Origin of the sequence: Cellulomonas sp. JZ18 (assembly GCF_009720485.1) — a bacterium.
GTDB lineage: Bacteria > Actinomycetota > Actinomycetes > Actinomycetales > Cellulomonadaceae > Cellulomonas.
This window is the reverse complement of the sequence record NZ_CP045245.1, coordinates 3905064-3960550: the sequence shown is the minus strand read 5'-3', so window position 1 is coordinate 3960550 and position 55487 is coordinate 3905064. Positions and strand designations below refer to the sequence as shown.

General features: G+C 76.5%; 57 protein-coding genes and 1 pseudogene (1 of these 58 only partly in view). 30 read left to right on the top strand and 28 right to left on the bottom strand.

Features of this window, described 5'->3' with window-relative positions; all coding sequences use genetic code 11:
- Together GC089_RS17930 and GC089_RS18575 are read left to right on the top strand one after the other, a co-directional pair.
- Positions 1–359 carry the end of a hypothetical protein gene (locus GC089_RS17930; RefSeq protein WP_155378775.1) on the top strand. The gene continues 745 nt to the left of window position 1, outside the view, so 359 of the gene's 1104 nt are visible here — the last part of the coding sequence; its start codon lies off the left edge, out of view; it ends in the stop codon at positions 357–359.
- A gap of 80 nt (positions 360–439) precedes the next feature.
- Positions 440–610, top strand: a complete 171-nt coding sequence (locus GC089_RS18575) for a hypothetical protein (protein ID WP_196250757.1) — start codon at positions 440–442, stop codon at positions 608–610.
- A gap of 75 nt (positions 611–685) precedes the next feature.
- Here the strand turns inward: GC089_RS18575 and GC089_RS17925 are convergent, their stop codons facing one another.
- Complete coding sequence (locus tag GC089_RS17925) at positions 686–1687, bottom strand: LacI family DNA-binding transcriptional regulator (protein WP_155378774.1); 1002 nt, start codon at positions 1685–1687, stop codon at positions 686–688.
- Positions 1688–1877: 190 nt separating this feature from the next.
- Here GC089_RS17925 and GC089_RS17920 point away from each other — a divergent pair, with 190 nt between their 5' ends.
- The 4 genes from GC089_RS17920 to GC089_RS17905 all read left to right on the top strand — a co-directional run bounded on the left by GC089_RS17920 (position 1878) and on the right by GC089_RS17905 (position 6556).
- Positions 1878–3131 (top strand): ABC transporter substrate-binding protein, encoded by a 1254-nt coding sequence (locus GC089_RS17920; RefSeq protein ID WP_196250756.1) that lies wholly within the window; start codon positions 1878–1880, stop codon positions 3129–3131.
- Between the two features lie 65 nt (positions 3132–3196).
- Positions 3197–4153 carry a carbohydrate ABC transporter permease gene (locus tag GC089_RS17915; protein WP_155378772.1) on the top strand — a complete coding sequence of 319 codons (957 nt, stop codon included), beginning with the start codon at positions 3197–3199 and terminating at the stop codon, positions 4151–4153.
- Positions 4150–4974, top strand: coding sequence for a carbohydrate ABC transporter permease (locus GC089_RS17910; protein WP_155378771.1), 825 nt, complete (start codon positions 4150–4152; stop codon positions 4972–4974). The genes GC089_RS17915 and GC089_RS17910 overlap by 4 nt, the downstream gene beginning before the upstream one ends.
- 55 nt (positions 4975–5029) lie before the next feature.
- A complete protein-coding gene (locus tag GC089_RS17905; RefSeq protein WP_155378770.1) occupies positions 5030–6556 on the top strand; it encodes an alpha-N-arabinofuranosidase in 1527 nt (508 codons plus the stop codon).
- Positions 6557–6650: 94 nt separating this feature from the next.
- Here GC089_RS17905 and GC089_RS17900 read toward each other — a convergent pair whose 3' ends face one another.
- Positions 6651–7439, bottom strand: coding sequence for a 4'-phosphopantetheinyl transferase superfamily protein (locus GC089_RS17900; RefSeq protein WP_196250755.1), 789 nt, complete (start codon positions 7437–7439; stop codon positions 6651–6653).
- Between the two features lie 177 nt (positions 7440–7616).
- Between GC089_RS17900 and GC089_RS17895 the strand changes: the two genes are divergently transcribed.
- The 4 genes from GC089_RS17895 (at position 7617) to GC089_RS17880 (ending at position 10279) form a co-directional block, all read left to right on the top strand.
- Entirely contained in the window at positions 7617–8297 is a 681-nt protein-coding gene (locus tag GC089_RS17895; protein WP_370514037.1) for a hypothetical protein, read from the top strand.
- A gap of 62 nt (positions 8298–8359) precedes the next feature.
- Entirely contained in the window at positions 8360–9037 is a 678-nt protein-coding gene (locus GC089_RS17890; protein ID WP_155378768.1) for a YceI family protein, read from the top strand.
- A gap of 10 nt (positions 9038–9047) precedes the next feature.
- A complete protein-coding gene (locus GC089_RS17885) occupies positions 9048–9551 on the top strand; it encodes a sigma-70 family RNA polymerase sigma factor (RefSeq protein WP_155378767.1) in 504 nt (167 codons plus the stop codon).
- Positions 9548–10279 carry an anti-sigma factor gene (locus tag GC089_RS17880; protein WP_155378766.1) on the top strand — a complete coding sequence of 244 codons (732 nt, stop codon included), beginning with the start codon at positions 9548–9550 and terminating at the stop codon, positions 10277–10279. Before GC089_RS17885 ends, GC089_RS17880 begins: the two co-directional genes overlap by 4 nt.
- Before the next feature lie 63 nt (positions 10280–10342).
- Here the strand turns inward: GC089_RS17880 and GC089_RS17875 are convergent, their stop codons facing one another.
- Together GC089_RS17875 and GC089_RS17870 are read right to left on the bottom strand one after the other, a co-directional pair.
- Complete coding sequence (locus tag GC089_RS17875; RefSeq protein ID WP_155378765.1) at positions 10343–10828, bottom strand: hypothetical protein; 486 nt, start codon at positions 10826–10828, stop codon at positions 10343–10345.
- A gap of 183 nt (positions 10829–11011) precedes the next feature.
- The gene (locus GC089_RS17870) at positions 11012–12658 is read right to left on the bottom strand and encodes a cellulose binding domain-containing protein (RefSeq protein WP_230684940.1); all 1647 of its coding nucleotides are present in this window, start codon (positions 12656–12658) and stop codon (positions 11012–11014) included.
- A gap of 239 nt (positions 12659–12897) precedes the next feature.
- Between GC089_RS17870 and GC089_RS17865 the strand changes: the two genes are divergently transcribed.
- Together GC089_RS17865 and GC089_RS18570 are read left to right on the top strand one after the other, a co-directional pair.
- Complete coding sequence (locus GC089_RS17865) at positions 12898–14214, top strand: MFS transporter (RefSeq protein ID WP_155378763.1); 1317 nt, start codon at positions 12898–12900, stop codon at positions 14212–14214.
- A gap of 206 nt (positions 14215–14420) precedes the next feature.
- Positions 14421–15104, top strand: a complete 684-nt coding sequence (locus GC089_RS18570) for an HAD-IA family hydrolase (protein ID WP_196250754.1) — start codon at positions 14421–14423, stop codon at positions 15102–15104.
- Between the two features lie 13 nt (positions 15105–15117).
- Here GC089_RS18570 and GC089_RS17855 read toward each other — a convergent pair whose 3' ends face one another.
- Positions 15118–15483 carry a YciI family protein gene (locus tag GC089_RS17855; protein ID WP_155378761.1) on the bottom strand — a complete coding sequence of 122 codons (366 nt, stop codon included), beginning with the start codon at positions 15481–15483 and terminating at the stop codon, positions 15118–15120.
- A gap of 202 nt (positions 15484–15685) precedes the next feature.
- On the opposite strand from GC089_RS17855, the gene GC089_RS17850 reads away from it, so the two are divergent.
- Positions 15686–16150 carry an SRPBCC family protein gene (locus tag GC089_RS17850; RefSeq protein WP_155378760.1) on the top strand — a complete coding sequence of 155 codons (465 nt, stop codon included), beginning with the start codon at positions 15686–15688 and terminating at the stop codon, positions 16148–16150.
- A gap of 9 nt (positions 16151–16159) precedes the next feature.
- Here GC089_RS17850 and GC089_RS19780 read toward each other — a convergent pair whose 3' ends face one another.
- Both GC089_RS19780 and GC089_RS17840 read right to left on the bottom strand, forming a co-directional pair.
- Positions 16160–18967, bottom strand: coding sequence for a DUF4157 domain-containing protein (locus tag GC089_RS19780; protein WP_155378759.1), 2808 nt, complete (start codon positions 18965–18967; stop codon positions 16160–16162).
- A 118-nt stretch (positions 18968–19085) separates the two neighbouring features.
- The gene (locus tag GC089_RS17840; protein WP_155378758.1) at positions 19086–19709 is read right to left on the bottom strand and encodes a hypothetical protein; all 624 of its coding nucleotides are present in this window, start codon (positions 19707–19709) and stop codon (positions 19086–19088) included.
- Between the two features lie 408 nt (positions 19710–20117).
- Between GC089_RS17840 and GC089_RS17835 the strand changes: the two genes are divergently transcribed.
- Entirely contained in the window at positions 20118–20900 is a 783-nt protein-coding gene (locus GC089_RS17835; protein ID WP_155378757.1) for a BTAD domain-containing putative transcriptional regulator, read from the top strand.
- Between the two features lie 145 nt (positions 20901–21045).
- The gene (locus tag GC089_RS17830; RefSeq protein WP_155378756.1) at positions 21046–22488 is read left to right on the top strand and encodes an amino acid permease; all 1443 of its coding nucleotides are present in this window, start codon (positions 21046–21048) and stop codon (positions 22486–22488) included.
- 33 nt (positions 22489–22521) lie between these two features.
- On the opposite strand, the gene GC089_RS17825 is transcribed toward GC089_RS17830, so the two are convergent.
- A complete protein-coding gene (locus tag GC089_RS17825) occupies positions 22522–23373 on the bottom strand; it encodes a MerR family transcriptional regulator (protein ID WP_196250753.1) in 852 nt (283 codons plus the stop codon).
- 507 nt (positions 23374–23880) lie between these two features.
- On the opposite strand from GC089_RS17825, the gene GC089_RS17820 reads away from it, so the two are divergent.
- From GC089_RS17820 to GC089_RS17810, 3 genes and pseudogenes are all read left to right on the top strand, one after another.
- A complete protein-coding gene (locus tag GC089_RS17820) occupies positions 23881–24366 on the top strand; it encodes a YbjN domain-containing protein (protein WP_155378754.1) in 486 nt (161 codons plus the stop codon).
- A gap of 220 nt (positions 24367–24586) precedes the next feature.
- Positions 24587–26317 (top strand): annotated as a pseudogene (locus tag GC089_RS17815) (HSP90 family protein); the annotation flags it as partial.
- Positions 26314–28329 (top strand): hypothetical protein, encoded by a 2016-nt coding sequence (locus GC089_RS17810; RefSeq protein WP_155378753.1) that lies wholly within the window; start codon positions 26314–26316, stop codon positions 28327–28329. The pseudogene GC089_RS17815 and the gene GC089_RS17810, both read left to right, overlap by 4 nt.
- 79 nt (positions 28330–28408) lie before the next feature.
- On the opposite strand, the gene GC089_RS17805 is transcribed toward GC089_RS17810, so the two are convergent.
- From GC089_RS17805 to GC089_RS17790, 4 genes are all read right to left on the bottom strand, one after another.
- Positions 28409–28867: a GntR family transcriptional regulator gene (locus GC089_RS17805; RefSeq protein ID WP_155378752.1), complete on the bottom strand. Its 459-nt coding sequence runs from the start codon at positions 28865–28867 to the stop codon at positions 28409–28411.
- Complete coding sequence (locus GC089_RS17800) at positions 28864–29820, bottom strand: hypothetical protein (protein WP_155378751.1); 957 nt, start codon at positions 29818–29820, stop codon at positions 28864–28866. The genes GC089_RS17805 and GC089_RS17800 overlap by 4 nt, the downstream gene beginning before the upstream one ends.
- 22 nt (positions 29821–29842) lie before the next feature.
- On the bottom strand, positions 29843–30493 hold the full coding sequence (locus GC089_RS19510) for an FAD-dependent oxidoreductase (RefSeq protein ID WP_370514036.1): 651 nt from the start codon (positions 30491–30493) through the stop codon (positions 29843–29845).
- Positions 30494–30588: 95 nt separating this feature from the next.
- Entirely contained in the window at positions 30589–31200 is a 612-nt protein-coding gene (locus tag GC089_RS17790) for a LysE family translocator (RefSeq protein ID WP_155378750.1), read from the bottom strand.
- A 180-nt stretch (positions 31201–31380) separates the two neighbouring features.
- Between GC089_RS17790 and GC089_RS17785 the strand changes: the two genes are divergently transcribed.
- Positions 31381–31797, top strand: coding sequence for a DUF1905 domain-containing protein (locus tag GC089_RS17785; RefSeq protein ID WP_155378749.1), 417 nt, complete (start codon positions 31381–31383; stop codon positions 31795–31797).
- 76 nt (positions 31798–31873) lie between these two features.
- On the opposite strand, the gene GC089_RS17780 is transcribed toward GC089_RS17785, so the two are convergent.
- Positions 31874–33145, bottom strand: a complete 1272-nt coding sequence (locus GC089_RS17780; RefSeq protein WP_155378748.1) for a cellulose binding domain-containing protein — start codon at positions 33143–33145, stop codon at positions 31874–31876.
- 118 nt (positions 33146–33263) lie between these two features.
- A complete protein-coding gene (locus tag GC089_RS17775) occupies positions 33264–34163 on the bottom strand; it encodes an ArgP/LysG family DNA-binding transcriptional regulator (RefSeq protein WP_155378747.1) in 900 nt (299 codons plus the stop codon).
- Positions 34164–34234: 71 nt separating this feature from the next.
- Here GC089_RS17775 and GC089_RS17770 point away from each other — a divergent pair, with 71 nt between their 5' ends.
- Positions 34235–34849 carry a LysE/ArgO family amino acid transporter gene (locus GC089_RS17770; protein WP_155378746.1) on the top strand — a complete coding sequence of 205 codons (615 nt, stop codon included), beginning with the start codon at positions 34235–34237 and terminating at the stop codon, positions 34847–34849.
- Positions 34850–34852: 3 nt separating this feature from the next.
- On the opposite strand, the gene GC089_RS17765 is transcribed toward GC089_RS17770, so the two are convergent.
- Positions 34853–35674, bottom strand: coding sequence for a glycoside hydrolase family 16 protein (locus tag GC089_RS17765; protein ID WP_155378745.1), 822 nt, complete (start codon positions 35672–35674; stop codon positions 34853–34855).
- Positions 35653–36873: an AAA family ATPase gene (locus tag GC089_RS17760; protein WP_155378744.1), complete on the bottom strand. Its 1221-nt coding sequence runs from the start codon at positions 36871–36873 to the stop codon at positions 35653–35655. Before GC089_RS17760 ends, GC089_RS17765 begins: the two co-directional genes overlap by 22 nt.
- A 101-nt stretch (positions 36874–36974) precedes the next feature.
- Between GC089_RS17760 and GC089_RS17755 the strand changes: the two genes are divergently transcribed.
- Both GC089_RS17755 and GC089_RS17750 read left to right on the top strand, forming a co-directional pair.
- Positions 36975–37556: a dihydrofolate reductase family protein gene (locus GC089_RS17755; RefSeq protein WP_155378743.1), complete on the top strand. Its 582-nt coding sequence runs from the start codon at positions 36975–36977 to the stop codon at positions 37554–37556.
- A gap of 85 nt (positions 37557–37641) precedes the next feature.
- Entirely contained in the window at positions 37642–38466 is an 825-nt protein-coding gene (locus GC089_RS17750) for a nitroreductase/quinone reductase family protein (protein WP_155378742.1), read from the top strand.
- Between the two features lie 19 nt (positions 38467–38485).
- Here GC089_RS17750 and GC089_RS17745 read toward each other — a convergent pair whose 3' ends face one another.
- The 6 genes from GC089_RS17745 to GC089_RS17720 all read right to left on the bottom strand — a co-directional run bounded on the left by GC089_RS17745 (position 38486) and on the right by GC089_RS17720 (position 43548).
- Complete coding sequence (locus GC089_RS17745) at positions 38486–39067, bottom strand: dihydrofolate reductase family protein (RefSeq protein ID WP_155378741.1); 582 nt, start codon at positions 39065–39067, stop codon at positions 38486–38488.
- A complete protein-coding gene (locus GC089_RS17740) occupies positions 39064–39612 on the bottom strand; it encodes a TetR/AcrR family transcriptional regulator (RefSeq protein WP_155378740.1) in 549 nt (182 codons plus the stop codon). Before GC089_RS17740 ends, GC089_RS17745 begins: the two co-directional genes overlap by 4 nt.
- A 50-nt stretch (positions 39613–39662) precedes the next feature.
- Complete coding sequence (locus GC089_RS17735; RefSeq protein WP_155378739.1) at positions 39663–40931, bottom strand: alpha-amylase family protein; 1269 nt, start codon at positions 40929–40931, stop codon at positions 39663–39665.
- Positions 40932–40983: 52 nt separating this feature from the next.
- Entirely contained in the window at positions 40984–41325 is a 342-nt protein-coding gene (locus GC089_RS17730) for a hypothetical protein (protein WP_155378738.1), read from the bottom strand.
- A gap of 61 nt (positions 41326–41386) precedes the next feature.
- Positions 41387–42361, bottom strand: a complete 975-nt coding sequence (locus GC089_RS17725; protein ID WP_155378737.1) for a DUF4240 domain-containing protein — start codon at positions 42359–42361, stop codon at positions 41387–41389.
- A 53-nt stretch (positions 42362–42414) separates the two neighbouring features.
- Positions 42415–43548: a 6-phosphofructokinase gene (locus tag GC089_RS17720; protein WP_155378736.1), complete on the bottom strand. Its 1134-nt coding sequence runs from the start codon at positions 43546–43548 to the stop codon at positions 42415–42417.
- A gap of 145 nt (positions 43549–43693) precedes the next feature.
- Here GC089_RS17720 and GC089_RS17715 point away from each other — a divergent pair, with 145 nt between their 5' ends.
- From GC089_RS17715 to GC089_RS17700, 4 genes are all read left to right on the top strand, one after another.
- Positions 43694–43924 (top strand): hypothetical protein, encoded by a 231-nt coding sequence (locus tag GC089_RS17715; protein ID WP_155378735.1) that lies wholly within the window; start codon positions 43694–43696, stop codon positions 43922–43924.
- Positions 43925–44256: 332 nt separating this feature from the next.
- Positions 44257–44967, top strand: coding sequence for an SRPBCC family protein (locus GC089_RS17710; protein ID WP_155378734.1), 711 nt, complete (start codon positions 44257–44259; stop codon positions 44965–44967).
- On the top strand, positions 44964–45413 hold the full coding sequence (locus tag GC089_RS17705) for a helix-turn-helix transcriptional regulator (protein WP_230684939.1): 450 nt from the start codon (positions 44964–44966) through the stop codon (positions 45411–45413). Before GC089_RS17710 ends, GC089_RS17705 begins: the two co-directional genes overlap by 4 nt.
- Positions 45414–45759: 346 nt before the next feature.
- On the top strand, positions 45760–45903 hold the full coding sequence (locus tag GC089_RS17700; RefSeq protein ID WP_155378733.1) for a hypothetical protein: 144 nt from the start codon (positions 45760–45762) through the stop codon (positions 45901–45903).
- Here GC089_RS17700 and GC089_RS17695 read toward each other — a convergent pair.
- Entirely contained in the window at positions 45872–46747 is an 876-nt protein-coding gene (locus GC089_RS17695; RefSeq protein WP_230684938.1) for an AraC family transcriptional regulator, read from the bottom strand. The genes GC089_RS17700 and GC089_RS17695 overlap by 32 nt on opposite strands.
- 52 nt (positions 46748–46799) lie before the next feature.
- On the opposite strand from GC089_RS17695, the gene GC089_RS17690 reads away from it, so the two are divergent.
- Together GC089_RS17690 and GC089_RS17685 are read left to right on the top strand one after the other, a co-directional pair.
- On the top strand, positions 46800–47363 hold the full coding sequence (locus GC089_RS17690; protein WP_155378731.1) for a maleylpyruvate isomerase N-terminal domain-containing protein: 564 nt from the start codon (positions 46800–46802) through the stop codon (positions 47361–47363).
- An 83-nt stretch (positions 47364–47446) separates the two neighbouring features.
- Positions 47447–48412: a DMT family transporter gene (locus GC089_RS17685; protein ID WP_155378730.1), complete on the top strand. Its 966-nt coding sequence runs from the start codon at positions 47447–47449 to the stop codon at positions 48410–48412.
- Between the two features lie 20 nt (positions 48413–48432).
- On the opposite strand, the gene GC089_RS17680 is transcribed toward GC089_RS17685, so the two are convergent.
- A complete protein-coding gene (locus GC089_RS17680; protein ID WP_230684937.1) occupies positions 48433–49074 on the bottom strand; it encodes a LysE family transporter in 642 nt (213 codons plus the stop codon).
- 291 nt (positions 49075–49365) lie between these two features.
- On the opposite strand from GC089_RS17680, the gene GC089_RS17675 reads away from it, so the two are divergent.
- Positions 49366–50475 carry an AI-2E family transporter gene (locus GC089_RS17675; RefSeq protein WP_155378729.1) on the top strand — a complete coding sequence of 370 codons (1110 nt, stop codon included), beginning with the start codon at positions 49366–49368 and terminating at the stop codon, positions 50473–50475.
- 34 nt (positions 50476–50509) lie between these two features.
- Here the strand turns inward: GC089_RS17675 and aroD are convergent, their stop codons facing one another.
- From aroD to GC089_RS17660, 3 genes are all read right to left on the bottom strand, one after another.
- On the bottom strand, positions 50510–51340 hold the full coding sequence (gene aroD, locus GC089_RS17670; protein ID WP_155378728.1) for a type I 3-dehydroquinate dehydratase: 831 nt from the start codon (positions 51338–51340) through the stop codon (positions 50510–50512).
- Positions 51341–51392: 52 nt separating this feature from the next.
- Positions 51393–51965 carry an anti-sigma regulatory factor gene (locus GC089_RS17665; protein WP_230684936.1) on the bottom strand — a complete coding sequence of 191 codons (573 nt, stop codon included), beginning with the start codon at positions 51963–51965 and terminating at the stop codon, positions 51393–51395.
- 148 nt (positions 51966–52113) lie between these two features.
- The gene (locus GC089_RS17660) at positions 52114–53583 is read right to left on the bottom strand and encodes an NAD(P)/FAD-dependent oxidoreductase (RefSeq protein ID WP_230684935.1); all 1470 of its coding nucleotides are present in this window, start codon (positions 53581–53583) and stop codon (positions 52114–52116) included.
- Positions 53584–53794: 211 nt separating this feature from the next.
- Here GC089_RS17660 and GC089_RS17655 point away from each other — a divergent pair, with 211 nt between their 5' ends.
- Positions 53795–54643: an LLM class flavin-dependent oxidoreductase gene (locus tag GC089_RS17655; RefSeq protein ID WP_155378726.1), complete on the top strand. Its 849-nt coding sequence runs from the start codon at positions 53795–53797 to the stop codon at positions 54641–54643.
- Positions 54644–54690: 47 nt separating this feature from the next.
- On the opposite strand, the gene GC089_RS17650 is transcribed toward GC089_RS17655, so the two are convergent.
- On the bottom strand, positions 54691–55368 hold the full coding sequence (locus GC089_RS17650; protein ID WP_155378725.1) for a GNAT family N-acetyltransferase: 678 nt from the start codon (positions 55366–55368) through the stop codon (positions 54691–54693).
- Positions 55369–55487: the final 119 nt, after the last annotated feature.

The window sequence follows — 55487 nt, the reverse complement described above, 5'->3', positions numbered from 1 at the left end:
GTCCGCTCCCGCCGCCGCCCGCGCCCGGCGCCCCGCTCGACGGCCCGCAGCACCTCGTCCTCGTCGCGCAGACCCGCGGGGTGCACAGCGCGACCGAGACGCTCGACGCCCGGCTCGGACTGCCGCCCGCCGACGTCGTCGAGGCAGGGCGCGCCCTGCAGCGCACGTGGCTGCACGCGCACCGCGCCGGGCTGGCGGTCGCGCCGCACTCCGAGGTCGTCGACTCCCCGCACGCCGTCGCCGCGCTGCGGCGCCGGCTCGGGCTGCGGCGGTCGCAGGTCGCGCTCGCGGTGTTCAGCGTCGGGCGGCCGACGGTCCCGGCGCCGGTGTCACCGCGGCTGACGGACGAGACGGCCTGACGCGCAAGCGGGTGCGGTCGCGCCGCCGCCGGCCGCCCGGGCGAGATGCCGGACGGGCGGTGCCGTGACACGGTGGGGCGATGAAGTCGATCCTCACCGTCGTCGTCGTCCTCGCGCTCATCTGGCTCGCGCTGTCGATCCTCGGCGCGCTGGTGGAGGGCCTGCTGTGGCTCACGGTCGTGGGCCTCGTGCTGCTCGCCGCGACCGTCGTGTACGGCTGGGTGAAGGGGCGCACCCGGTCGCGTCCGTAGCCCGACGCGGGACCACGGGCGTCCGGGTCGGGCCGGTACCGGCCGGGAGGGCCGGGTCGCGCGCGCCGGTGACCGTCAGCGCGTGGTGCCGCGCTCCACGAGCCGCACAGGTGTGACCACGTGCTCGGCGTCGGCCGCCTCCCCGGCCAGGCGCCGGTCGAGCAGCCGCAGCGCGTGCGACACGAGCACGTCGTTGCCCGGGTCCACCGTCGTGAGCCCGGGGCCGACGTGCTCCCCGACGGCGAGGTTGTCGAAGCCGGCGACCTGCACGTCCTGGGGCACCCGCAGCCCGGCGTCGCGCAGCCCCGCGAGGACGCCGATCGCGACCTGGTCGGTCACCGCGAGCACGGCGTCGAACGCCGGGCCCTCGGCCACGAGCCGGCGGACCACCTGCCGCGCGTGGCCCATCTCGAGCTCGGCCAGCGGGACGACGAGCGCGGGGTCGGCCTCGACGCCCGCGTCCTCGTGGGCGTCCCGCCAGCCCTGGGCGCGCAGGTCGCTCATGCCGCCGTCCGTGGGCCCCGTGGTGCCGCCGAGCATGAGGACGCGCCGCGCGCCGCGCGCGAGCAGGTGGGCGGTGGCGAGCCGCCCGCCCTCCCGGTTGCCGAGGGAGACGTGGTCGAAGCGGGGCGGCATGGGCTTCTCGCCGAGCAGCACGAGCGGCACGCCGCCGTCGAGCCGGTCGACGTCCGCGTGCTGCAGGCCGACGGCGCTGAGCAGCACGCCGTCGTACTGCTGCAGCCGCGCCTGCGAGAGGGCGCCGAGCTCGCCCTCCTTGCTGGCGCCGCTCTGCTCGAGGACGAGGTGCCGGCCGGCCGGGCGCAGGGCGTCGGTGAACCGTGCCGCGAGCTCCCCGAAGTACGGGTGGTCGATGCGCGGGACGACGAGCGCGATCGTGCCGGTGCGCCCGACCCGCAGGCGGCGGGCGGCGAGGTTCGCCTCGTAGCCGAGGTCCGCGATCGCGTCGAGCACCCGCCGCCGCGTGGCCTCGCCGACGCTCGGGCGTCCGTTGACGACGTTGCTGACGGTCATCACGGAGACGCCCGAGGCCCGTGCCACGTCCCGCAAGGTCGCCACGAGGTCTCCTTCCGGTCACAACATGTGAACGCTCACAAATCCGATGGCTCCGGGTCTTGACCGTAGAGGACCGGACAGGCACAGTCGTCCCTGCACACCGATGTGTAACGTTAAATGGCGAGGACGACAAGGCAGCGCCGCCGTCTCCCCGCCGTGCCGACAGCCCCCCGGGGGCACGAAGGAGCTCTCGATGAAGCGACGCTCTCGACTGGCAGGCCTGGCCGCGGTGGCGGCCTCCGCGGCCCTCGCCCTCACCGCGTGCAGCGGTGGCGGCAGCGGTGACGCCGAGGGCGTCACCACGATCACCTTCCTCTCCTGGACGGGGGAGGAGCAGATGGAGCAGGTCATCGACGCGTTCGAGGAGGACCACCCCGAGGTCCGCGTCGAGGCGTCCTACGCCCCGCCGGTGGCCGAGTACATCCAGGCGCTGCAGACGCGCGTGCTGTCCGGCACCGCGCCCGACGTCTTCGTCATCGCCGCCGAGAACAAGACGAACCTCATCGAGGGCGGGCACGTGCTCGACCTGTCCGGCGAGGACTTCGTCGAGGGCGTCGAGCCGTTCAACCTCGAGACCTACGGCCGCGACGGCAAGTACTACGGCCTGTCGCTGTCGTCGTGGGCCGCCGGCTACATCTACAACAAGGACCTGCTCGCGCAGGTCGGCTACGAGACGGTCCCCGAGACGTGGGACGAGTTCCTCGAGATGTGCCGCAAGCTCCAGGACGCCGGCATCACGCCGTTCCTCGAGAGCGTCGACCAGATGCCGACGACCGTCTCGGCGTGGATCGGGGCGAAGAACGCGGACATGGAGCCGTCGCTCGACGACCAGATCTTCGACGGCGAGTCGACGTTCGCGGAGCAGTGGACGCCGGCGCTCGAGCAGTACAACCGCGTCTTCGAGGAGGGGCTGATGTCGAAGGACGTCGTCGGCCTCGACGGCGACCAGGTCAGCGGGGAGTTCGCCAACGGCCGCGTGGCGGTCATCAACGGCGGTCCCTGGTTCATCGCGTCCCTGCGCGAGGCGAACCCCGACCTCGACTTCCAGTTCTCCCTGGTCCCGGCGATGGACGAGTCCGGCACGCCGTTCGCCGCCGGTGCGGCCGCGCCCGGGTACGCGATCAACGCGAAGAGCGACGAGGCCAAGCAGGAGGCCGCCAAGACGTTCCTCGGCTGGCTCGCCGAGCCCGAGGCCGTCGAGCTCTTCCAGAGCCTGACGAACGACGTCACCGTCACCGAGGACTTCGAGCCGCCGGTCGACCCGTCGTTCGAGCCCATGGTCGAGCCCATCCGCAACGGCCAGCTCTACCTGCCGATGATCGCGTGGAAGCGGGCCGAGGACGTGCTCAACGTCGAGGCGGTCGCGCAGATCCAGCGCATGATCCGCGGCGAGGTCCAGCCGGAGCAGGTCGCCGAGGCGCTCGACACGAAGCTCGCCGCGTCCTGACGACCTCGCGTGCCCGGCGGCGGCGGCGCACCGCCGCCGCCGGGCACGCCCCGAGAGGGGTACCCATGTCCGCAACGACCACCCTGCGGCAGCCCGCCCTCGTGCCGGGGGGCTCCGGCCGGTCCTGGCTGTCGCGCCCGTCCGGCGGGTGGCGGCAGACCACCGTCAACAAGGCGTTCCTGCTGCCGGTGATCGCCGTCTTCGTCGTCCTGTTCCTCATCCCCCTGGTGCAGACGCTGTGGTGGAGCTTCACGGACTTCACCGGCTACAGCCCGGAGGCGAGCTTCGTCGGGCTGGCCAACTACCGCGTGATCCTGACCGACCCGTCGATGCTCGCGGGTCTCGGGTTCACGCTGCTGTTCGGCGTCGGCACGACCGTCGTCATCACGCTGCTCGCGATCCCGCTCGCGGTGCAGCTCAACAAGGCGTTCGTCGGGCGCAACCTCGTCCGGTCGATCTGGTTCTTCCCGGCGATCCCGTCCATGGCGATCCTCGGCCTGGTGTGGCGGTACATCCTGTCGCCGCTCGACTCCGGGGTGCTGAACACGGCGCTCGCCGCCGTCGGCATCGGCCCGCTCGGGTGGCTGTCGGACCCGACGCTCGCGCGCCTGTCGGTCATCCTCGTCGGCGTCTGGGGCGCGACCGGCTGGCACGCCGTGCTCTACACCGCGTACCTGCAGTCCATCCCGCACGAGTACTACGAGGTCGCGAGGATCGACGGCGCGAGCGCCCGGCAGCAGTTCTTCGGGATCACGCTGCCGCTGCTCACGCCGGCGATCGTCATCAGCACGTTCCTGCTGATGACCGGCGGCCTCAAGGTGTTCGACCTGCCGTACACGCTCACCAACGGCGGCCCCGGCTTCTCCACGTACACGATCACGCAGTCGATCGTCGTGTCCGGGGTGGGCCAGGGCCGGTACGGGCTCGCGTCGGCGCTCGCGGTGCTGTTCACCGTCGCGGTCGCGGCCCTGTCCTTCGGGCAGCTCGCCCTCACCCGCTACGTCGAGCGGAGGTTCGTGTGACCACGCCCCTGTGGCGCCGGACGGTGCTGAGCGTCGTCATGCTGGCGCTCGCCGCCGTCGTCGCGGTGCCCCTGTACTACGTCCTCGCGAACACCCTGAAGACGCAGGGCGAGATGGTGGCGACGCCCCTCGGGCTGCCGACCGACCCGGTGTTCGGCAACTACGCGCAGGTGCTCTCGGACCCGCGCATCTACCGGTCGTTCGCGAACACCCTGTACGTCACGGCGGCCGCGGTGCTGCTGCAGCTGGCGGTCGGCGCGCTGGCCGCGTACGCGATGGTCGTGCGCACCAGCCGGCTCAACCGGATCCTCGCCGCGGTGCTGCTCATCGGGTTCGTCGTCCCCGGCCAGTCGACCCTCATCCCGCTGTACCGCACCCTCGTCGGGTTCCGGCTGGTGGACGACCTCAACGGCCTGGTCCTGCTCTACCTGGGCGGGTCGATCTTCTGCTACTTCCTCGTGCAGGGGTACATGCGCACCCTGCCGTACGAGCTGATCGAGGCGGCCCGGCTCGACGGCGCCGGGGACGTGCAGATCTTCTGGCGGATCGTCCTGCCGCTCATCAAGCCGATCCTCGTGACGGTCGGCATCTTCCAGACCATGTGGGTCTGGAACGACTTCCTGCTGCCGACCGTCATCATCTCGAGCCCGGAGAAGCGGACGATCGTGCTGCAGGTCTACAACGCCGTCACCGAGTTCACGACCGACTGGCCGATGTTCATGACCGTCTCGGTCGTGGCGCTCATCCCCATGGTCGTCTTCTTCGTGTTCACTCAGCGGCACATCGCCAGCGGCCTGCTGGCCGGCAGCGTCAAGGGCTGACGCCGCCGCCCGCCCGGCCCGTCCCACCCGTCCCACCCTCGTGCGAAGGAGCACCATGCCCGTCCCGCTCACGGCCGTCGTCGACCTCGACCTGCCCGGGCCCACCATCAGCCGCCACGTCTACGGCCACTTCGCGGAGCACCTGGGCCGGTGCATCTACGGCGGGTTCTGGGTGGGCGAGGACGCCGACGTGCCGAACGTGCGGGGCATCCGCACCGACGTGGTCGAGGCGCTGCGCGCGCTGCGCATCCCGAACCTGCGCTGGCCGGGCGGCTGCTTCGCCGACGACTACCACTGGCGCGACGGCATCGGCCCGCGCGAGCAGCGGCCGCGGATGGTCAACTCGCACTGGGGCGACGTCGTCGAGGACAACTCCTTCGGCACGCACGAGTTCATGGACCTGTGCGAGCTGCTCGGCGCCGAGCCGTACGTGAGCGGCAACGTCGGGTCCGGCTCGGTGCGCGAGATGAGCGAGTGGATCGAGTACCTGACGCGCGCCGACGACTCGCCGATGGCCGCGCTGCGGCGCGAGAACGGGCGCGACGAGCCGTGGAAGGTCCCGTTCTGGGGCATCGGCAACGAGGCGTGGGGCTGCGGCGGCAACCTGCGCGCCGAGCAGTTCGCGTCGCTGGCCCGGCAGTACTCCACGTACGTGCGCGAGCACGCGGGCAACGAGGTCTACCGGATCGCCGCCGGCGCGTCCGACCACGACCTGCACTGGACCGAGACGCTCATGCGGTCGTTCGACCCGCTGGACACGTCCGACGGCAAGGCCGCGCCGTTCCAGGCCGTCTCGCTGCACTACTACACGATGACCGGCCCGTGGTCGGACAAGGGCTGGGCCACGGACTTCACGACCGACGAGTGGTACGTCGCGCTCGCCCGCGCCGCGTACATGGAGGAGCTGCTCGACCGGCACGGCGCCGTGATGGACCGCTACGACCCGCGCAAGCGCGTCGGCCTCGTCGTCGACGAGTGGGGCACGTGGTGGAACGTCGAGAAGGGCACCAACCCCGGCTTCCTGTACCAGCAGAACACGCTGCGGGACGCGCTCGTCGCGAGCCGCCACCTCGACGCGTTCCACCGGCACGCCGACCGCGTCGTCATGGCGAACATCGCGCAGACCGTCAACGTGCTGCAGGCGATGCTGCTCACCGACCCGGAGACCGGGGCGCTCGTGCGCACGCCGAGCTACCACGTGTTCGAGATGAACACCGGTCACCACGACGCCGCCGCGCTCGACGTGCACCTCAAGGGCGACGTGCCGACCCGCGAGGTCGACGGGAAGCGCCTGGAGCTGTTCTCCGCGTCGGCGTCCACCACCGGGGACACCGCGCTGCTGTCCCTGTCGAACCTCGACGCCGACGAGCCGCTCACGCTCGTGCTCGACCTGCGCGGGCGCGAGGTCACCGGGCACGAGGCGCGCGTGCTCACCGCGCCGGAGCTGAACGCCCACAACACGCCCGAGGCGCCGGACGCCGTCGCCCCCGTGGCGTTCGACGGCGTGCGCCCGCACGCGCGCGGGCTCGAGGTCGTGCTCCCCGCGCACTCCTACGCGACGGTCCGCCTGACGCTGGGCTGACGGGCACCGGCACCCGGCGGACCTGCCCGTGCGGGCGGGTCCGCCGGCGTGCGGCCGCCGGCGTGCGGCCGCCGGCACGCGGTCGTCGGGCGCGTCACGCGGACGGCGGTGCCGCGGCGGTCGACGCGCGGGCCAGGGCGCGGCCGGCGGCGTCCGGCGTGGGGACGACGAGCTCGCGCACGTCGAGCCCGGACGCGGTCGCGTCGCCGTGCGGGGCCGGCGCGGGCAGCACGCAGACGGCCGCGACGTGCCCGGCGGGTGCCCCGATGTCGCGCAGCAGACCCGTGCCGGGCGGCACGCCGGGGCACCCCCGCAGCGCGGCCGGCCAGTCGGCGGGCCCCACGAGCACGTCGCGGAACGGCGTGCCCACCCCCGCTCCCGTCGCCTTCACGACCGCCTCCTTGCGGGTCCACAGGCGCAGCAGCGCCGCCGCGTCCCGCGCGTGCTCCCCGGGGCCGAGGACGGCGGCGCCGAGCCCCGCCGTGTCGAGCGCCCGGAGCACCTCGACGTCGACCCCGACGGGCCCGGCCGTCGTCAGCGCCACCACGCACCACGCCCCCGCGTGGCTGACGGACGCGTGCCAGCCCGTGCCGGGCAGCGCGGGCCGGCCGTGGTCGCCCACGCCGCAGGAGGCGCACGTGCGCCGCACGTCCACGTCGGCCGGCCGGAGCCCGGTGAGCGCGCCGACGGCGTGGCGCAGGAGCAGCGCGGCCGTGAGCGAGCGACGACGGTCCTCCGCGCGGCGGTAGCGCTCGGCGCGCACGCGCTCGGTGGGGGCGAGCACCGAGCGTGCGTCCTCGCCGGGCTCCTCGTGGGGGACGCGGACGACGTGCACCACGGCAGGAGCCGCCCCGGGGGAGGGCGTGGGCGGGCGACCGGTCACGGCACCACCCTCGTGTATCAGGGGCACCTGCTGCGTGCCCCTGCAGGTGTGGCACGTCTCCACCGTCCGCGTCGGCGGTGGCGGGCGGCACCTCGTGGGGGGCGGGCGCCGTGCCGCGCTGCCGACGTCACGCACGCGGCAGCGCGTGCACCACGACCAGACCTCCCGGAGGAAACCATGCGCTCCCGACTCCTCAGCGCCCTGTCGGCCCTCGCCCTGCTGGCGGGCCTGCACCTGTTCGCCGCGCCGGCCGCGTCCGCGCACCCCTACTGCGGCATCACGTGGGGCTCCATGCCGAAGGCGGCGGGGACCCTGCTGTCCGAGGGCACCCTCGTCAACGTCCGGGCCGGACGGCACGACTGCTACGACCGTCTCGTCCTCGACGTCGACGCCCCGCTCACCGGCTGGTCGGTGCGGTACGTCGACGAGATCCGCCAGGACGGCTCGGGGTTCCTGCTGCCGGTCGCCGGCGGTGCCCGCCTGCAGGTGATCGCCGGTGTGCCGGCGATCGCCACGGACTCGTGGTTCGTCGGCCCCTACCGGATCGTCGACACCCGTGCGGGGGCTACCGCACCTTCCGCGACGTCGTCTGGGCCGGCAGCTTCGAGGGCCAGTCGACGATCGGGCTGGGCGTGCGCGCCCGGCTGCCGTTCCGCGCGTTCGTGCTGCCCGGTCCGGGTTCCGGCTCGCGGCTCGTCGTCGACGTCGCCCACCAGTGGTGCGCCACCGGGCACACCTGCTGACCGGTCGCCGACGGGGTCCTTCCGTGGGCCCCGTCGGCGTCCTCCGGGGCGTGCGCGGCCGGCCGGCCGTGCACGCCCGGACCGCTGCCGCCCCACCCGCACCCGCGCCCGGTGAACCGCAGGGGCGCCCGTCTCGTCTCCCCGACGACGAGGGTCGACGCAGCGGGAGGCGGGACGATGCAGAAGCGGACGAAGGTGCTCGCGGCCGTGGGGGTCGGTGCGGCGGTGCTGGTGGGGGTCGGCGCCGTGCTGGGCCCGCGCCTGTACGCGTCGACCGTGCGGGCGGAGGCGGCGCCCACGCTCGACGCGTCCGCCGCGGCCGGCGGCCTGGCGGACCCCACGTCGCTCGACGGGACCTGGACGGTGGGCGAGGGCTCCTTCGCGGGGTACCGGCTCGACGAGGTGCTCGGCGGCGAGGACGTCACCGTCACGGGCCGCACCGAGCAGGTGAGCGGCGACCTGACGGTCGACGGCGGCACCCTCACGGCCGCGACGGTCGAGGTGGACGTCGCGAGCATCGCGACGGACCAGCAGCGCCGCGACGACTACTTCCGCGGCACCGCGATGCAGGCGGACACCTGGCCGACGGCGACGTTCACGCTCACGGAGCCGGCGGAGCTCGTGGCCGGGTCCACCGACGCGCGTCTGACGGGCGACCTCACCATCCGCGACGTCACGCGGCCCGTCACGGTGGACGCCGAGGTGGCGCCGACGGGCGACGGCGTGCAGGTCGTCGGCGCGGTGCCCGTGACGTTCCGGGACTGGGGCATCACGCCCCCCGACCTGGGCTTCGTCACGGTCGAGGAGACCGGCGCCGTCGAGTTCGACCTGGTGCTGACCCCGGCCGCCGGGTGAGGGTGAGGTGGTGAGCACCGACGCGGACGCGCTGCTGCGCGCGGTGCACGCCGCGCACGCGGCCGAGCTGCACCGGTACGTCGCGCGCATGACCGACGAGGGCCGCGCGCAGGACGTGGTGCAGGAGACCCTGCTGCGCGCCTGGCGCCACCCCGACGTGCTGACGCGTCCCGAGGGGTCGGTGCGGGCGTGGCTCTTCACGGTCGCCCGCAACCTCGTCGTGGACGACGTGCGCAGCGCGCACCGGCGGCGCGAGCTCGCGACCGACCGCGTGCCCGACTCCGCCACCGCCGACGGGACGCAGCGGGTCCTCGACGCGTGGCTCGTGGCGGACGCGCTCGACGGCCTCTCGCCCGAGCACCGCGCGGTGGTGGTCGGCGCGTACTACGGGGGCCGGTCGGTCGCCGAGCTCGCCGCGGAGCACGGGGTGCCGCCCGGCACCGTCAAGTCCCGCATGCACTACGCGCTGCGCGCGCTGCGGCTCGCGCTGCAGGAGAAGGGAGTCACACCATGACCGGCGCACCCGGCACCGACCCCTACCGCGAGTGGGACGCCGCGTACGTGCTCGGCGCGCTCGGGCCCGAGGAGCGCCGGGCCTACGAGCAGCACCTCGCCGGCTGCCCCGCGTGCCGGGAGGCCGTCGCGGAGCTCGCGGGGGTGCCGGCGCTGCTCGGTCAGGTGCCGCCGGAGGTGGCGACCGCCGCGGGCGCGCAGGCGGCCGGCGACGTCCGGGGGAGCGCGACCGCCGACGCGGCCGTCGTGCCCCTCGCCGCGCTCGCGGACGCGGTGCGGCGCCGGCGTACCCGCCGCCGCGCGGTCCTCACGGTCGCCGCGGCCGGGCTCGTCGCGGTCGGCGGGCTCGGCGGGGCGGCGCTCGTGGGTGCGGGAACGGAGGCACCCCCCGTCGTCGCCACGGACGCGCGCACGGTCACGCTGACGCCCGTCGACGGGTCGGGCGTCAGCGCCGACCTCACGCTGACGTCGGTCCGGTGGGGCACCCGGCTCGACTGGTGGTGCGAGTACACCGCCGACGAGCTGGCCGAGGGCGTGTACGAGCTGGTCGTCGTCGACGCGGACGGCGACCGGTCGGTCGTGGGCACGTGGACCAGCACGGGCGAGCGCACGGCCGCGGGCCTGGGCGCGTCCGTCGCGGTGCCCACCGACGGGATCCGCCGCGTCGAGCTCGGCGTGGTCGGGCTCGACGACCCGCTGGCGGCGGCCGACGTCCGGGTCGACGCGTGAGCGCACCCGGGGGCGGGTGCGCCGGTGCGGCGGCGCGCGACCGGTGCCGTCGAGGGCGCGTCGTCAGCCGAGCGTCAGCCGCTCGCCCGCGACCTCGACGGTGAGGCTGGTCGCGTCGGGGGAGCCCTCGGGCAGGGCGACCACGCTCGTCGTCGGCGCGATGTCGGCCGTGCAGGCGCGGTCGCCGTAGGCCGTCGCGTCGGTCAGCGTCACGCGCAGCACCTGGGCGGCCTCGTCCCAGACGACCTGGTCGGGCAGCGTCGGGCACGTCGAGCTGCCCCAGGTCACCACCCGGATGCGGCGCGGGTCCTCGTCGGCGAGCACCTCGACCTCCTCGCCGCCGACGCCCTCCGGCGCGCCGGGGAAGAACGTCTCGGCCGCGCTGGGGACCGTCGGGGTCGGCGACGGCGTCGCGTCGCCGGTGCTGTCCGGGGTCGCGCCGGAGGTCGCGGTCGGGGTCGCGGGCGCGGAGGTCTCGAGCGCGCCGCTGCCCGCATCGGGCGTGTCCGCGCACGCTGCGAGCAGCACCGCGAGCACCGCTCCTGCCATCACGCCGCTGCCGCGCACGTCGGCCCCCCGTCCGCGGCGGGACCGGGCGTCCTGCCGCCGACTCCACTGTGACCCCCGCCGGGCCCGCGGGCAATCGGCGGGCCGGTCCCGGTGCGACGGGGGGCGACGCGACGAGGCCCGGTGCGACGCGGACGTCGCACCGGGCCCCGCGGGACGTGCCGGTCAGCCGGCGCTGCAGGTGGCGGTCAGACCGCTCGCGCTGCCCGTCCCCTGGAACCCGAACTCGGTGGTCAGGCCCGCCCCCACGGAGCCGTTCCACGCGGCGTTCGAGAACCGCGTCCCCGTCCGCGTGGCGTTCCACGCGTTCGTCACGCCCGCCCCGGCGGGCAGCGCCACGTCGACGGTCCACCGGCTCAGCGCCGCCGAGCCGGCCGTGACCCTGACGGTCGCCACGAAGCCGCCGTTCCACTGGTTGACCGACACCGCCGCGGTGCACGCCCCGCCCGGCTGCTGGGTGGGCTGCTGGGTGGGCTGCTGGGTGGGCTGCTGGGTGGGCTGCTGGGTGGGCTGCTGGGTCGGCTGCTGGGTCGGCTGCTGCGTCGGGCCGTCCGTCAGCGTCGGCGTCGTCCACGACGCCCAGTCGGCCAGCCGGCCCTGCGCGCGGCTCGAGATCCGGAACGTGCCGGACGCGCTGCCGCTGCCCACGAGGAACTTCTGGATGTTCTGCTGGATCGGCGTGCGCCACTCGCTGCGGTTGGCGCAGTGCGTGCCGTCCTGCACGTCGGACCAGTAGGAGATGTTCGCGCCGGCCCCGAGCGCCTTGTAGACCTCGGCACCGCCCAGCGCCGCGACGCTCGCCGACCGCGGTCCCAGGTTCGCGATGTGCGGGTTGTCGAGGACGAGCAGACCGCGCGGCGCCACCAGGCCGACGACCTGGTGCGTGTCGACCGGCAGCCGGTTCGGGCTGCTGGTGAAGGTGCCGAACGCGTCGCCGAACCACGGCTGCTCGCCGTACGCGCTGCTGAGGCTCTGCGCGCCCTCGCCGGGCACGCCGCGCAGGATCGGCACGCCGGCCGTGCCGGACTCGATCGGCATGGTCAGCCCGATCCGCTGGTCGAACGCCCCGGCGACGAACGCGCCCTTGCCGAAGCGGGAGCACCCGGTGACACCGGTGGCGTCGGCCTTGAGGATGCTGCCGCCGGACTGGCCGATGACGTCGATGATCCGGCTGACGCCCCAGGCCCAGGCCATGAGCAGACCGGTCTGGCTCTGCGCGCCGTACAGCGTGTAGAACGCACCCTGCTTGTTGCTGCGGCCCGTGCCCTCCTTGCCGACGACGTACGGGTCGTAGCTGATGACCGCCGCGCCGGCGGCCTTGATCGCCGCCGTGTCCGCACCGAACCCCCCGTACACGATCACCGCGGGGAAGGGCCCGGTGCCGCTCGGCAGCTCGACGCGCGCGGAGAAGCTCGCGCTGCGGCCCTGGTGGGACGTGTTCACGGTGATGCTGCTGCTGGTGACCGTCCCGGTCACGCTCGCCGGCCTCGCGGGCTTCTCGCCGTAGACGAACTTCTCGGCCAGGCGGCGGGTCAGCTCGCGCTGGCAGCGCCAGTCGGCCTTCGTCGCGATGCGGCTGCCGTCGAGACGGCGGAACGGGTCGGGCAGCTGGGCGCTCGTCGGCAGGGCGCCGGCGTCGGGCAGCGTGGGGACGGCGCAGTCGGCGCCCTCGTTCTCGACGGCCGCGGCGAACGGCGCAGCCTGCGCGGGCGCCGGCGCACCGAGGTCGGTCACGACGGTCGCGGTCGCCAGGGCGGCCACGGCCAGTGCGACGACCGCGGAGCGGAACGCCGGGCGGCGGGGTGTGGTCACGGACGGGTCTCCCTCCAGGACGTGGGCGGGCCCGGCGTCGACACCCGTCATCGGGGTCGAAACTGTCGGTCCGCACCGCGGGGCAGGTCGGACTCCCGCCCACGCTGCGCCCACTGTGCGAAGCGCTGACCGGCGCGGCAACGAGTGAACCCTTTAGCGAAACTTTTGCCAGCTGATCACGCCCTGCGCGCGCCTGGCAGGCTGGTGGTGGGCGCCCGCCAGCCACCTCGAGGAGGACCATGACCGAGCCCGCCGCCGGGGCAGCCGCCGAGCCCGCCGCCGGGGCCGCCGGTGCGGCTGCCGGCGAGGCCCCCCGCGACCACCGCGGGCTGCAGCGCCGCGTCGTGGCCGTCCTCGCCGCCGGCCAGGTGCTCGGCGGGCTGGGCACGGGCGCGGCACTCGGCCTCGGTGCGCTGCTCGTCGCCGACGTGTCCGGGTCGCCCGCGTGGTCGGGCATGGCCGCCACGATGGGCACGCTCGGCGCCGCGCTCCTCGCGGTCCCGCTCGCGACGCTCGCCCTGCGGCGCGGCCGGCGCGTGTCGCTCACCACCGGGGCGCTCGTGGCGGTGCTCGGCAGCCTCGTCGTGGTGGCCGCGGCCGTCGCTGACCTGCTGCCGCTGCTCCTGCTGGGCATCCTGGCGCTCGGCGCGGCGACCACGCTCAACCTCCAGGCGCGCTTCGCCGCCACGGACCTCGCGGCGCCGGCCCGCCGCGGGCGGGACCTGTCGCTCGTGGTGTGGGCGACGACGATCGGCGCCGTCGCGGGGCCGAACCTGTACGAGCCGGGGGAGGGCCTGGCGCGGGCGCTCGGGCTGCCGCCGCTGGCCGGCGGGTTCGTCGTCGCCGCCGTCGCGCAGGCGCTCGGTGCGGTGGTCTACGTCGCCGGCCTGCGCCCCGACCCCCTGCTGCTCGCTGCCGCCGACGAGGCCGCACGGACGCCCGTCGTCGCGACGCCCGCCCCACGGGCCGGCGGGCTGCGGGTGCTCGCGGGCAGTGGCGCGGCCCGTCGGGCGGTGCTCACCGTGGCGCTCAGCCACGCCGTGATGGTGGCGCTCATGAGCATGACGCCCGTGCACCTCGTCGAGCACGGCGCGACGCTCAGCGCGGTGGGCGTGACGATCAGCCTGCACGTGGCGGGGATGTTCGCGCTGTCACCGGTGTTCGGTGCGCTCGCCGACCGCTGGGGGCGCCGGCAGGTGGTGCTCGTGGGCCAGGCGCTGCTGCTGGCGGCGCTCGTGCTGGTGCTCGTCGCGAGCAGGTCGCACACGGCCGTCGTCGTCGCGCTCGTCCTGCTGGGCCTGGGGTGGTCGGCCGCGACCGTCGCCGGGTCGACGCTCGTCGTCACGGCTGTCGACGCTCCGCAGCGTCCCGCGCTCCAGGGCGTCGCGGACGCGCTCATGAGCCTCGCCGGTGCCGTCGGCGGCGCCCTCGCCGGCCCCGCGCTCGCACTCGTCGGCTTCCCCGGCCTCGCGGGGGTGCTGGTCGCACTGGTCGCGGTGACGACGGCGGTCCAGCTCCGCCCGGCGCCCCGGCCCCGGGCGGACGCCGCCGCCTGACCCCTCCGCGCACCGCCGGTCCCCCACCGGGCTCCCGTCCCGCGCCCGGACGCGGGCCGGGCCTGCGCCGAGCTCGGCACCTGTACGCCGAGACCGACGGTTGCAGGTGCCGGACTCGGCACGCATGTGCCGAACTCGGCGCAGGGGTGTGGGCGGGGCGGGGCGGGGCGGGGGCGGGGGCGGGGGCGGTGTGCTGGGATCGGGGGGTGGAGGTCCCGACGCTCACGTGCCGCGCGCTGCTGCTCGACGTCGACGGCACGCTCGTCGACTCCGCCGACGCCGTGCGGGCCGCCTGGTCGGCCGTCGCGGACGAGCTCGGCGCCGACGCCCACGCGATGGCCGCGGCGGCGCTCGCGCGGCGGGCGTCCGAGGTGGTCGAGGAGCACGTCGCGCCCGGCGACCGGCAGTACGCACTCGACGCGTCGCTGCGCGCCTCGGTCGCGTCCGCCCACCTCGTGCGGGCGCTGCCCGGTGCGGCGGACCTGCTGGCGTCCCTGCCCGCGGGCCGCTGGGGCTGCGTCACCTCCGGTCGCCGCGAGATCCTCACCGCGCGCCTGCGGGGCGCCGGTCTGCCGGTGCCCGACGTGCTCGTCACGGCGGAGGACGTCGAGCGCGGCAAGCCCGACCCGCAGCCCTACCGGCGCGGTGCCGAGCTGCTCGGGGTCGGACCGGGCGACGCCGTCGCGCTCGAGGACACCCCCGAGGGCGTCCGCTCCGCGCGCGCAGCGGGTCTGCGGGTGGTCGGCGTGCTCGGCACGCACGCGGCCCCCGCCCTGCGGGAGGCGGGGGCGGACGCGCTCGTCGACGCGCCGGGCGGGGTCCGCGTCACCGTCGACGGCGACCTCCTGCGCCTGACCGTCCCCCGGGAGGGCCCGGCCGCGGACGCGTGAGGCGGCCCGCCCGTCACTGCAGCGCGCGCACCTCGATGCGCGAGCCCAGCACGGCGGAGGCCCGCTCGGCCCAGGCGACGGCGGCGTCCTCGTCGGCCACCTCGACGACCCAGAAGCCGCCCACGTAGGCGGCGGCCTCGACGAACGGGCCGCGCGTGCGCGTGGTGGTGCCGCCCGTGGCGTCGACGGTCACGGCGGTGGACGGCGGCATGAGGCCGCCGGCGGCGACGAGCGCGCCCGACGCCTCCAGGTCGGCGTTGAACGCGCCGACCGCCGCCATGAGCGCCTCGAGCTCCGCCGGGTCCATCTCCTGCTGCATCGACTCCATCGTCGGCTCGTCCGCGGAGTCGTGCGGCACGGTCAGGAAGTACTGGGGCATCGGTCTCGTCCTCCTCGGTCGCGGGCCTGTGCCTCGCTCGACCCGTGCGGACGGGCCGACTCGTCGCGTCGCACCGCACGTCACCCGGACGAGTGACGTCCGCGATGCCGACGCCCCGCGCGGCGGGGCACCCCGACGAGTCGGCGCCCCGGCGACGGTCGGTACGGGCGGCGCGACGGGCGCGCACGGAGGAGGAGGCGTCATGGGCAGGACGGACGAGCAGCAGCGGGTCGTCGCGGCACCGGCGGACCGGGTCTTCCGCGCGTTCGTCGAGCGGGACGCGCTCGCGGCCTGGCTGCCGCCCGACGGCATGACCGCCGTGGTCGAGGAGCTCGACGCGCGGCCGGGCGGCCGGTACCGCATCGTCCTGTCGTACGTCGACGGCGGCGGTCTCGGCAAGACGACCCCCGACGCCGACGTCGCCGAGGGCACGTACGTCGAGGTGGTGCCGGGCGAGCGGGTCGTGCACGACGTCGTCTTCGTGTCCGACGACCCCGCGTACGCCGGGACCATGCGCATGACGTGGTCGCTCGAGCCCGTCGACGGCGGCACGCGCGTCACGTTCCGCGCCGACGACGTGCCGCCGGGCATCTCCGCGCAGGACCACGCCGACGGCCTGGCGTCGTCGCTCGCGCAGCTCGCGGTGCTGGTCGAGCGCGACGCGTAGGGCGCGGCCTCACCGTGGACGGGTCCCGAGCGCGAGGACCCGCCCGCGGGCGGCGACGACGAGGGCGTCGCCGGCGGCGACGAGGTGCACGTCCTGCGGGCGGCCGGGCAGGGCGAGGGTGTGCACGACGTGGCCCGTGCCGCGTTCGAGGACGTGCACCGAGCCGTCGGTCGCGGCGGCGACCTGTGTGGCGGTGCCCACGAGGGACACCGGCCGGGACGCCGCGGCGAGGCTCCTGGCCCAGCGCCGCCGACCCGCCGGCACGTCGTACGCGACGACGAAGCCCCCGGTCCCCGCGTAGGCCGTACCGGTGTGGTCGACGGCGGGGGTCACCGGCCCGTGCGCGAGGTGACGCAGGTCGTCCCGCATGACGACGTCGCCGTCCTCCGTGGCCAGCAGGACGGCGACGCCGGCGCAGCCGGCCACCGCGGTGCCCTGCGTCCCGCGGACGGCGACCGGCCGGTCACCGCAGCCGGGGAGCGCGGTGCTCCACCGCACGGCCAGGCTCGTCGGGTCGAGCCCGAGCACGTGCCCGGCGACGCCGACCAGCACCACGCCGGGTCCGACGTCCAGCGTCACCGGTGCGTCGCCGTGCGGCAGGACGGCGCGCGCCTCGACCCGCCCGGTGCGGGCGGACAGGCGCCGGACGTGGCCGCCGGCCACCGCGTACACGCCGGTCGCGTCCGCCGTGACGCCGACCCGCGCGCCCGGGGGGCAGGGGAGGCGGTGCGTCCAGGCCGTGGCGAGGGTGGTGGTGTCCAGCGCGAGCACGTGCCCGCCGGCGGCGAGGACGATCCGCGCGCCGGTCGTCGCGAGGCCGACGCGGGAGCGTGCGGAACCGGGCAGGTCCGCGCTGCGCAGGACCCGACCCGTGCCGGGGTCCAGCAGGTGCGCCCGGTCCCCGGTGGCGAGCACGACGTGCGGGCCGGTGGCCGCGACCGCCGGGGCACCGGCGACCGGCACCGCCCAGCGGTGGTCCAGGCCGAGCGCACGCTGGTCGACCGAGACCTCGCCCATCCGCGGGGCGAGGACGCTGAGGTACGCCTCGACGCCCCCGAACACCGTGCGCTCGAGGTGCTCGCGCAGGCCGCAGGAGTGCCACCGCTCCAGGCCGACGGGCGTGCCGTCCACCTCCACGGCCTGCGGCACGCCCGACAGGACCTCCTGCGCGGTGACGTCGGTCCCGCCCTCGGCGAGGACCTGCTCGACCGCCGCCCGCGCGCCCCGCACGACACCGCTCGGGAACCGGACGTCGGCCCCCGCGGCGAGGAGCGTCTCGTCGCCGAACACGGTGAAGGCCTGCCCGTGGCCGTCGCGCACGCGCAGCGACGCCGCGTTGAGGTGGTTGTGGGTCTGGTTCGAGACGAGCTGGACCACGCTCGCGCCGAGGAACGCGAGGTACTCGCGGTAGGCGGTGCCGCTCGTCCCGTCCGGCACGACGTGCGACGCCGCGAGCCGCTCGCCGTAGCTGGGCCGCTCCTGCGCGGTCTGCGGGTCGTGCGACGGCTCGTCGGCCGCGGGGTCGTACAGGCCGCCCGCCGCGAGGCGCGGCTGCGCGGCCGTGGTGACACGGCTGACCTGCGGCCAGTCGGGCACCGGGAGCGCCCGCTGCTGCGCGGCCCACTCGACGCCCCACTGCATGACGCGCGTCTTGTCGACGAGGTGGCCCGCGGCGAACGCGTCCTGCAGGAAGTGCTCCGCGAACGCCTGCAGCACGCGCGCCCGGTCGGCCAGCCGGGCGCGCCGCGGACCGTCGGGCTCTGCCCAGGCCGCGTGCGCGGTCTGCCGGGCCCGGGCGTCGAACGCGCGCCACCGGTGCCACGCGTACGGCGCGAAGTGGCAGGCGTTGCGGGCGAGGACGCCCTGGTAGTGGTCGACGCCGAGCTCCTGCGTGACCCGCTCGTACGCCCACATGTCCAGGAGCTGGTCGAGCACCGACAGCGGGCCCTCGGCCGGGTGGTGCGGGGCGGCGGCGCCGGCGAAGGGCACCACGGGGGCAGCCGGGTCCCGCAGGGCGCGCAGCCGGTTGTACGTCTCCTGGCGCACCTGCTGCAGGAAGCGCGGCACGACGCGGCGGTGGCGCTCGTCGCCGGAGAGGAACCACGACGGCAGGACCGCGAAGTCGCCGGCGACCGCGCTGATCTCGCCGGGTGTGACCCACAGGTCGTCCGGCGGGCACACGCGCACCGGGGTGACCCCGGGCAGCACGCGCAGGATGGCGTCGCGGTCGGCCGCCTGCGGACCGGTGCGCCACAGGGCCAGGTACTCGACCCAGTCCCGCACGACCGCCGTGCCGGCGCCCGGCTCGCACGCGAGCGCGACGAGGTCCGGGGTCGGCAGCGAGCCGAGCAGGACGTGCTCCCACGCGTTGAAGAGCTGCACGCGGGCGGCCGGCGTCCGGACCTCGCCGGGCGCGTGCCGCGGCTCCGCCCCGGGGCGGCGGCCGGTGCGCACCCGGAGGGCGGCCGCGTCCGCGGCCACCTCGTCGCGCAGGTCCGGGCGCCCCCGCTGCGCGTGGGGCCCTGCGGACCCTCCGGCGGCGTGCTCGCCCCGGTACCGCGGGTTCGCCTGCTGCACCGCGTGGGCGCACTCGTGGGCGAGGACGGACAGCCACGCGTCGCCGCCGGGCCGCAGGCGCCGCACCAGGTGGACGGCCGTCCCGCGGGTCGCACCCAGCGCCCCGCGCGGCAGCAGGAGCGCGTCGCTGCGCGGTCCCTGGTGCAGCCGCACGCGGGACAGGTCGGCCCCCAGCGCCGGCTCGAGCAGGCGGCGCACACCGCGGTCGAGCGGGCACCCGCCGGTCGTCGTCGGGTCCATGTCGTCCTCCGTGCGTCGTCGTGGCGTCCTCCCGCCCGGCGCCGGCCGCGGGCAGGGCCGCGGCCGGCGCGAGCCCCGGTGGTGGAGGGCGGGAGCCGGCCCCCACCACCGGGTCACCTCACGCGCTCGTGCACTTGATGACGTTCTGGATCAGGTCGATGCTGCCCGGCCCGAGCTCGGCGAGGAGGGCGTTCTTGAACCCGTCGAGCCCGCCGGTGGCGAGGGCGGGCAGGTTGCGGACGACGGCGCTGAGGATGACGTAGCCGCCGGCCTTGATGATGCAGGCGATGTTGTAGCCCACGCCCTGGAAGTGGTCGGCCGCGCCCGTCGGGACCTCGATGCCCGCGAGCTTCGCGGACGTCGGGCTCACCGTGAGCCGGAAGACGATCTCCGGGTCGGTGTCACGCAGGGCCGGCGCCCCGAACATGCCGCCGAACTTGAGGCCGACGTTCCAGCCGTCGAACCAGCCGACCTCCCCGGAGGGCGGCACGGCCTCCACGCGCAGGGCCGTCGCGGCCAGCGGGCCGAGGCACGTCACCGAGCTGCCGTCGGCGCCGCGGGCCGTCACGAAGAGCGCGTCGGCGGTGACGTGCGCCTCCGCGTCCGTGTCGGGCGCGCTGCCCAGGAGCGTCTCCAGGCGCGCGGAGGCGTCCTTGACCGCGCCGAGCGCGAAGGACGTCTTGGGCGTGTACTCCACCTCGAGCCGGCGGATGCGGCCCTCGGGGAGCTGCAGCGACTGCACGTCCCCTCGACGCCGTAGCGGGCGATGTCCTGCGTGTCCGTGAGCATGGCGGTTCCTCCTCGTCGTGCGCCGCCGGCGTGTCCGGCGGCCACGACCGACTCCACAGCGCCGCCCGCCTCGTGACCGCGTGCGCCGTGTGCCCGACCGCGTCGCCGCGCCGTCACCCGCACGTCACCGGACCGCCGGGCGCGCGTCGCAGCACCGTCGTCGCCGCGTCGACCCGCCGGCACGACGGGGCGGGGATCCCCCGCGGCGCGCCGCTTCTTCACCTCCCCCGTGCGGACGCCGGGCCGTCATGCACCTGCGGCGCCCGCACCCGGCGGCCTAGGCTGCGGGAGCACAGCGGCGTCGGGGGGCGTGGATGGCGGGTCGTGCTGGCGTGGTCGTCGATGCGGCCCGCGTCGTGACATGAGCGCCTGGGCGGACCGGGCGTCGGGCCCGCGGCTGCGCCTGCTGGGCGTCTTCCGTGCCGTGGCGGACGACCGGATCCTCACCTTCCCGACGAGTGCGCGCCGGCTGCTCGCGTACCTGGCGCTCAACGAGGTCGCGGACCGCGACCGCATCGCCACCGACCTGTGGCCCGAGCTGCCGGCGGCACGCGCCCACAGCGACCTGCGCACGGCGCTGTGGCGGCTGCGGCGCACCCACCCGTCGTTCGTCGAGGTGGACGCGCACGCGCTCGCGCTCGGCGAGGACGTCATCGTGGACGTGCACCGCGTGCGCGAGTGGGCCGCCCACGTCCTGGGCCTCGACGTCACCCCCCTGCCCGACGCGCGCAGCGAACCGCCCCGCACGGCGGGCGCGCCCCTCCTGCCCGCGTGGGACGACGCGTGGTTGGAGCCGCACCGGACCGCCGTGCACATGCTGCAGCTGCAGGCGTTCGAGATGCTGGCGGCGAAGCTGCTGGTGGCGGGACGGGTCGCCGAGGCGCTGCCGCACGCGTTGCGCGTGGTGCAGGTCGACCCCCTGCGCGAGAGCGCGCAGGCCCTGCTCGTCGAGATCCACCTGCGCCAGGGCAACGTGGCGGACGCGCTGCGCCAGTACGGGACCTACCGCGACCTCCTGCACGCCGAGCTCGGCATCGCGCCGGGCCTGCGCGTCAGCTCCCTGATCGACCAGGTGATGTCGCGCGACGTGGCGCCGGGGTCCCGGACCGCGCGCCCCCAGCGCCTGCGCGACACCGCACGCTGACGCCGGGGGAGCCGTGCGCGGGGTGCCGTCACCCGGAGGGAGGGCTGGACGCGGGTCGCGCCCGGCGGCGGGAGCGGCGCGTCGGCGGCGACTACGGTGGTCCGTCGGCCGTCCGGCCGCGCACCCCGCACCACCGAGGCCCGCCATGACGTCCACCACCCCCGCCGACCCGTCCGCAGCGGCGGGCACCGGCCCCGCGCACGCCCCCGACGCACCGCTGCGCCACGGCCTGCGCACGCGGCACCTGACGATGATGGGCCTGGGCTCGGCGATCGGTGCCGGGCTGTTCCTCGGCAGCGGCGTCGGCATCGCGACCGCCGGGCCGGCGGTGCTCGTCTCGTACGCGCTCGCGGGCGTGCTCGTCGTGCTCGTGATGCGCATGCTCGCGGAGATGGCGTCGGCCGTGCCGGCGAGCGGGTCGTTCTCCGTCTACGCCGAGGAGGCGCTGGGGCGCTGGGCGGGGTTCACGCTCGGGTGGGTCTACTGGTTCACGATCGTCATGGTGCTCGGCGTCGAGGTCACCGGCGTCGCGCGGATCGTCACCGGGTGGGTGCCCGGGGTGCCGCAGTGGGCGGTCGCGCTGGTCGTCGTCGCGGTGTTCGCCGTCGTCAACCTCGTCGGGGTGCGGCAGTTCGGCGAGACGGAGTTCTGGTTCGCCGCGATCAAGGTCGTCGCGATCGTCGCGTTCCTCGTCGTCGGCGTCGCGCTCGTGCTCGGTCTGCTGCCCGGCACCGACCCCGTGGGCACGTCCGTGCTGCTCGCGGACGGGTTCGCGCCCACGGGCGTGGCCGGGGTCGCGGCCGGCCTGCTCGTCGTCGTCTTCGCGTTCGGGGGCATCGAGATCGTGACGATCGCCGCCGCGGAGGCCGAGGACCCGCAGCGGGCCGTCGCACGGGCCACCCGCTCGATCGTCTGGCGGATCCTGCTGTTCTACGTCGGCTCGGTCGCGCTCATGGTGCTGCTGCTGCCGTGGGACGCCCCCGCCCTCCAGGAGGGCCCCTTCGTGGCGGTGCTCGACCTGGCGGGCCTGCCCGGTGCGGCGCGCGTCATGGAGGTCGTCGTCGTGCTGGCGCTGCTGTCGGCGTTCAACGCGAACGTCTACGCGACGTCGCGCATGGCGTTCTCGCTCGCCGGGCGCGGGGACGGGCCGGCGGTGCTGCGCCGGACGTCCCGGCGCGACGTGCCGTGGGTCGCCGTGCTCGTGTCGGTCGCGCTGGGGCTCGTCGCCGTCGCGCTGAACTGGCTGCTCCCGGACGCGCTGCTCGGCATCCTGCTCAACGCCGTCGGCGCGTCGCTGCTGGTCGTGTGGGTGCTGGTCGCGGTCGCGCAGCTGCGGCTGCGCCCGCGGCTGGAGGCGGAGGCACGGGCCGCCGGGCGACCGCTGGGGCTGCGGATGTGGCTCTACCCGTGGCTGACGTGGGCGACGCTGGCCGCGCTCGCGGGCGTGGTGGTGCTCATGGCGTCCGACCCGGCGGCGCGCGCGCAGCTCGTGGCGACGACGGGGCTCGTGGCCGTGGTCGTCGCGGTGTACGGGGTGACGGCGCTGGTGCGCCGGCGCCGTCGCGCCGGCGGGCGGGTCACCGGCTGACGGGTGCGCCCCACCGGGCGGGGCGCCTCGTGCCTAGACGGGCGGCAGGGTCGTGGGCGACGCGTCCAGCTCCAGCTGGACCTCGACCACCCAGTCGCCCTGGTGCTCGCCGTCGGCCTCGAGGAACAGCCAGCGGCGGGCGGTGGCGGACGGGTCCACGGCGCGCTCGGCCGCCCACGCGTCGAGGACCGCGGTCGTGCGGCCGATGCCGTCCATCGGCCCGTGGTGCACCACGGTCGCCACGCGCGCGGCGGGGAGCTCCACGAGGTCGAGGCCGGGCACCTCGCGCACCGTCTCGAAGCCGGCGACGACGCGCACCGACCCGTCGGGCCGGGGGACGAACCGGCCGACCGGCGTGGTGCGCGACCCGCCCGCGTCGTCGACGAGCCGCGACGCGCGGACGAAGAGGTCCTCGACATGGCGCCCGTGCGCGGCGTCGTGCAGCAGCACCGCCGTCGACGCGGCCACGCGCACCGCCGGCACCTCGCGCGTGACGACCGCACCCGCCGCGTCGGCGTCCAGCAGGCGCAGCCGTGCGTCGAGCTGCAGGAGACGGTGCCGGACCTCCGCCTGCTGTCGCTCCAGGTCGCCCCGCCGGACGAGCAGCAGGTCCCGCAGCTCCGCGTCGGACGGGTCGGCGGCGAGCGCCTCGCGCACCTCCTGCAGCGACAGGCCCAGCTCCTTGAGCATGACGACGCGGCGCAGGTCGCGCAGCTGCCGCGGTGCGTAGCGGCGGTGGCCCGTGCGGTCGTCGACGTGCGCGGGCCGGAGCAGGTCGAGCGCGTCGTAGTGGTGCAGCGTGCGCACCGAGACCCCGGCGGTGCGGGCAAGGTCGCCCGTGCTCAGCCAGGCCCCGTCCGCCGTGCTCGCGTCGTCGGTCGTCATCGTCGTCCTCCCCGTCGGTCGCCCGCCCCAGCCTGGCGCCTCACGCTGCGTGACGTGCAAGGGGTGCGTGCCCCGGGGTGCGGCGTCACCGCACCGTCCGCACCCGCCCCGCCCGCGCCCGGGCCGCCTCCGCGTCGGCCGGTCGTCGCGATCCTCGTCCCATCGCCCGGGACGGAGGCGCGGTGACCCCGTCATCGGACGCGCTCCGGCCACGATCGCGCGTCCGATCACGGGGTCACCGGGGCCGGTGTCCGCCCTGCGGACGCCGCGACCGTGCACGCTGCACGTCAGCAGCACGTCAGCAGCACGTCAGGCGCCCCGCGTTTGGCCCGCGCCGCCGACCGGCGGGCGGCCGTGACCCCCTCGACGGCACCCCGTGACGTGCCGGCGCCCGGTGGACCGGACGTGTGAGGCGGGCGGACGGGACATAGCACCCAGGTCTAGGCTCGTCGCGGCGGTGCGCCCCGGCGGCGCCGTCGTCCCAGCCGACCCGACCGACGAGGACCCATGGGCTTCTTCACCAAGCCGACCGACATCCCCGGCGCCAGCCTCGCGCCCCTGTCGCACGAGCGCCTCACGGCGACGCTCGAGGCCCGCGACATGCGCTACGGCGTCGACGACGACGGCGACGTCGGCGGCTACTGGGACGGCCACCTCTTCTACTTCTTCCGCCTCGGCGAGAACCGCGAGTACCTGCAGGTGCGCGGTCGCTGGAACCGGCCCGTCCCCGTCACCGAGCTCGACCGCGTCACGCGCCTGGTCAACGACTGGAACGCCGAGCGCCTGTGGCCCAAGGGGTACGTGCGCGTCGAGGACGACGTGCTCGGCGTCTACGCGGAGCACACGGTGGACTACGAGCACGGCCTGAGCGACGAGCAGCTCGACCTGCACCTGGCCTGCGGCATCAGCACCGGCCTGCAGCTGTTCGAGGCGCTCGACCAGGCGTACCCGGAGATCGCCGCCGCGGCGCGCGCGGAGCTCGAGCGGGAGTGACGCACCCGCCCGCCCCGGCGGGCGGCGAGGCCGCGCAGGCGTTCCAGGTCGACCTGCGCGGTGTCGTCGACCTGCTCGCCCGGCACCTGTACTCCGGGCCGCGCGTGTACGTGCGCGAGCTGCTGCAGAACGCCGTCGACGCCGTCACGGCGCGGCGGGCGCACGAGCCGGACGCGCCCGCGCGCGTGCGACTGCGCGGGCTGGAGGGGGTGGCCTCGAGGTCGTCGACACCGGCGTCGGGCTCACGCCCGACGAGGCGCGCGAGCTGCTCGCGACGGTCGGGCGCAGCTCCAAGCGCGACCTGGAGCTGGGGGTGGGGCGTGCGGAGTTCCTGGGGCAGTTCGGCATCGGGCTGCTCTCGGCGTTCATGGTGGCGGACCGGATCGAGCTGGAGTCGCGCTCGGCGGTGCACCGCGACGCGCCGGGGGTGCGCTGGGTCGGGCACGCGGACGGCACGTACGACCTGACGGTCCTGCCGCGCGCCGCGGACGACCCCGTGGGCTCGGCGGTGCGTCTCGCGCCGCGGCAGGACATGGACCACTGGCTCGACCCGGCGACGGTCGCGGGGCTCGCGCAGGAGTTCGGCGCGCTGCTGCCGCTCGACGTGGCCGTCGAGGTGCCGGTCGGGGACGACGCGCGCGCGTGGCGGCGCGTGAGCGAGCCCGAGCTGCCGTGGCGCGCGGTGCACCCCGACGACGCCGCGCGCGAGCACGCACTCGCCCGCTACTGCGAGCGCACGCTCGGCTTCACGCCGCTCGCGCACGTGGACCTCGACGTGCCGCTCGTCGGGCTGTCCGGTGTCGCGTTCGTGCTGCCCACCGCGGTGCCGCCCGGCGGGGGCGGTACGCACCGCGTGCACGTCAAGCGGATGCTGCTGGGGGAGCGCGTCACGGGCCTGCTGCCGGAGTGGGCGTTCTGGGTGCGCTGCGTCGTCGACGCCGACGGCCTGCGCCCGACGGCGTCGCGGGAGCAGCTCTACGACGACGAGGCGCTGCTCGTGGCGCGCGACGCCCTCGCCGGGCAGGTGCGGGAGTGGACGCTGCGGACGCTGCGCTCGTCGTCGGCGCTGGCGCGCGAGCTGGTCCGCACCCACCACCTCGCGATCCGGTCCCTCGCGCTCGTCGACGACGAGATGCTCGACCTCGCCGCGCAGGTCCTGCCGTTCGAGACGACCGACGGCCCCCTGACGCTCGCGGAGGTCGCGCAGCGCGGGACGCTGGTGCACACGACGAGCGTCGAGGAGTACCGCCGCGTCGCCCCCGTCGCCCGCGCCCAGGGGCTGCTCCTCGTCAACGCCGGGTACGTCTACGACGCGGACCTGCTGGGCCGGCTCGCGGGACGCCGCGGCTGGGACGTGCGCCCGCTGCGCGCCGCCGACGTGGCGCAGGTGCTGGACGTCGTCGAGCCGCAGCGCGAGCTCGCGCTGCTCGACGCGGTCGCCGCGGCGACGTCGGCGGTGCGCGACCTCGACTGCGAGGTCGTCGTCCGCCGCTTCGCGCCCGCCGACCTGCCCGCGGTGCTCCTCCAGGACCGCGACGACGAGCACCGCCGCGACGTCGCGCGCACGGTGCAGGCGGCCGACGACCTGTGGGGCGGGGTCCTGGCCGGTCTGACCGGCGACGCACCGGCCGCGGCCCGCCGGCTCGTGCTCAACGACGAGAACCCGACGGTCCGCCGCCTGCTGGCCGGCGCGGGGCGCCCGGACGTCTTCGCCGCAGGGCTGCGCTCGCTGTACGTGACCGCGGTGCTGCTCGCGGGCGACCCGCTGCGCGCGCAGGACGCCGCGACCATGACCCACGCCATGACGGTGCTGCTCGACGCGGGGCTCGGTGACGGGCCTGGTGACGGGGCCAGCGACGCGACCGGCAGCGCGACCGGCACCGCGACCGGCACCGCGACCGCGGACGACCGGCCGGCGCCGGGCGCCGCCCACGAGGAGGAGGACCGGTGACCCGCAGCCTGGACGAGGCCAACCGGGAGCTGTCCCGCATCCGCGAGATGCCCTACGGGCTGGCGCGCACGCAGGCGGCCGAGCGGCAGGTGCGCCTCGTCGAGGCCGAGGGGCCGGACCGGGCGCGCGCGTACGCGCTGTCGGTGCTGCTGGAGTCGATGGTGTGGGGCGGGGAGGTCGAGCGCTCGTACCTGCCGTTCACGCAGCTCGTGCGCTGGTACGACGAGCACCCCGAGCAGTTCGACGACGTCGACCGGTACGCCATGTTCTGGTCGTTCAAGTGGATGGTCGGGCACCTGGGCGAGTTCCCGACCGTGCCCGCGGCGCAGATCGAGGCGACGCTCGACGACATGGAGCGCCGGTACGCGCTCGCGGGCCTCGGCCGCGACGCGGTGGCGTACGCGCGCTTCGCGTGGGCCGCGCGCCGCGGCGCCGACGACGTGGAGGAGGCGTACCGCACGTGGGTCGCGACGCCGCGCGACGAGTACTCCCAGTGCGAGGTCTGCGACCCGGGTGACCGGGCGTCGCACCTGTTCGCGACCGGCCGCCTCGCGGAGGGCGTGCGGCTCGTCGAGGAGACGCTGGCGACCGGCGCGACGTGCGCCACGGAGCCGGCGGACATGCTGTCCCACCTCGCGCTCGCGCAGCTCGAGCTCGGCCACCGGGACGCCGCGGTGCGCGCGCACCGCCGGGCCGTCGCCGCGCTCGCGGACGCGACGGGCGAGATGGCGGGTGCGCGGGGACGGCGCGTCGTGCTGCTGGGCCGCGCGGGGGCGGTCGCGCGGCTGGTGCGGGCCGTCGAGCAGGACGAGCGGCTGCTGGTGGAGGCGGAGACGCCGCGTGCACGGCTCGAGTGGCTGCTCGGCGTCGTCGCGGGGACGGCCGCGCTGCTGCCCGCGCACGCCGACGCCGCGCTGCGCCTGACGCGCGTGCCGGCGTCGACCGTCGCCGAGCTGCACGCGTGGGCCGTCGGCGAGGCGGAGGCGCTGGCCGCCGCGTTCGACCTGCGCGACGGCGGCACGGCGCTGACGGCGCGCCTCGCCCAGGCGCGTGCGACGCGTCCGCTCGACGCGCCCCTGGACCTCGAGGTCGTCACGCTGCCGGGTGCGGGTGCGGGTGCGGGTGCGGGTGCGGGTGCGAGTGCGGGGACGGGCGGGGCGTCCGGCGACGTCGCGGCCGACGTCCCCGGCCGCGCGGACGCCGCTGACGGGACCGCGGGCGGCACAGTGGGCGGCACCGCGGACGACACCCCCGCCGAGCCCCCGCTCGCACGGGCGGAGCGCCTGCTCGCGGACGGGCGTACCGAGGAGGCCGCGCAGGCGTACGTCGCGGCGTCCGCCGCCGCTGAGGAGGCCGGGCTGCTGGTCGACGCCGGGTACGCCGCCGCGGAGGCCGCCCGGTGCGCGCAGGTGCTCGCCGACGAGGACACCGCCGCCGGCCTCTACGCGCACGCGGCAGCGCGGCTGCGTGCGGGCGGTGCGGAGCCGGTCGACGTGGTGCCGGTGCTGGTCGCGTGGGCGCCGGCCGCCGCGGCCACGGGTGCGGTGCAGCCGTTCCTGGAGGCGGTCGACGCCGTCCGGGACACGCTCGCCGACGACGCCACCGAGGCGCCGTCCGACCCGGCGGAGCAGGCGCTCGCCGAGCGCCGGCGCACCGCACGTCGCCGCGCGCTCGCCGACCTCGACGACGCCGCGGCCCGCGCGCTCGCGACGCTCGGCGGCGACGAGCGCACGGGTGACGCCGCGGTCCGGGCCGTCCGTGCGGCGGAGGCGTACGCCGGCGTCGGCGCCCTCGCGGACGCCGCGCACGCGTTCTGGCTCGCCGGGCGCCTGCTGGACGCGCGCGGCAGCACCGACGACGCCGTGCACCACCTGGAGTCCGCGGTCGAGGGCTTCGGCCTGGCCCGCGACCGCCGCACGCGCGCGCAGGCCGCCGACGACCTCGTCGCGGTGCTGCGCCGCACGGGCCAGGACGCCCGCGCCGAGGAGGTGCTGTCGGCGCTGACGCGGTGACCGTGCGCAGCGGCGCACGCGCTCCCGTCACGCGCTCCCGTCACGCGCTCCCGTCACGCGCTCCCGTCACGCGCTCCCGTCACGCCGCGCCCGTCAGGGCACCTCTGTCACGGCGTGCCGAGCGTCGCACCGTGCTGCTCCGCGACCGCCGCGCCCCCTCCGGCGCCGAGCCGCCCCCGAGCAGCGCGGCCGCGACCGCGTCCTTGATCGCGCCGTCGTCGAGGCCGTGGCCGCGCGCGAGCCGCACGAACCGCTCGGCCGCCTCCGTGACCGCCGCGCGGTCGAGCGCGGCCGGTGGCGCCGTGACCACCGTGCCGACCTTGCGGCGGGTGAGCACCAGCCCGCCCGCCTCGAGGTCGCGGTAGGTGCGCGCGACCGTGCCGGGGGCGATGCCGAGGTCGTTGGCGAGCGCACGCACGGTCGGCAGGCGCTGCCCGTCGGCGAGGGCGCCCGCGGTGATGAGCGCGGCGAGCTGGGCGCGCAGCTGCTCGTAGTGGGGTGTGGACGAGCCGACGTCGATGCGGACGGCGAGGTTCATGCCGGCGCCCCGTCCGGCGCCGGGCCGAGGGCGGCGGGCCGGGGGAGCGCGTCGGGCGCGCGGTCGCGGGCCGGCCACAGCGCCGCGAGCGCGGACGTCACCAGCACCAGCAGCGCCGTCACCGTCACGGCTCGCCCGGCGACGACGTGGGGGGTGCTGAGGGCAGCCGTCCAGCCACCCCATCCCTCACCGCGGCCGAGGCGCTCCAGCGCGGAGCCGGCGACCTGCAGCACCCCGGCGACGGTGAGGCCGAGGACGAGCTGCGTCGCCCGCAGGACCCGGCGGGCCGCCCGGCGGCGCAGCCACATGTCCCACTCGGCGGTCACGCCGGGGACCGCCGGCCGGGCTGCCACGAGCCGCAGGACGAGCACGGCGAGCGCCCCCGCCACGAGGCCCGACACCACGGCGGGCACGCCCCACAGCCACCCCGGGAAGGGCGCGGCGACGAACGCCTCGGTACCTCCCGTGAGGCGCGCGACGGTACGGGGACCGTCGGCCAGGAGGGCGAAGGCGGTGCACGAGGCGACCAGGAGTCCCGCCCAGGCGGCGGCGAGCGCGCGCAGGGACGCCGGGGCGACGTCCGCGACGGTGCGGTGGACCAGGGACGCCTCCCGCAGCTCGCCGGACGGGCGGGGCCACGTCGTCTCGCCGACGGCGTGCAGCAGGAGGAAGAGCGCCAGGCAGGCGGACGGCACGGCGACCAGCACGTGACCGACCGGCAGCCGGACGCTCGCGAGGAGCTGGGCGAGCGCCAGGGCCAGGAGCCCGCCGAGCGGCAGGAGCGCGACCGCGGCCGTCAGCGTGGCGTGCCGGACGGCTGCGCGGGCGGCGCCCGTGGGTGCCGACGCGCGCCGGCCGTCGTGCAGCAGGACGCCGACGCCGACGAGCAGCACGAGCAGCGCGATGCCGACGACCAGCAGGATCGTGGGCACGCCGTGCAGCGTCGACCCCATGGCTCCTCCTCCGGTTGTTTGACTATTGAGCATGAACAATGGCGGCTCTCGTCCGACCGGTCAAGAGGCGGACGCGCCGACCGCGACTGCCACGAACCCGCGAGCTGCACCCGCCGTGAGCCACGGCCAGCACGCGGGCCGTGCGCTCCACGTCGGGATCGCCGGCACGTGGTGCCCGCCGGTGCATCGCCCACGCGGGCCACCCCCGCACCACGAGCCGCCGGTACTCGGCGTCGACAGGCAGGTCCGTGTGGGTCGCGACGACCCGGTTCGCGGCGTTGCCCGCCGTCCGGACGAGCAGCCCGGAGGGGATGCGCTCGCCCGTGGAGAGCTCGACCAGCACGCGACCGCTCAGCTCGACGAGGTGGAACGCGACCTCCTCGCGGTCGATCTCCGGGTACCGGTCGAGCAGGTCGAGCGCGAGCCGGTGCAGCTCGGCGAACCCCTCGACGCCCGAGAACCCGCCCCCCACGAACACGACCGTCAGCAGCCGCGCGCGCTCCGGCCCGTGCGGCAGGGCCGCAGCGCGGTCGAACGCGGTGAGCAGCCGGTCGCGGATGGCGACGGCCTCCTCGACGTGCTTCATGCCGATCGCGTGCTCGGCGACGCCGGGGACCGGCACCCGCCGCGTGACCGCACCGGCGGTGAGCACGAGCTGGTCGTAGCGCAGCACGAGCCCCGGCCGGTCCCGTGCACCACCTCGACAGCGCGGGCCGGTGGGACGTGACAGCCGCACGGCCCGGCGCGGGCGGTGGTGACGAGGCGTCGTCAGCGCTGCTGCAGGGCGAGGCGGCCCGCGAGCACGACGTACGCGGCGGCGAACGAGCGGCGCAGGGCGGCGACGACCCGCGGACGGGCGACCACGGAGGTGCGCACGGCGGCGGCGCCCAGCCCGTAGAGCGCGAACACCGCGAACGTGACCGCCATGAACACGAGGCTGAGCAGCGCCATCCGGGCCGTCGCCCCGGGGACGTGGGCGGGGACGAACTGCGGCAGGAACGCGAAGAAGAAGACCGTGAGCTTCGGGTTCAGCAGGTTGAGCAGCACCGCGTCGCGCACCACCTGCCGGGCCGACCGCGGCGCGCCGCCCTCCTCGACGTGCAGCGGCGTGCGGTCCCGCCACGTCCGCCACGCCAGGTACAGCAGGTAGGCGACGCCCAGGTACTTGAGCGTCTGGAACGCCACCGCCGACGTGTGCAGCAGCGCGGCGAGCCCCGTGATCGCGGCGGCCATGTGCGGCACGACGCCGAGCGTGCAGCCGAGCGCCGCGACGAGGCTGCCCCGCGCCCCGCGCGCGAGGCCGGCCGCGACGGTGAACAGGGCGCCGGTGCCGGGTGTGGCGACGACGACGAGGGTGGTGACGAGGAACGCGACGCTCACGGGTGCTCCCGGCGGTGGCGGACGACGGGTCGACGCTAGCGGTCCCCGCGCGGCACGGACAGGGCGACATCGGGCCACCGCTGCAGGCGCCGCTGCCGCTCGTGGTCACGGGTGCTGCGTCCGTCCCCGCGCGGGACCGGCAGGGTTCCCCGGGGCACCGGCCGGTGCCATGCTCGCCGGGTGGAGCTGCGGTTCGGCGGTGAGGTCGTGTGGTGGCGCGGACCCGCGCCGTTCCACTTCGTCGCGCTGCCCGAGGCCGAGGCGGCTCGCCTCCGTGCCGTGGCGTCGCGGGTCACCTACGGGTGGGGGTGCGTCCCGGCGACGGTGACGCTGGGCGCGACGACGTTCACCACGTCGGTCTTCCCGAAGGACGGCGGGTTCCTCGTGCCGATCAAGACGGCCGCGCGGCGGGCCGAGGGCGTCGAGCTCGGGGACGACGTCACGCTCGTGGTCGTCGTGCAGGACCCGGACGGGCCGGCGGACGAGGACGTCGACGGGACCGACGACGAGGACGACGTCGTGCCGGTGCGTCCTGCCCGTCCCCACCACGACCCGGCCGCCGACGACGACTACTTCGACCCCGCGGCGCCCGCGTGAGAGCACCGCACCCCCGTCCGCCGGCTGCCGCGCCGGCGGACGGGGGTGGGCGGCCCGGGGTCCGATCCCGGGCCGGTCAGGAGCTGGTGCAGGTCAGCACCGGTGCGGGCGCGGTGCCGCTGCCGAGCAGCCCGAACGTCGTCGTGCCGCCGGCCGCGAGGGTGCCGTTCCACGCGACGTTGCGGACGACCACCAGGTCGCCCTGCGTCGTCGCCGTGCCGTTCCACACCTGCGCCACGCGCTCGCCGGCGGGACGCCAGCTCACGCTCCACGACGTGGCGGGAGACCCGGCCCGCACGGTCACCTCGCCCTGGAACCCGCCCGGCCAGGAGTTCACGGTGCGGTAGGTCGCCGTGCACGCGCCGCCCGGTACGGGCGTGCTCGGGCTGGCGGTGGGCGTCGGGGTGGCCGTGGCCGTGGGGGTCGCGGTCGGGGTGCTGGTGGGGCTCGCGGTCGGCGTCGTGGTCGACGTCAGCGACGTGAAGAACCGCCAGATCTCGCCCGGCACCCACGACTGCTGCTGCCCGCGGTCACGGGCGTCCCACTGGTGCCCGCTGTCCGACGCGATCCACACCACGGGGTAGCCCGCGCGGCAGGTGTACTCCGTGCGCACGTGCGTGCCGCTGCCGGCCGCGGGTTCCGGCGCCTGCTGCGCCTGGCACCCGTTGGTGCGCAGGGCGCGGTCCCGCAGGGCGCGGCCCTGGGAGATGTTCAGGACGTCGTCGACGACGCCGTGCGAGCCGAGGTACGCGATGGGCTGCGTGCCGCCGGCGCACCCGGACAGCTGCGCCCCGTTGAGGACGGCGACGGCGCGGAAGACGTCGGCCCGGGCGCACGCGAGGGCGTTGCTCATGCCGCCGCCGTAGCTGAACCCGGTGGCGAACCGCTGCGTGGTGTCGATGCACAGCGCCTGCTCGAGCGTGCGCAGGATGTCGTCGACGAACGCGACGTCCTGGCCGCCGGTGTTCGGCCACGCGTTGTCGATGCCCTGCGGCGCGACGAAGATCGTGCTGGTCCCGGCCAGCGGCTTCAGGCCGTAGAAGCCCTGGTTGACGACGTCGGCCGCGGTGCCGTGCCACCAGTGCAGCCCGACGACCAGCCGGTACGGCCGGTTCGGGTCGTAGCCGGCGGGCACGTCGAGGCGGAACGTGCGGGACTGCCCGCCGCTGGTGATCGTGTGGGTGCCGCTCGCCAGCCCGGCGGGCCGGCCGCAGCCGGCGGTGGCGGCAGCCGGGGCGGGGGCGCCGGGCAGCGCCGACACGGGCGCGGTCAGGCCGGCGACGGCGAGCGCGGCCGCCGCGAGGGCCAGCACGGCCCGGCGGGCTCGGGACGGGGTGGGGTGTCGCACGGTTGCTCCCTCCGGCGCGGGCGCCCGGCGTCGTCGCCGGGTGGCACGGCGGACGGACGACCGCCGGCGGAGGGGAATCTATCGATAAACCAACGCCGCGAGGACGGGGCGAAACGGTTCACGGAGCAGCGGGGCGGGCGGCACCCCCCAGCGCCGCCCGCGCCCCGCGCCGCACGTGGTCGGCGACCGCGTCCAGGGCCTGCGTCCGCAGCGACCACTGCTGCCAGAACAGCGGCACCTCGACGCCCGACCCGTCGTCGAGCAGGACGAGCCGGCCGGCCGCGACGTCGTCGTCGCTCTGCTGGTCGGGCAGCATGCCCCAACCGAAGCCGAGCCGGATCGCCGTCGCGAAGTCCGCGGACGCGGGCACCAGGTGGCGCGGCGGCGCGAGCGGGTCGACGCCGGCACGCTCGAGCCAGCGGTCCTGGAGCCGGTCGGCGGCGTCGAAGACCACGACCGGCGCGGCGGCCAGAGCGGCCCGTCCCACACCGTCCGCGAACCACCGGTCCCGGAAGGCCGGCGCCGCGAACGGGCGGTAGCGCATGACGCCGAGGGGCTCGACGGAGCAGCCCTGCACGGCGGTGCGCTCGGCCGTCACCGCCGCCATCACCGACCCGTCCCGCAGCAGCGCCGCCGAGCGGTCCTGGTCCTCGCGCACGAGCTCGACCACCACGCGGTCCGCGAGCGGGGCGAGCGCGGGCAGCAGCCACGTCGTCAGGGAGTCGCCGTTGACGGCCAGCGGGACGCGGGGCACGCGGGGCGCGGCGAGGTGACGGGTGGCGTCCTCGGTGAGGGCGTCGAGCTGGCGGGCGAGCCGCACCAGCGGCTCGCCCGCGGCGGTCGGCCGCACGGGCCGCTCGCGGCGCAGCAGCACCGCGCCGACCTGGTGCTCGAGCGCCTTGATCCGTTGGCTCACCGCGGACGGGGTCACGTGCAGGGCGCGCGCGGCGGCGTCGAGCGTGCCGAGGTCGGCCGCGGCGGCGAGCGCGCGGAGCTGTCCCAGGTCCCAGTCGGGCATGAAGCCACGCTAACGGTGGGTGAGGAACTGTCGCTGGAGTTCAGCGACGAGCGGCACGTACCGTCGCCGACGTGGGATGGACGGCAGCGCTCGCGGGCGCGGGATTCGGCTTCGCGCTCATCGTGGCGATCGGCGCGCAGAACGCGCACGTGCTGCGCCAGGGGCTGCGCCGCGAGCACGTCGGGCTGGTGGTGGCGATCTGCGCGCTGTCGGACGTCGTCCTCATCGCGGTCGGGACGGCGGGCGTCGGTGCCGTCATCGCGGCGAGCCGCACGGTCACCGTCGTCGTCACCGTGCTCGGCGCGCTCGTCCTGCTCGGCTACGGGTTCGTCGCCGCCCGGCGGGCGCTGCGGCCCGGGGACGCGCTCGTCGCCGACGCGGGCGGTGCGGCCCTGAGCACGGGCGCCGCCGTCGCGACCACGCTCGCGCTCACGTGGCTCAACCCGCACGTCTACCTCGACACGGTCGTGCTCCTCGGGTCCGTCGCGGCGGGCCACGGGGACGAGCGGTGGTGGTTCGCGGTCGGCGCGGCCCTCGCGAGCATCGCGTGGTTCACCGGGCTCGGCTTCGGTGCGGCGGCGCTGCGCCCGCTGTTCGCACGGCCGGGCGCGTGGCGCGTCCTCGACAGCGTCATCGCGCTCGTCATGGTCGCGATCGCGGTGCGCCTGCTCACCGAGCTGCTGTAGCGGTCAGAGCCGGTCGCGCCGCCGCCAGTGCCGCACGTGGTGCACCTCGGCGACGAACGGCAGCGCGGCCGTGTCGCGCGGCACGCCGGGGACGGGCAGCTCGTAGAGGTCGAGCATGAGCTGCACCGGGTAGCCGACCCGCTGGCGGACGGTGTGCACGAGCCGGCCGTCGACGTGGAAGCGCAGGACGTCGTCCTCCCACTGCACCGCGTAGTCGTGCGGCGCGGTGAGGTCGCCGTCGACCCGCACCTTCACGAAGTCGTCCGTCAGGTGCGGGTCGTGCTGGGCCTTGACGCCGACGCCGACGAGCCCGCCCGTGTCGTCCATCTCGCTGCCGAACACCTCCGCGACGCAGATCTCCCCGCTCTCCTCCGGCCGGTCCTCGACGCCCACGGGCCAGAACGCGACCAGCGCCGCCGGGTGCCGCACGGCCGTCATCCGCACCTCCAGCACGCCGTCGCGCACGAGCCACCCGCGGTGCTCCGGCTGCTCCTCGCGCACCACGAGGCCGTCGCGGAACCGGTGCTGCCCGCGGCCGGACCCGACCGGCCCCGACACCTGCCCCGTCTGCAGGTGCGAGACCCGCACGTCGCCGTCCCACTCGGGCGCCCACGGCGCGGTGCCCTCGTCCACGTGCAGCCGCAGCCGCCCGCCGCCGACCTCGTACCGCGCGGCCGTCGCGGAGCGCGAGGACCAGTGCGGCAGGTAGTGCGGCCACCACCGGTCGGGGTCGAGCCGGTCGGCGTCGAACTCCTCCGCGGCCACGAGCACGTACCCGTCCAGGTCGAGGTCGGCCACGCCGCTCAGCGCCCCGGCCAGTGCCACGCGGGCTGGTCGAGCGGGCCCTCACGCCCGGCCACCACCGTCTCGCCGAGGTCCTTCTCGAGCACGACGTGACGCGTGTCCGCCGGGACGTCGGGGTCGGCGACGAGCGCGTCGACCAGCGCCCGCGCGTGGCTGACGACGACGACCTGCGTGCGCCGGGCGGCCGCGGCGAGCAGGTGCGCGAGCGCCGGCAGCAGGTCGGGGTGCAGGCTCGTCTCCGGCTCGTTGACGACCATGAGCGCGGGCGGCCGCGGCGTCAGCAGCGCCGCCGCCCACAGCACGAACCGCAGCGTCCCGTCGGAGAGCTCCGCGGCCGTGAGCGGACGCAGCAGGCCCGGCTGGGTCATCGTCACGGTCGCCTGCGCGTCCGTGCCCCCGACGCCGACGACGGCCCCGGGGAACGCGCGGTCGACGACGTCGTCGAGCTCCGCGCCGCCACCGAGGTACCGGATGGTCGCGAGGGCGCCCGCGAGGTCGTGCCCGTCGGCGGCGAGCACCGGCGTGCGGGTCAGCACCGAGCCCCGCCGGGCCGGTGCGTCGGCGTCCGTGCGGACGTGGTCGTAGAACCGCCACGCGCGCAGCCGCTCGCGCACCAGCAGAACCTGCGGCGCGCCGAGCGGGTCGACCAGCTCGGTGAGCAGGCTCTCGGTCGGTCCGGGCTGCAGCGGCACCTGCACCCAGTCGTCGTCGGCGTCGCGCGCCCGGACCGACGGCCCGCGCCGCTCGGCGACGACGTCCCGCGGCCGGGGCGCGTCGCCCACCCAGACCGTCTCGACCTTCACCTCCGGGTCGCGCACGAACGGGGACTGCTGGTCGAGCTGCGGGAGACCGACGTCCACGGCGTACCCGAACGCGACGTCGTCGTCGGGCAGCCGGCCCCGCACGTGCCCGGGCCCGTGCTGCACGCCGAGCCGCAGCCGCACCGGCCCGGTGCGCCACGTGCCCTCGACGGGCGCCCGCCCCTCGCGCACGGCCCGGCCGATCCGCTCCGGGCCGGCCCACAGCGTCGAGGAGAGCCCGCCCTCCTGCGCGAGCGTCGCCGCGAACGCACCCGTCGCGCACGCCTGCAGCAGCCGCAGGGAGCGGTACAGCGACGACTTCCCGGACCCGTTGCCGCCGGTGACGACGGTCAGCGCGCCCGGTTCGAGCACGAGGCTGCGCAGCGAGCGGTAGCCCTCGACGGCGACGGTCCGGATCACGCCGCCACCGTAGGGGCGACCACCGACGTCCAGGCGTCACCGATGAGTCCGCACGCCGTCCGGGGTCTGCACGGACGACCACGACAGCGCAGGAGGCACGCATGGCCGCGACCTACACCTTCGACGTCTTCACCAGCCTCGACGGCTACGGCTCGTACGCGCCGCCGGGCGACTGGGGCGGCTACTGGGGCAAGCAGGGGCCCGAGCTGCTCGAGCACCGCCTCGCCCAGTACGACGGCGAGCAGCGGCTGGTCCTCGGCGCGACGACGTTCCGGGACTTCGTCGCGATGCTCGCGGACGGCACGGACGACTCCGAGGTGCACGACCCGTGGGTGACCCGCATGTGCCACCTGCCGACGACCGTGGTGTCGTCGACGCTGTCCGGCCCGCTCGACTGGCCCGACGCCACCGTCGCGCGCGGGGACGCGGTCGAGGTCGTCGCACGGCTCACGGAGGAGTCGGACGTGCCGCTGCGCTCGCACGGCTCGCTGTCGCTCAACCGATCCCTCATGAGTGCGGGCCTGGTGGACCGGGTGCAGGTCACGATCTTCCCGGTCCTCACGGGCCGGACGGGGACGGCGCCGGTGTTCGCCGGCGCGGACGACTTCGACCTGGAGCTGCTGGAGAGCCGCGTGCTCGACGGCCGCACGCAGGAGCTCGTCTACCGGCCCACGCGGCGCTGATCCGGCGTGCCGTGCGCCCCGCGGGGGCGTTGTCGTGGCCGCGCGGGCGGGTCTAGCGTCGCTCCCACGACGGCGGAGGGGCCTCATGGTGCACGCGGACGACGACCGGGTCATCGAGGAGTTCCGCGGGGGCCACGGTCGCGTCCGCGGGTACGAGCGCACGCGCCTGCTGCTGCTCACGACGCGGGGGCCGGACGGCCCGCGCACGACCCCGCTCACCTATCTGCCCGACGGCGACCGGGTGCTCGTCGTGGCCTCGTCACCCGCGGCGTCCACGCCGCCGGCGTGGCTCGACGACGTCCTCGCCGACCCCGCCGTGACCGTCGAGGACGGGCCCTTCACGTTCGAGACGCGGGCGCAGGTGCTCGAGGACGACGTGCGCGACGGGGTGCTCGCCCGCGTCGTCGAGGCCGGTGCCGCGGGGAGCGAGGACGAGGCCCGTGCCGTCCCCGTCGTCGCCCTGCCCCGGGCCCGCGGCGCGCTGCCCCCGGGCGTGCCCTGGGGGCAGGCGCTCGTCCTCCTGCACGACACGTTCCGGCGCGAGCTCGCGCTGATCCGGGACGAGGTGGCCCGCGGCGGCCCCGCCCCCGGCGCGCAGCTGCGCGCCTCCTGCCTGACGGTGTGCGCGGGCCTGCACCAGCACCACCACGGCGAGGACGTCGGGATGTTCCCGATGCTCGCGCAGGACGCCGCGCGGGCCCCTCGGCTCGGGCCGGTGCTCGACCGGCTCCGCGCGGAGCACGCGGTGATCGCGGCACTGCTCGACGAGCTGCAGGCGGTCGTGCGGGCCGACGGGTCCGGCGGCGACGACGTGCTCCGCGAGGTGGACCGGCTCGTGGAGGAGCTCGAGCGGCACCTGGCGTACGAGGAGGAGCAGCTCGTCCCGGTGCTCGACGCGGCACGGGCCTGACGGCCGGGGCCGGCGCCGGTCAGGCGGGCTGCCGCCCCCGACCCGCCGGCGCCACCGCGTACGTGATCCGCACGAGACCGTCCTCCGCGGTCGCGTGCGTCCCCCGCAGCGTCAGCAGCACGTCCCGGTCGAGGTCCCCGAAGAGGCGGTGCCCGCGGCCGAGCAGCACCGGGGCGATCGCCACGGTGATCTCGTCGACGAGCCCGGCGGCGAGGAACGACTGGATCGTGCGCCCGCCGTCCACGTACACGCGCCGGGCACCCAGCGCGTCGAGCCGTGCGCGGACGTCGTCGAGGGACCGCGCGACGCGCACCCGGTCGTCGGGCTCCAGCGTGGTGCTGAGGACGATCACGTCCTTCCCGGCGTAGGGCCACTCGTCGAAGCCCAGCGCCGTCTCGTACGTCGCGCGGCCCATCACCAGCGCGTCCACGGTCGGGTAGAAGGTCTCCCACTCCAGCGCCGGCCGGTCGGCGGTGCCGACGACGTGGTCGCGGGGTGCGGGGTCGGTCAGCCACGCGAGGTCGCCGTCCGGCTTCGCGATGTAGCCGTCCAGGCTCACGCCGATGAAGACGCAGCCGGTCCAGGTGCGGTCCGCGGTCATGTCCAGGCCTCCAGCAGGGTGTCGAGGATGCGGTCGGGCGGTGTGGGCTCGAGGTCGACGGCGCGGCGGTACAGCGCGCCGTGCAGGGCGTCGAGGACGGTGAGGGCGGCGACGTGCGCGTCGACGTGCGCGGCGAGCGGGACGTGGCGCAGGAGCGTCTCGACGTAGGCGACCTGCTTGCGCCACCCCTGGCGCAGCAGGTCGGCCGACGCCGGTGACCACAGGTCGCCCATGAGCTCGCCGAGCGCGAAGACGGCAGCGGCGGAGGTCGGCGCGTCGAAGTTCTCGCGCACGTAGCGGCGCAGCTCGTCGGCGGGGGCGTCGTCGCTCGTGCGGCCGGTGGGCACGAGCGCGACCCACCGCCGGGCCAGCGCGAGGAGCAGCCCCTGCTTGGAGCCGAACCGCTTGACCAGGCCGGCCGCGCTCATGCCGGCGAACGGGACGACGTCCTGCAGGCTCCACGGGGCGGGGTCGGTGCGCCCGGAGAGCCCCGCGTCGATGCGCGCGAGCAGGTCGTCGTCGGAGACGGAGCGGGGGCGGGCCACGCAGTTAGTGAATCACCGTTGACTAACGGCGCGCCAGTCCCGCGCGAGCGTCAGCCGAAGGCCCACACCACCAGGCCGCCGTCCCGCACCACCGCACGCGGACGGTCGGTCACGTCGAGCTCGACCTGCAGGCGGTGCGTCCCGTCGGGCGACGTCGCCGTGTACCGGTACCGCTCGTTCGTCAGCTCGTCGGCCCGGGTGCGGGCGTGCACCAGCCACGGGTGCTGCCGGCGCAGCGCGATGAGCGCCTGGTGCGCGTGCAGCACGTCCTGCCCGGGTGCGGACGGGTCCGGCGGCGCCTCCGGCAGGGCGGGCCGGATCGCGTCGTCCCCGCCCTCGCGCTCCTCCTTCAGGCCCGTCCACCCCAGCTCGTCGCCGTAGTAGACGGACGGCACCCCGCCGACGGTCATGAGGACGACCAGCGCGAGCACCGCCGCGTCCGCCCCGACCTGGGTCGCGATGCGCGTGACGTCGTGGTTGCCGACGAACGTCTGCGGCAGGAGCTCCTCCAGCAGCTCGGCGTGCCGCTGCAGGGCCCAGTCGAGCTCGAAGAAGTTGCGGTCGCGCAGGCTGCTCCAGGTGGCCTTCCACAGCGGGTACTGCGTGACCGAGTCCATGCCGGACTCCCGCACCACCGCCGCGTAGTCGCCGTGGATGACCTCGCCCACCACCCACGCGCCGGGGTGCCTCTCGCGCACCCGCGGCAGCACGCGCGCCCAGAACGCCGGCGGCACCGCGTACGCGGCATCGAGCCGCCACCCGTCGATCCCGCGGTCGAGCCAGTGCGTCATGACGTGGGCGACGAGGTCCGCGACCGCCGGCTCGTCGTGGTTCAGCTTCACGAGCGCGCGGTGACCCTCGAAGTCCGCCGTGCGCGGGCCGCCCGGGGCGTCCCAGTCGACCGCGAGCCACGACGCGCGCGGCCCGTCGCGCCCCTCCGCGAGCACCTGCGCGACCAGCGGGTGCTCGGCGCCGACGTGGTGGAAGACGCCGTCCATGAGCACGCGGATGCCGCGCTCGCGGGCGGCGGCGAGCAGCGCGTCGAGGTCCTCCTCCGTGCCGAGACGCGGGTCGACGCGGCCGTGGTCGGTGGTGTCGTACCCGTGGGTCGAGGACGCGAACACCGGGCCGAGCAGCAGGCCGTTGGCCCCGAGCGCGACGACGTGGTCGAGCCAGGGCAGCAGGCGGCGCAGGCGGTGCGGCTCGGGGTCGGTGTCGGGCTCGCGGACCGGCGCGCCCACCGCGCCGAGCGCGTACACGTGCCACCAGATCGCGTGCTCGACCCAGGCCTGCGGGGAGGGGACGTCGGTGCTGGTCACGGAGCTACCCTGCCCCGCCGCCCGGCAGGCCCGCGACCGCAGCCGGCGGGCCTCAGAACACGAAGCCGGTCGAGAACAGGACGGCGACGACGGCGACCGCGGCGCAGACCGCCAGCGCCGTCACGGCGGCGACGGCCACCGCTCGCCTCCGACGTCCGACCGTGAGGACGACCGCGAGCACCCCCGCGTACGCGAGGGCGAGCACGACGGTCCAGACGATCCCGGCGCGCTCGCGGGACTCCGGGGTGCAGCCGGGCGGCGGGGGGTGCACGAGTGGGCAGGCCACCTCGCGGGGGACCGCGTAGGCCCAGACGGCCGCTGCGGCCACGAGCACCGTGACGGTCGCGGCCGTCACCAGCGGGCGCACCGGGGACGGCGGCGCGGACGTCGTCATGGTCGGCCTCGTGCTCGTGCTCGTGCTCGTGCTCGTGCTCGTGGGCGGGGACTGGCCGTGCTCAGGACCCGGGCAGCAGGGGCCGTCCCGCGGCGGCGACGTCCTGCAGGCGCGGGCGCGCCCCGTGGTCGGGCGGCAGCACCGCCAGCACGCAGGTCGCCGCCGCGGACAGCAGCAGCGTCGTTTGGTCGGCGCGCGGCAGCGCCGCGACCTCGTCACCGGGGAGCTCGACCTGGACCCGGGTGACGGTGCCCTCGCCCCACTCCTGGGCGGCGCCCGGCTCGACGCGCGGCGTGAGGTCCCAGCGCGTGCCGAGGCCCAGTCGCACCTCGAGCCACGCGTCCGCGGAGTCCTCCGGGAGGACGGCGACGTCGCCGACCGCCTCGCCCAGGCCCGTCTGCACCGCGGCCTCGGTGCGGCGGTGCAGCCAGTCCGGCGGGAGGTACGTCACCTCCTGCCGGTGGCTCCCGTCCGCGCCGTGGGTCTCGACCTCGACCGGCTGGGAGAGGTCCGCGACGGACAGCGCGACCACGGGCGGGACGAACGGGACGTCGTCGGCCTCGTACCGCGCGGACCAGTGCGCCGCGTTCGAGCCGGTCTCGTAGGACACCCGCGTCTCGATCTCCCGGCCCGCCGCCTCGTCGGCCGCGTACAGGAGGGCCTCGCCGTCGTCCCACCGGTGCTCGAGCAGGACGTCGGGGTCCGCGAGCACGGCCGCGACCATCTCGCGGCCGTGCGCGACGACGTCGGCACGCAGGTAGAGGAACGAGTCGTCGGACAGGGGGATCGGGTCGTCGTCCTCGTCGTCGTCGGACCACCGCACGGGGCGGGTGGCCAGCACCTCGCGGTCGAGGTCGTGCAGCACGACCGCGAGCCGCTCGGCGAAGGCGACGGCCCGCCGGCGGCCCTGCGCCCGCAGCGCCTCGACGAGCCGGGCCACCGCGTCCTCGTCGGACGACCCCTCCAGCACGTCGACCAGGCGCCAGAACTCGTCCTCGCCCATGGGGCGTCGCAGCAGCAGTCGCACGTGCGACATCCCACCACGCCGCACCTGCGCGGGGGCGGATCACGTCCCCACGTCGCGCACCCTCAGTCGCCCAGCCCCGTCCCGACCTGCCGCGCCGCCGTGATCCACGCGTGGTCCTTCGGCACGAGCTTCACCTTGCCCGCGACGTCCGCGAGCGGGACGGCCTTCGTCCCCTCGCCGCGGGCGGCGACCATGACGCCGAACTGCCCGCGCGACACGAGGTCGGCCGCCGCGGCGCCGAGGCGCGTGGCGAGCAGGCGGTCCGCCGCGCAGGGCGTGCCGCCGCGCTGCACGTACCCGAGGATCGTCACGCGCGACTCGAGCCCCGTCGCGGCCTCGAGCGCGCGGGCGAGGCGGAACGAGTGCTCGCGCTGCTGGTCCTCGACGTTCGCCAGGTGGGTCCGCGCGGCGCGTTGCGCCTCGGGCGTCTTCGCGGTGCGCACCAGCAGCTGGGCGGCCTCGTAGTCGGCGGTGTCGTCGACGTCCCGTGCACCCTCCGCGACGGCGACGACGGAGAACGAGGAGCCGCGGGCCGTGCGCGCGCGGATCGTCTCCGCGACCGACTCGACCGTGTACGGGATCTCGGGGATGAGGATGATGTCCGCCCCGCCGGCGATGCCGGCGGCGAGCGTCAGCCAGCCGGCCCGGTGACCCATGATCTCCGTGAGGATGATCCGGTGGTGGCTGTGCGCCGTCGAGTGCACGCGGTCCACGGCGTCGGTCGCGATCTCGGTGGCGGTCGCGAAGCCGAAGGTCGTGTCGGTCTCCGCGATGTCGTTGTCGATGGTCTTGGGCAGGTGCACCACGTTGAGCCCGGCCTCGACCAGGCGCATCGCGTTCTTCGCCGTGCCGCCGCCGCCGAGCATGATCAGCGCGTCCAGGCCGAGCTCGCGGTAGTTCTCGACGACGGTGGGCACCATGTCCTGCGTCCCGCCGTCGACGGGGAACCGGTGCACCTTGTCGCGGCTCGTGCCGAGGATCGTGCCGCCGACCGTGAGGATGCCGGACAGCGCCTTCGCGTCGAGCTCGACGTACCGGTTCTCGACCAGGCCGGTGACGCCGTCGCGGAAGCCGAACAGCTCCATGCCGTAGTGCCCGATGGCCGTCTTGCCGAAGCCGCGGATGGCCGCGTTGAGCCCCGGGCTGTCGCCACCCGCCGTGAGGATGCCGACCTTCTTGACCTTCGACCGCGCCATCACCGCTCCCGTGCTCGCCCGGCCGGCGGACCGGCCCCGTCGGCGCCCAGCCTGGTGCACGCGCGTGACCAGCGCCAACGCGTGCACCCGGCCGGGTGTCGGCGGCGTCCGCCACACTGGCGCAGACCCGACGACGGAGGACGCCGTGCCCGACGACGCGCCCGTGCCGACCGAGTACCCCGCGGCGATCGGCCGCACCGCCCGCCGCGCGCTCGCTCTCGCGGGGTACACGCGCTGGGACCAGCTGCGGCACGTCCGGGCGGCGGAGCTGCTCGCGATCCACGGCGTCGGCCCCGCGGCGGTGCGGATCCTCGCCGAGGAGCTCGCGGCACGGGGCAGGTCGTTCGCGGACGAGCCGCCCGCACGCCGCGGCTGACACCGCGGTCCCGCGGCCGACGCCGCGCCCGCGCGGCCGCCCCGGCCGCACGCCGGGCGCCCGGACGGCACGCGGACCCTGTCGCGGCGGCGGGTGCTCGGTGGGCCACCGGTCGCACGGGCCCGCAGGACGCTCTGCACCTGACCGGGTCCGCACGGGGGAGGGGCACGTCCTCCGCGCGCGTGCGCACCACGTGCGTACGCGCGCCGCAGGACACCCGCCGCCCCGCCCGGCGAGGTGCCGGGGGGGACGTGCGCCGTCGAACCGGCCTCGACAGGGGGCGGAGGTGCCGCTAGCGTATAAGTCGCCACTTATTACGGAGAGGACGCGACATGTCGATCGACGCTCTGGAGCAGGTCGGGCTGGTCACGCGCGTGGTGCGGACCGGTGAGCGGGCCGGGCGCCCGACCAAGGTCGCCGAGGCGCGGCGGGTCTACCGCGCGCAGGTCGGCGACGTGTGGGACGCCCTCACCAGCGCGGAGCGCCTGCCGCGCTGGTTCCTGCCCGTCAGCGGCGACCTGCGCGTCGGCGGCCGCTACCAGCTCCAGGGCAACGCGGGCGGCACCGTCGAGGCGTGCGACCGCCCGCAGCGGCTCGCCGTGACGTGGGAGTACGGCGGCGACGTCAGCTGGGTTGAGGTGCACCTGGCGCCCGCCGGCGACGACGCCACCGAGCTCCGCCTGGTGCACGAGGCCCACGTCGACCCCGCGTTCTGGGAGCAGTACGGGCCGGGGGCCGTCGGCGTCGGCTGGGACCTCGCGCTCTGGGGCCTCGCGCTGCACCTGGGGACGGGCGCGAGCGTCGACCCGGCCGAGAGCGAGGCGTGGTCGGTGGGACCCGAGGGGCGGGCGTTCGTCACGTCGGCCGCCACCGGCTGGGCCGCCGCAGCGGTCGCCGACGGCGACGACCCGGCGGCCGCGCAGCGTGCGGGGGAGCGGACGATCGCCTTCTACACGGGGCAGCCCGCCCCCGACGGCGAGGACGGCACGGGTGCCGGGGGCGACGGCGGTGCCGAGGCCGGCACCGAGGGCCGGGCGGGGTGAGCGCGCACCCGCTGCCGGGCGACGTCCCGGCGGGGGACGGGCAGGACCCGCTCCGTGCCGGTCCCGCGCCGCACGTCGACGCCGTCCTCGCCGCGCTCGCCGAGCCCGTGCGCCGACGCCTCCTGGAACGCCTGGCGGTCGGCGAGTGCCCCGCCGGCGACCTCGTGGCGCTCGCGCACGCGGAGTTCGGCATCTCCCAGCCCGCGACGTCCCAGCACCTGCGCGTGCTGCGCGAGGCCGGCGTCGTCCGCGTGCGCGCCGAGGGGAGCCGACGGCTCTACGCCCCCGAGCCGGCCGCGCTCGCGGTCGTCGGCGACTGGCTGCGCGCGTTCCAGGACCCCTTCGCGCAGCCGCTCGACGCGCTCGCCACCGAGCTCGCCCGCGGCCGGCGCAGCGCCGCCCGCCGGCGCACGACCGACCCCCTCGGCCGCACAGGCACGGCATGACGCTCTCCTTCCGGCAGCACGAGCGCCGGCGGGGCGCGGCCGCGGTCGTGCCGGCGGCCGTCCTGCTCGTCCTCACGGCGGGCACCGCGTGCGCGCCGAGCACGCACACGTGCGTCGACTGGGCGCCGTTCCCCGACGAGACCGCACGGACGGAGGTCGCCGAGCTCGTCGTCGACGCCACCGTCCTCGAGCGGGTCGGCGCACGCCCGATGCTGAGCACCGAGGCGCCGGTGTGGGAGGTCGAGGTGCTCGCGGTCGTCGCGGGCGACTCCGCCCCGGGGACCGCCTGCACGTCGCTGCCACGCCCGCGACCTGCGGGTCCTCCCCGGCGGCCGACCCCCTCGACGTGGACCACCCGGTCCGCCTGTGGCTCGCGCGGGGCGACCCGCTCGACGGCAGCGGTGACGGGTGGCGCACGATCACGCCGTACGACGGGGTCGGTCCGGTGCCGCCGGCCGTCACCGCGACGGCGTCGCCGGCCTCGTCGTGAAGCGTGCGGCGAACGTGCCCGGCGTCATGCCCGTCACGCGGCGGAAGTCGCGCGAGAGGTGCGACTCGTCGGCGTAGCCCAGGTCCGCGGCGAGGTCGGCCAGCGTGGCACCGCCCTCGCGCAGGCGCCCCGCGGCCTCGTGCAGCCGCCGGCGCTGCACCAGCCACTTCGGGGTCAGGCCGAGCCGGCGGCGGGTGAGCCGCTGCAGCGTCCGCTCCGTCATGGCGAACCGCTCGCACAGCTGGGCGACCCGCAGGATCGCCGGGTCGTCCTCGACGGCCGCGACGACGGCGTCGACCAGCGCACCCTCCTCGTCGACCGGCAGGTACCGGCGCCAGAACGCGTCGAGGTGGGCGGTGGCCGCGCGCTGGCGCGCCTCGTCGGCCGGCGCGGGCTCCATCGTGGCGCGCACGGCCGCGACCAGCGCGTCCACCTCGGCCTGCGGCGTCGTCCGGGCCAGCGCGTCCGCGAGATCGGCGTGCCGGCCGGTCCACGGCGCGACGGACCCCGCCGTGAGCAGGGCACCCGCGGCGGGCTGGAGCATGACCCCGACCGCCCACCCGGTCCCGCGCAGCGTCGTCGTCGAGAGCCCGGGCTGCACGCCGTAGAACCGCGCGTACGTGTCCGACACGACCACGAGGCACACCGGGTACTGCAGGACGCGCTGCACCGCCTCCTGCCCGTCGGGCACCGACCACGTCGGCACCCAGTACCGGCGCACGAGCGGCGCGAGGTCGTCCGGCGGCCCCCAGCGGCCGATCCGGAAGGAGGTGTCCCGCGGGTCGACGAGGTGCGCGCGCTCGACGTCGTCCACGCCCGCCCCGCCCACGCCCGCCCCGCTCACCCTGTCGCGTTCGTCCAATGCCGCCTCCGTGCTCGTCCGTAGCGTGGCGCACATGACCGACAACGCGATCCTCGACGCCTACACCGAGCGCGCCGGCGGCTTCCAGGCCGTCCTCGACGCGACGAGCACCGCCGCGTGGGACGCGCCGTCGCCGTGCGCGGGCTGGGCGGGCCGCGACGTCGTGGCCCACGTGATCGACACGCAGCGGGACTTCCTCGCCCGCCACGACGTCGACCTCGGTCCCCGCCCCGACCTCGCCGACCCCGCCGCGGCGTGGCGACTGCACGCCGACGCCGTCCGACGGGTGCTCGCCGACCCCGGCGTCGGCGGCCGGGAGATCGAGACGGTCACCGGGCGCTCCACGCTCGGCGCGACCTTCGACATGTTCTACGGCTTCGACATGGTCGCGCACCGGTGGGACGTCGCCGCGGCCGACGGGCGCGCGCACCGCTTCACGGACGCCGACCTCGACGTCATCGAGGGCATGGTCGCCGCGATGGGCGACCACCTGTACGGCGAGGGCGTGTGCGCGCCGCCGCTGGACGTGCCGGCCGACGCGGACCGGCAGACGCGGGCCCTCGCCGCGCTCGGCCGGCGCGCCACCGTGCCGGCCTGACCGGCAGGGCCCGGCGCTGCTCGGGCCCGGCACCCGCGGACGCACGGACGACGACCCGACGGCGCGCGTGCGACGATCCGCCCGTGCGCGCCGTCCTCGCCGTCCTCCTCGCCGCCGTGTGCTTCGGCACGACCGGCACGGCCCAGGCGCTCGGCCCCGACGCCGACCCGGTCGCGCTCGGCGCCGCGCGGATCGCCGTCGGCGGGCTGGCGCTCGCGCTCGTCGCGGCGCTCGTGGCCCGGCGCGCGCCCGCGGGTCCGGTGGCCGCCGTCCGCGGCCCCGCACGCACGCGGGCCGGGCGCGCGCTCGCGCTGGTGCTCGGCGCGGCCGGCGTGCTCGCGTACCAGCCCGCGTTCTTCCTCGGCACGGCCCGCAACGGCGTCGCCGTGGGCACCGTGATCGCGCTCGGCTCCGCGCCGGTCGTCACGGGTGTGCTGGCGTGGGCGGTCCGGCGCGAGCGGCCGTCCCCGCCGTGGGCGGTCGCGACCGTCCTCGCGACCGTGGGCGTCGCCGTCCTGGGGTTCGGCACGCCCGGCGGGGCGGACGGGGGCGTCGACGTCGTCGGGGTGCTCGGGTCGCTCGGCGCGGGTACCGCCTACGCGCTGTACACCCTGGCGGGTGCGGCGCTCATCGACGGCGGCTGGTCGTCGACCACGAGCATGGGCGCCGTGTTCGGCCTCGCCGGGGCGCTGAGCGTCCCGGTGCTGCTGCTCGCGGGTGCGGGTCCCTTGTCGACGCCCGCCGGGCTGGTGCAGGTGGCGTGGCTCGGCCTGGTGACGACGACCCTCGCGTACGTGCTGTTCGGGTACGGCCTCGCGCGCCTGGGTGCGGCGACGGTCGCGACGCTCACCCTGGCCGAGCCGCTCACGGCGACCGTGCTGGGCCTGCTGGTGCTGCACGAGCGCCTCGCGCCGACCACGCTGGTCGGCCTCGCCGTCCTGGCGGCCGGCCTCGTCGTCCTGGCCCTCGGCACCCGCCGCCGCACCCGTCCGTTCGCGGCCCCGACCACGCCCGCCACGCCCACCACCCTCGACCCGCGCGTGCGGTAGACGCGCCACGAGTGCGTCCGTCAGGCGCCCAGGGCCGTGCGGACCGCGAGCGCGAGGACGACCAGCGCGCCGACCCGTGCCGTCCACCGTCGACCGCGCTCGCCGGTGAGGGCGCGCCCCGCCCAGGCGCCGGCCGTGCCGAGCAGCAGCTGCCACGCGGCCGACGCGACGAGCGCGCCGAGCACGAACGCCGTCCGCTGCGTGCCCGTCGTCAGCGTCGTCGTGGCGGCGCCCGTCGTGAGCGCCACGAAGTAGACGACCGTCGTCGGGTTGACGACCGTCGCGGCGAGGACCAGCAGGAACGCGCGACCCGGACGCGTCGTGGCGGCGTCGTCGCGCGGGTCCACGTCCGCCGTGCGCGCGGACGTGCGCAGCAGCAGGAGCGCGACGACCAGGAGCACCGCCGCCGAGACCCACCGCACCGGCTCGGCGGCGCGCACGAGCACCGGGGCGAGCGCGGCGCCGGCGACCACCGCCACGGTGGCGTAGACGCCGTCGACGACGGCCGCGCCCAGCCCCGCCGCGCACCCGGTCCGCCACCCGTGCCGCGCGCCGAGCAGCACGATCAGCGCCCCCACCGCTCCCACGGGCACCGCGATGCCGAACCCCGCCAGCACGCCCGACCCCACCGCCGCACCCAGACCGTCCACGGGCGCGAGCATGGCCCCTCCCCGGCCCGCCGCGCACCGGAGATCCGTCCCCGTCCCTCGTACGGCGAGGGACGTGCGCCCCGCCAGCGCGTCGGCCCTAGGGTGTGGCCGAGCCTCCCGGCAGGAGGCGCCGCCCGACCGGGAGGACGCCCGTGAGCAGCACCGACACCCCGCCCCCGCGCCGACCGCGTCCACGACGCCGGAGCCGGTGCTCGGTGCGCCCGAGCGTCCCGGGGACGAGGGGACCCGCGCGATGCAGCACGACGCCCGCCGGCCCCGCGGTGGTGGGGCAAGGCGCTGGCGATGGCGGTCGTCGCGGTGTTCGTCGGCATCTTCGCGTGGAACGCCCTCGGCGCCCTCGGCGGGCTGTTCGTCAACCTGCTCATCGCGTTCTTCCTCGCGCTCGCGCTCGAGCCGATCGTCGTGTGGCTCGTGCGGCACGGGTGGAGGCGGGGCGCGGCGGCGGCGGTCGCGCTGATCGGCGGGCTCGTCCTGGTCGTCGTCGTGCTGGCGCTGTTCGGGAACCTGTTCGTCCAGCAGCTCGTGCAGCTGGTCGAGAACGTGCCGCAGCTCTACGCGGACGCCCGCACCATGGCGGGCGAGCGGTTCGGCGTCGAGGTCCCCGAGACGGACGAGCTGCTGCGGCAGGCGACCGAGGCGTGGGGCGGCGACCTCGCGAGCGGCGCGCTGCTGGTCGGCACGACCATCCTGGGCGGCGTCTTCGCGGCGCTGACGATCCTGCTGGTCACGTACTACCTGCTCGCGGCCGGCCCGCGGTTCCGGGCGTCCATCTGCCGCTGGCTGACGCCGAACCGCCAGCAGGAGGTCCTGCGGCTGTGGGAGATCACGCAGGTCAAGGTCGCGGACTTCATCAACACGCGCATCGTCCTCGCGGCGATCGCCACGGTGGCGACGTTCGCGTTCCTCGCGATCCTCGGCACGCCGTACTCGCTGCCGCTCGCGCTGTTCACCGGCGTCGTGTCGCAGTTCGTCCCGACGATCGGCACGTACATCGGCGGTGCGCTGCCCGTGGTCGTCGCGCTGACCTCGCAGGGGGTGCCGCAGGCGCTCGGCGTGCTGGCGTTCGTCATCGGCTACCAGCAGGTGGAGAACCTGTGGCTCGCGCCGAAGGTGTCCGCGCGTGCGCTGGAGATGAACGCGGCCGTGTCGTTCGTGGTGGTGCTCGCGTTCGGCGCGGTGTTCGGGGCGCTCGGCGCGTTCCTCGCGCTGCCCGTCGCGGCCACCATCCAGGCCGTGGCGAACACGTACGTGCAGCGGCACGAGCTCGTGCAGTCGCACATGCTGCACGACCCGGGGGAGACGCCGGCCCCGGAACCGGACGGGACGAACGCCGAGCGCACGCGCGCCGCCGCGCGCGAGGTCGAGCAGCGGCACGCCGACGGCGTGCAGTGAGCCGCGCGGCGCGTCCCCGCGCGGGCCGGTGGCCTCAGAGGGCGTCGTGCACGAGCGCCAGGACCTCGCGCAGCCGCAGCGCGTCGACCTGACCGGGCGCGCTGGTCGCGCCCACCGCGCCGAACGTCAGCGCGGACCCGAACACCTCGCCGGCGATCCGCGTGACGACGCCGAGCCCGCCCATCGCGATCGCGACGACGGGCCGGTCCGCCTCCCGCGCGAACGCCCGCGTGGCGCGCAGCAGGGTCAGCACGTCGTCCGCGTCGTGCGGCATGACCGCGACCTTGCACACGTCCGCGCCCACGTCCCGCTGCCGGCGCAGCACGTCGACCAGCGCGTCGGCGTCCGGGGTGCCGGCGAAGTCGTGCGTCGAGACGACGACCGGGACCCCCTGCTCCCGCGCGGCGGCGAGCAGGTCGTCGCGCACGGCGGCGGGCGTCGCCAGCTCGACGTCGACGGCGTCGGCGGTCCCCGACGCGAGCGCGGCCCGCACGACCGCCGCGTACGCCGCGTCGTCGGCGGGCTGCGCACCGCCCTCGCGCGCGGAGCGGAACGTCGCGAGCACCGGCACGTGAGCGGGCAGCACGGCGCGCACGGCGTCGAGCGTCGCCGTGACGAGCCCGGGATCCTGGGCGCTGCCGCGCACGTGGTCCAGCCGGACCTCGACGACGTCGGCCGCGCCGGGCGGCAGCGTGCGCGCGTCCTGCGCCGCGGCCTGCGGGGTCGCCGCGACGAGCGGCACGCACACCGCGGGGACGCCGCGCCCGAGGGTCGTCCCGCGCAGCGTGAGCGTGCGCACGCCGGAGGGGTCCCCGGCCGGGCCGGTGGAGGGGGTCGCGCCGTCGCCCGTCATGCCGCCCGTCATGCGCACAGTGTGGGACACGCCCCGCGAGAGGCGCGGCGGCGTCCGCCGGGGGTCACACGCCGCCGGGCTCCGAGGGGCAGAAGGTGGCCCACACGTGCTTGCCGCCGGAGTCGGCGTACCAGCCGACGTCGAGGGACAGGCGCCGCGCGATCTGCAGGCCGAACCCGCCGTCACCCGGGGCGCGGCTGCCGGCGACGAACGGGTGCCGGTCGACGGCGGCGTCGGAGACCTCGAGCAGGAACGTCGTGCCGTCCTGGGCCAGGCGCACCTGCGTGGGCGGCCGCCCGTGCGCGAGCGCGTTGGTCGCGAGCTCGGACGCCACGAGGACGACCTTCTCCGGCACGTCCCCGAGCGGGCCGACCGCCGACGACGACGCGGCGGCGATCTGCTCGCGCAGGTCCCCGCGCAGCGTGCGCAGCTGGGCCGCGCTGTCGAGCACCCAGCGGCGCAGTGCGACGAACGACGACGACGGGTGGGAGGCGGGCAGCTCCTCGCCGTCGACCGGTGCGGGTGCGGTGACCTCGCCCGGCAGTGCGGCGGGCGGCTCGACGCCCGCACCGGGGGCCGCGTGGACGGCGTCCGCGGGGGCTGTCACGGGGGGCACGGCGTACGGGTCGTCGCTCACGCGCACCGCTCCCTCCCCGCCTCCGGACCGCCGGCCGCGCACCCACCCGCGCGACCCACGGGACGACGGTAGGGGCAGAGGCCGTTTCGCACCACCGAAGCCCCGGCGTGGCCGCGGGCGAATCTGGACCCCCGTCCAGCGGTGCAGGTCACGCTGGTCCGACCCGCGGGGGGTGCCGCACGTCGAACACCTGGCGCAGCGCGCGCCGCGCGGCGTACCACCCACCGAGCCCGTGCACGCCCGGCCCGGGGGGCGTCGACGCCGAGCACAGGTACACGCCCTCCGCCATGCGGTAGGGGTCGAGCGAGGCGGTCGGCCGCGCCACGACCTGCACGAGGTCGAGCGCGCCGGCGGAGATGTCGCCGCCCACGTAGTTCTCGTCGTGCTCCACCATGCGCGCCGCCGGGATGCAGCGCGACGCGACGACGAGGTCGCGGAACCCCGGCGCGAACCGCTCGACCTGCGCCGTGACGGCCTCGGTGACGTCGACGTCCGAGCCCGCCGGCACGTGTGCGTACGTCCACAGCGGTCGCAGGCCGCCGACCTCCCGGCCGGGGTCGACGACGGCCGGGTCGCTGAGCAGCACCGTAGGACGCGGCGCGTGCCGGCCGGCCGCCACGTGCGCCTCGGCCTCGGCGACCTGCTGCTGCGAGCCGCCCAGGTGCACCGTGCCGGCGCGCCCGACCTCCGGGTGCGCCCACGGCACGGGCCCGGACAGCACGAAGTCGACCTTGGCCGCGCCGTCGCCGAACCGGAACCGCTCGAGGGCCCGCCGCGTGCGTGCCGGCAGGCGGTCGCCGAGCACCCGGACGAGGGTGTGCGGCGCGGTGTCGAACAGCACGCAGCGCGCGTGCGGCAGGTCGCCCGCGGACGTGACGCGGTGGTCCGGGCGGACGGTCCCGCCGTGCGCCTCGAGGTCGGCGCGCAGCGCCCCGACGATCGCCTGCGACCCGCCGCGCGGCAGCGGCCACCCGCTGCCCGCGTGCGCGAGCGCGGCGAGCAGCAGGCCGGCACCGGCCGCCGGCAGCGCCGGCAGCGGGTGGATGGCGTGGGACATGACGCCGGCGAGGAGGGCGGGCGCGACGTGCCCGCGGAACCGGCGGTTCCACAGGGGTGTGCCCTGCTCGACCAGGCCGAGCGCGTACCGCAGGGCCGTCGGCACCCCGCCGGGCAGCAGGTGCGGCGGGATGCTGCGCTTGTCGCCCAGCGCGAGGCCGACGAGCACGTCGGGCCGCGCGGCGAGCGGCCCCAGCAGCGACCGCCACGCCGGGCCGTCCGGCCCCAGCGCCTCGACCGTGCGCGCGAGGTCGCGGTACGCGATGCCCGCCTCGCCGTCGTCCAGCGGCTGCGCGTAGGACACCTCGGGGGTGATCAGGTCGACGCCGCGTGCGCCGAGGTCGAACTCCTGCAGGAACGGCGAGGCCCACGCCATGGGGTGCACAGCCGAGCAGATGTCGTGCACCAGGCCGTCCGCCAGCCCGAGGTCGAGCGTGCGGGACCCGCCCCCGACGGTCGGCTGCGCCTCGAGGACGACGACCTCGAGCCCCGCGCGTGCGCACGTCACCGCCGCGGCGAGGCCGTTGGGGCCGGAGCCGACCACGACGACGTCGGTGGGCACGAGGGCTCCTTCCTGGGCCGGCGGCACGCCGGGCGGCGCGTGGACGTCCCGGCCAGCGTAGGCCGGGGTGGACGCGTCCGGCGCGGGAGCGGTGTCGGTGGGGCGGCGTAGCGTCCCGCCGTGGGCGGCGCCGGGGCCGTCCAGGGGTGAGGGCACGGGTGAGGGCACGTGTGCGGACACGCGCGGACACGGACGCGGACGGGGGTGCGCGGTGCGGATCGGTTTCGTGGCGAGCTTCGGGACGGCGCAGCAGGTCGTCGAGATGGCGGAGGTGGCCGAGCAGCACGGGTGGGACGGCTGGTTCACGTGGGACGGCGTCGACATCGCCGGCATGCCGTCCTGGGACCCGTGGGCGCTCATGGCCGCCGCCGCGGTGCGCACAGGCCGCATCACGCTGGGTGCGATGGTCCTCGCGCTGCCCCGGCGCCGGCCGTGGGTCGTGGCGAAGCAGGCGGTGACGGTGGACCACCTGTCCGGCGGGCGGCTCGTGCTGCCGGTGGGGCTGGGCGTCGCGGAGGACGGCGCGGTCGCCGCGGTGCCGGCCGAGCGCCGCACGCTGCGCGAGCGCGCCGAGCTGCTCGACGACGACCTCGCGGTGCTCGCGCAGGCGTTCGCCGGCGGTCCCGTGCACCACGAGGGCACGCACCTGCACGTGGACGGCATGCGGTTCGACCCGCGTCCGCTGCCGCGTGCCGACGGGCGCACGCACGTGCCCGTGTGGCCGGTGGCGGCGTTCCCGAGCGAGCGCTCGATGGGCCGCGCCGTCCGCTGGGACGGCGTGGTCCCGCAGCTGCGCGGTGCCCCGCCGGAGCAGGAGATGACCGCGGCCGACGTCGAGGCCGTCGTCGGGTGGGTCCGGGCGCACCGCGCACCCGACGCGGGGCCGTTCGACGTGGTCGTCCAGGGCGTGCTGCCCGACGACCCCGTCGCCGCGCGGGACCGCGTGCAGGAGCTCGCCGGGGCCGGTGCGACGTGGTTCGTCGACTCGCGGTGGGACCCGGCGACGGCGACGCCGGACGCGCTGCTGGCGCGCCTGCGGCAGGGCCCGCCGTCCTCGTGACCGGCGTGCGCACCGCGGCCGGCCGACGGCCGCGGTCCCGGCCCGGGTCAGCCCGGGGCGTCCGCCGTGCGGGCCGCGGGCCGCGTCATCGGGTAGATGAACGGCCCGTCCGGGGCGAGGGCGACCGGCTCGTGCACGTCGGTGTACCCGCGGTGGTGGTAGTACCCGACGTTGTCGGGGTTGGTCGTCTCGAGGTAGGACGGCACGGCGGCGCGGTCGACCTCGTCGAGGAACCGGCGCAGCAGGAGCGACCCGCGCCCCGCGCGCTGCAGGTCGGGCCGGACGCCGAAGGCCTCGACGTACCAGCAGTCGGCGGGGACGCCCTGGGAGGTGAGCTCCCCGAACCGGATGATGCCGCCGCTGTGCTCGCGCGTGAACAGCGCGATGCGGGCGAGCCGTCCGGCCTGGCGCAGCCAGCGCCGCAGGGACATGGGGTACGCGGCGGGCGGGTAGAGCGCGAGCACGCCGGTGACCTCGGTACCGAGCTTCGTCACGAGCACGCGCCCGTACCGCATGCCGTCGGCGAGGGTCATCCGGTACACCTCGCGCAGCTCGCGCTCGCGCCGGGACGCCACCGGGAACAGGTGCGTGTAGCCGGGGTCGTCGGCGAGGGCCGCGGCCAGGACGGCCGCCGCCGCCGTCCGGTCACCGGGCTGGAGCAGCTCGACGACGTCCGGCGGTGGCTCTCGACGTGCCGGGCCTCCCGGCGTCCCCCCTGCGTCCATGAGCGCATCGTCACCTGGACTCGCGTCCAGGTGCAACCGAAGGGGCGAAGTCACTTCCGCGCGCGTGAGGAGGTGCGGTGAAGATCACCCCGACCTCCCACGACGTCGGGGATCCCGGT

Bases quoted from the DNA above. Each gene is read 5' to 3' on its own strand.
- GC089_RS17750 (WP_155378742.1), top strand. From the start codon at position 37,642: ATGGTGCACGCGGACGACGACCGGGTCATCGAGGAGTTCCGCGGGGGC.
- GC089_RS17725 (WP_155378737.1), bottom strand. From the start codon at position 42,361: ATGTCGCACGTGCGACTGCTGCTGCGACGCCCCATGGGCGAGGACGAG.
- GC089_RS17720 (WP_155378736.1), bottom strand. From the start codon at position 43,548: ATGGCGCGGTCGAAGGTCAAGAAGGTCGGCATCCTCACGGCGGGTGGC.
- aroD (WP_155378728.1), bottom strand. From the start codon at position 51,340: ATGACGGGCGGCATGACGGGCGACGGCGCGACCCCCTCCACCGGCCCG.
- GC089_RS17835 (WP_155378757.1), top strand. From the start codon at position 20,118: ATGAGCGCCTGGGCGGACCGGGCGTCGGGCCCGCGGCTGCGCCTGCTG.
- GC089_RS17865 (WP_155378763.1), top strand. From the start codon at position 12,898: ATGACCGAGCCCGCCGCCGGGGCAGCCGCCGAGCCCGCCGCCGGGGCC.
- GC089_RS18575 (WP_196250757.1), top strand. From the start codon at position 440: ATGAAGTCGATCCTCACCGTCGTCGTCGTCCTCGCGCTCATCTGGCTC.
- GC089_RS17830 (WP_155378756.1), top strand. From the start codon at position 21,046: ATGACGTCCACCACCCCCGCCGACCCGTCCGCAGCGGCGGGCACCGGC.
- GC089_RS17800 (WP_155378751.1), bottom strand. From the start codon at position 29,820: ATGGGGTCGACGCTGCACGGCGTGCCCACGATCCTGCTGGTCGTCGGC.
- GC089_RS17650 (WP_155378725.1), bottom strand. From the start codon at position 55,368: ATGGACGCAGGGGGGACGCCGGGAGGCCCGGCACGTCGAGAGCCACCG.
- GC089_RS17855 (WP_155378761.1), bottom strand. From the start codon at position 15,483: ATGCCCCAGTACTTCCTGACCGTGCCGCACGACTCCGCGGACGAGCCG.
- GC089_RS17920 (WP_196250756.1), top strand. From the start codon at position 1,878: ATGAAGCGACGCTCTCGACTGGCAGGCCTGGCCGCGGTGGCGGCCTCC.
- GC089_RS17880 (WP_155378766.1), top strand. From the start codon at position 9,548: ATGACCGGCGCACCCGGCACCGACCCCTACCGCGAGTGGGACGCCGCG.
- GC089_RS17905 (WP_155378770.1), top strand. From the start codon at position 5,030: ATGCCCGTCCCGCTCACGGCCGTCGTCGACCTCGACCTGCCCGGGCCC.
- GC089_RS19780 (WP_155378759.1), bottom strand. From the start codon at position 18,967: ATGGACCCGACGACGACCGGCGGGTGCCCGCTCGACCGCGGTGTGCGC.
- GC089_RS17710 (WP_155378734.1), top strand. From the start codon at position 44,257: ATGTCGATCGACGCTCTGGAGCAGGTCGGGCTGGTCACGCGCGTGGTG.
- GC089_RS17755 (WP_155378743.1), top strand. From the start codon at position 36,975: ATGGCCGCGACCTACACCTTCGACGTCTTCACCAGCCTCGACGGCTAC.
- GC089_RS17915 (WP_155378772.1), top strand. From the start codon at position 3,197: ATGTCCGCAACGACCACCCTGCGGCAGCCCGCCCTCGTGCCGGGGGGC.
- GC089_RS17820 (WP_155378754.1), top strand. From the start codon at position 23,881: ATGGGCTTCTTCACCAAGCCGACCGACATCCCCGGCGCCAGCCTCGCG.
- GC089_RS17730 (WP_155378738.1), bottom strand. From the start codon at position 41,325: ATGACGACGTCCGCGCCGCCGTCCCCGGTGCGCCCGCTGGTGACGGCC.
- GC089_RS17690 (WP_155378731.1), top strand. From the start codon at position 46,800: ATGACCGACAACGCGATCCTCGACGCCTACACCGAGCGCGCCGGCGGC.
- GC089_RS17850 (WP_155378760.1), top strand. From the start codon at position 15,686: ATGGGCAGGACGGACGAGCAGCAGCGGGTCGTCGCGGCACCGGCGGAC.
- GC089_RS17875 (WP_155378765.1), bottom strand. From the start codon at position 10,828: ATGGCAGGAGCGGTGCTCGCGGTGCTGCTCGCAGCGTGCGCGGACACG.
- GC089_RS17805 (WP_155378752.1), bottom strand. From the start codon at position 28,867: ATGAACCTCGCCGTCCGCATCGACGTCGGCTCGTCCACACCCCACTAC.
- GC089_RS17675 (WP_155378729.1), top strand. From the start codon at position 49,366: ATGGCGGTCGTCGCGGTGTTCGTCGGCATCTTCGCGTGGAACGCCCTC.
- GC089_RS17890 (WP_155378768.1), top strand. From the start codon at position 8,360: ATGCAGAAGCGGACGAAGGTGCTCGCGGCCGTGGGGGTCGGTGCGGCG.
- GC089_RS17745 (WP_155378741.1), bottom strand. From the start codon at position 39,067: ATGACCGCGGACCGCACCTGGACCGGCTGCGTCTTCATCGGCGTGAGC.
- GC089_RS17775 (WP_155378747.1), bottom strand. From the start codon at position 34,163: ATGCCCGACTGGGACCTGGGACAGCTCCGCGCGCTCGCCGCCGCGGCC.
- GC089_RS17680 (WP_230684937.1), bottom strand. From the start codon at position 49,074: ATGCTCGCGCCCGTGGACGGTCTGGGTGCGGCGGTGGGGTCGGGCGTG.
- GC089_RS17895 (WP_370514037.1), top strand. From the start codon at position 7,617: ATGCGCTCCCGACTCCTCAGCGCCCTGTCGGCCCTCGCCCTGCTGGCG.
- GC089_RS17825 (WP_196250753.1), bottom strand. From the start codon at position 23,373: ATGACGACCGACGACGCGAGCACGGCGGACGGGGCCTGGCTGAGCACG.